We start from the raw sequence: 48561 nt of genomic DNA, 5'->3' as shown, positions 1-48561 counted from the left end.
GCAAGCGGGGCCACTGACTGCGCGGGGAAACTCGTGTTTGAGTTTTGGGATGTCGATCGTTGTTGGCGAGCCTCCTTTTGCTGTTTCTCGCGATACTCTGCATCAAACTGGCAGGCACCCAAGTGCCCTACACCCCCAATGCCTTGGGAGGCGAGTTGCTGCGGTGTAATGCCGTGTCGATTGAGTGCTTCCACGTTGCTGTGGATTTCGGAGTTAGCCACATCTTCACCTAAAACCCACTGGCCCTGCCCTTCGCCAGAGTTCTGCCAATACACCACCGGAGCTGAGGGCTCACCATCAACAACCTCATGGACTAACCAGAGTTCGCCATCATCAATTCGACGCACGGCCTCCTCAACTAACGCGGCACGGTAGTTTCTTGAGGCACGGCCACCACCGGGAGACGAATGGGATCGCCCAAGTAAGCGCTCAAGATCGCTGTTGTTGCCATTATGTGCGTGATCAAGGATCAGGCTTTTAGCTTTGGAGGCTGCAAAAAAAGGAGATTCCAGCTTGGGCAGGTCTGCGGCGCGCAAGTCCCAGGTGCTTACAATTTTCATGGCTCGTCATCCGTTGACTGAGGGCATTCATCCTTGTGAAATCGTATTCACAACGTTGCTATTGTAACGAACTGATCATCCCGATCAGTGAACTGCCTTCCAATGACACGCTGAAGGCTTGAGGGCGGCGAAGGTTTTTCAGTCAGTACCCGGAACTGTTTTCATCCAGTTCGAACTCAAACTGGGTCGCCCTTCGGACCTCTGTATAAATACTTCCTGAAGGATCTAATTCAATCCACCGATAGCCTGGCGCACGGGGCTCTACCGAGAAGTCGCTGGCCCCGGCGGTAAACTGGATGCACGTGGAGGGGGTGGCGAGCAATTGAACACCATTCCGCTCCTGCTGCAGTTCTTGATGAATATGCCCCCACAATACGACTTTTACCTGTGAATGCTTGTCAATAATCCGCCAAAACGCCTCTCGGGTTTTCAGACCAATTTTTTCCATCCATTCGGAGCCAATGTCCACGGGGTGATGATGCAGGCAAACCATGGTGGGCAGTTCAGGCTGTTCAGCAAGAGCGTTGTCAAGGTAAGCAAGCTCTTCGTCTGACAACTCACCGAACACTTTTCCATGAACGGAAGAGTCGAGCATTACGAAATGCCAGCCGCCCTGCAGCCACTGGCGATGTTTTGCCTGAAACTTCGCAGCAATCACATTCATCAGCGGGGTGTCGTCGTGGTTGCCTGCTATCCAGAGGGAGGGGCACTGGAAAACCTTTAACTGCTCGCCGAAATACCGATAAGCTTCGGCTGAGGCATCCTGAGAGAGATCCCCGGTCGCAAGCACCAGGTCTGGCTGGCCGTGCACTCGCAGCACTTCATCAATCACCGCGGCCAAGCTGTCTCGGGTATTAACGCCCAGCAAGGCGCCATCCGCCTGAGCGGTCAGGTGGGGGTCAGTCAACTGCAGTACCCGCAACGGGCGTTGATGAGATTCAGTGTTGGTCATGCAAGTCCTGTTGTTGTTCTTTGCAACCGGTTAAAACCGCCTCTAAGTGTACGATGCTCAGGCGCTATTCGATTAACGATGAATGGAAGGTAGGTCACACTCTCATCAGTCGCGCCAAAGATTTTTCAGTTTTTGACAACTATGACACAGGAAACCGTGCCTTCAAGAGGGGTTCTGATCAGCCTCTGCCCTGACCAATGGTCCAGGCAGCATGTTCCATGGGCAGGTGGCCGAAACGCAGACAATAGTCCAGCCAGTCGGCCAGAAAACCGTTCACCTGAACCTTTTCGTCCGGGTGGTGCATAAAGCGATTGGGGTAGTCATTCACCGGTGCAATTTGCCGATGGCGGTAACAACTGATCACTTCTGCCATGGTGGCATCGTGATAAACACGAACCGTCATGCGTGGGTTATTGAGCCACCGGCCACTATTGTGTATCTGTTCCAATAGCAGGGTTTCAGTAAACCTGGCCGTTTCCAGGCATTCTATCCGCACTCGGCCTAAGTACTGGTCTTCCCTGTGCAACTCAATTTCACACGCTGACTGGTCGTCTGACTCCAGCTTCCGCAGTTTACGAAGCCTGTGATAGTTGCCATCACACAATGCCCCAAGTTGTCGCAGGTCTGGCACGTAGCGCTTTGGGCGCTTTACCCACTCCGTCATGCCCGCCACTCCCGCCGCAGTCTGTCGCGGTTCAGTTGTAGCCACTGGATAGCGATAATGGCCGCAGCGTTATTGATACGGCCATCGCTGATCATGGCGAAGGTTTCTTCAGCAGAGACGACATGGGAAAGGATATCTTCATTCTCGTGCTCCACTCCGAACATTCCGCCAGCATCAACTGTGCTGATCTGGCCACAGTAAAGATGGATCATTTCTGTCGTGCCGCCCGGGGACACCAGGTAATCACAAATTTTATCAAGGCGACTGAAGGTCAGGCCGGCTTCCTCCTGACCTTCACGCTGAGCCACCTCTTCCGGGCTTTCTCCTTCTTCATTCATACCGGCAACCAGTTCAAGCAGCCAGGGTGACTGGTTGCGGCCAAGGGCCCCCAGGCGAAACTGTTCCAGCAAAACAACTTCGTCTCGCTCGGGGTCATAGGGAAGTACGCAGGTTGCGTCACCGCGAATGAAAAGTTCGCGGGTGAAGATGGGCATTTCACGGCCATCAAAGCGCGGGTGAGTCAGCCAAAGCTTATCCATGCGGAAGAAGCCCTGGAAAACGGTTTCGCGCTTTTCGATCTTGACGTCAGTTGCGTTGAACTGGAACAGTTTGGGCATGGGCGTTTCCGGTTGTGTGTTCGGTTTAGAACCAATCAGACCTTATCGTAAATTTTTCCGCCTGACTCCACAAACTCCCGTGATTTTTCCTGCATTCCGACATCAATCGCAGACACCTCGTCAATGCCATTTTCTGCTGCGTAATCCCGCACTTCCTGTGAGATTTTCATAGAGCAGAACTTAGGTCCACACATGGAGCAGAAGTGGGCAACTTTGGCGGAATCCTTGGGTAGTGTTTCGTCGTGGTACGCCCTCGCTGTATCCGGGTCCAACCCCAAATTAAACTGGTCCTCCCAACGGAACTCAAACCGCGCCTTCGACAAAGCATTATCGCGAATCTGGGCACCGGGATGGCCTTTTGCCAGATCGGCCGCATGGGCGGCGATTTTATAGGTAATGATGCCCGTTTTTACATCGTCTTTATTGGGTAAGCCAAGGTGTTCTTTCGGCGTAACGTAGCAAAGCATGGCACAGCCAAACCAACCAATCATTGCCGCACCAATGCCCGAGGTGATGTGGTCGTATCCCGGCGCAATATCGGTAGTTAGTGGCCCGAGCGTGTAGAACGGAGCTTCGTTACAGCACTCTAGCTGCTTATCCATATTTTCTTTGATCAAATGCATGGGCACGTGGCCAGGGCCTTCGATCATGCATTGTACGTCGTGTTTCCAGGCGATTTTGGTGAGTTCCCCCAGGGTTTCCAGCTCACCAAACTGAGCTTCATCATTGGCATCGGCGATGGAGCCAGGCCGCAGTCCGTCACCCAGGCTGAAGGAGACATCGTAGGCTTTCATAATCTCGCAGATGTCTTCGAAGTGCTCATACAAGAAACTTTCTTTGTGATGAGCCAGGCACCATTTAGCCATAATGGAACCACCTCGGGAGACAATGCCAGTGGTTCGTTTAGCGGTAAGTGGCACGTGGTGCAAACGCACGCCAGCGTGAATGGTGAAATAATCCACCCCCTGCTCAGCTTGTTCAATCAGGGTATCCCGGAAAATTTCCCAGGTCAGATCTTCAGCGACCCCTCCGACTTTTTCCAGTGCCTGGTAGATAGGAACTGTACCGATAGGAACCGGAGAATTACGGATGAGCCATTCACGGGTTTCATGAATGTTCTTGCCGGTGGACAAATCCATGATGGTGTCAGAGCCCCAGCGAATACCCCAGGTGAGCTTTTCGACCTCTTCCTCTATAGATGAGGTAACCGCAGAGTTACCGATGTTGCCGTTGATTTTCACCAAAAAATTGCGGCCGATAATCATCGGCTCAGATTCCGGGTGGTTAATGTTAGCGGGAATAATCGCCCGGCCCTTTGCCACTTCGCTACGTACGAACTCGGGCGTAATTTCTGGCGGGATACTGGCGCCGAAAGATTGGCCCGGGTGCTGCTGTTCTGCCAACCCCTGTTCACGGGCCTCCTGAAGCTTCATATTTTCCCGGATGGCAACGTATTCCATTTCCGGGGTAATAATCCCTTGGCGGGCATAGTGCATCTGGCTCACGTTCTTGCCCGGCTTTGCTTTCAGGGGCTTTCGTTCATCCATAAAACGAAGCGGATCCAACAAGGGATCTTTCATTCGGCGGCGAGTAAACTCTGAAGTGTAGTCGCTCAGCGGCTCTACATCACCGCGTTCGGCAATCCAGTTTGCTCGAACCGGTAGCAGGCCTTTACGCAGATCAATCTTAGCCTTCGGGTCCGTATATGGCCCCGAGGTGTCGTACACCACTACAGGAGGGTTCTTTTCCCCGCCCATTTCAGTAGGGGTATCCGCCACGGTAATTTCCCGCATTGGCACCTGAATGTCAGCTCGGCTACCCTGCACGTATATTTTTTGTGAGCTTGGTAATGGTTTGATTGCTGCGGAGTCCACTTTCGCGGAGTCACTGAGGTATGCTGGCATGTCCGTCATGTACGGCTCCCGGAGTATCGAAGTGTCGGGTCGCGCATGACGGAGCAGCACCAGAAAGCCATAAATTGCTTTCTGCGAGTGTTCGTATGGTCTCGATCCCTACGCCGGTATTATCCGGGTCAGGTCGCGGGTTCTGCGTTGCAATCTCAGCCTATCGCCAGTTTTGGCGAATCAGCACCCCGTCAAGACGCGATTCATTATCTCGTTTGTTGTTCACACACTATGTGAGCTTTTCAAGTGTAGAGACGGGGCTCATTATTGTCCATAATGAACCACCGATACTTTTGGGTCACTGCAGAGCCGTGCCTTTGCTCTCCAGAATGGCCTTTCGATTCCTGTATCCAGATCACGGATGCCCGGAGATAGTTTGTCAGGAGAAACAATGAAAAAACGCTTACTTCCAGGGCTGATCACCCTGCTTGCAGCTCAGCCTGCATTCTCTCTGGATTTGATAGAAACCTATGAAAAGGCTCTGTCTTACGACTCCGGTATTGCTTCGGCCATGGCGCAGTTTCAGGCACAGCAGGCGGCCAGTGATATCAGCAAGGGATCACTGCTGCCACAGGTCGGTGCTTTTGCAGATGCAAACCATATTGATTTTGATGCGAAAAACGGCGCGGGAGATAGTTACAAATCTCTGAACTACGGCATTCAGCTCACCCAACCTGTTTTTCGCGCTGACAACTGGTTCCGCTACGATGCCAGCCAGTTCCAGACAGAAGCAGCACAAGCCCAATACAACCTGGCACAGCAGCAGCTGATTCTGGATGTTGCCACAGCCTACTTCAACGTGCTGCGCGCTCAAGATACTGTCACCACCGCGCAAGCTACGGAAGCCGCTATCCAGCGCCAGTATGAGCAAGCCCAAGAGCGCTTCGATGTTGGCCTGATCGCGATCACAGAGGTCTATGAAGCACGTGCCAGCTATGATGACAGCAAGAGCCAGCGCATTGCGGCAGAAAACCAGACGAACGTGGCACTAGAGCAACTGGCCAGATTGACCGGGGAATATGCGGAAGACCTGGAAAACCTGAGAGAAAATTTCCCTCTGGGACGACCTGACCCAATGGACCCATCTTCTTGGGAAGCAACCGCGCTGAATCAGAACTGGTCAATTCAGGCTGCCATGTTTCAGTTAAACGCCACTGAAGCCAACCTTAAAGTGGCTAAATCCGGCCACATGCCAACGCTTGACCTGGTTGCGTCTTACGGAGAAACCGAACTTGACGGTTCCAAAACACCTCAGCAAGAAGGCACACAAGGCATCATTGGCCTGCAACTGAATGTTCCTCTGTATATGGGTGGAAGCATTCAAGCTGGCGTGCGCCAACAACGCTCACTTGTTACTGTGGCCGAACAGGACCTGAACACCATTCGCCGCGATGTACGGGTAAATACGAGAAGTCTGTATCTAACCGTTAACAACAACGTGGAAACCGCTTCTGCCCTTGAGCAGACAATCATATCCCGCCGCAGTGCACTGGATGCCACTCGCGCCGGCTACGATGTAGGTACACGGAACATTGTAGAAGTGCTGGATGCAGAACGGGCTTTCTATGTAGCTCTGCGTGATTACGCCAATGCCCGTTATGATTACGTGATCAATTCTCTGCAACTGAAGCAGACAGCCGGCACCCTAAGCCCGCAGGATCTGATTGACCTGAACAACTGGCTGAGCGAAAGCGCCCGGGGCATTGAAGCTCTGGCTGAAGAGGGAAAAACACTGGAAAACCAAGGCCAGTAATATCGGTCTGCCCCCATAAAATACCCGGGCAGCACCAAGCCCGGGTATTACACCCTTTCGATAATTCCGTCGACAACTTTATCCAACGCGCCCCGGTTCTTATTCACTACCGCCAAGGCCCGCTTTCCGTAGGCTTTGCATTCTTCAGGGTCTGCCATCAGGTGACTCACGGCTCTCGCCAGGTCAGCGCCTCCCTGCACTATCTGAACCCCCTGATCCGCCACCAGCCGATCGTATATGGTTTCAAAATTAAACACATGAGGCCCGGAAAATACCGGAATACCCCATGCCGCAGGCTCTAGTGGGTTATGACCACCCCGTTCTATCAGTGAACCGCCGACAAAGGCAATATCGCTGGCACCATAAAGCATCATCAATTCTCCCATGGTGTCCCCCAGATAAACCTGCACGTTCTCCGGGCTTTCGTTTTTCGAGCGCCGGGCAACACGAAACCCTTTGTCTTCGGCCATTGCTGCAACGGAATCAAAACGCTCCGGATGACGGGGGACGATGATCAGCAGAGCGTCATCGTGATGTTCAATAATACTCTGGTGAGCACCCAACAGCTGTTCGTCTTCACCGCTGTGGGTGCTACCTGCAATCCAGACTTTCCGGCCTTCAAGAATTTTCCGGACCGCTGTAGATGCTTTTCTCACATCGTCAGGAATATCCACATCAAACTTCACACTGCCGGTGACTTCAACGCGATCAGCAGCCACTCCGATACGACGAAACCGTTCCGCATCCGGTTCCGCCTGGGCAGCTACCCAACTGATGCTTTTCATCACCGGAGCAGCAAGGCCTTTCACCTTTTCATACCCCACCGCAGAGCGTTCAGACAAGCGCGCGTTTATCAAAAACACGGGTACCCGGCGCCGTCGGCACTGACGAATCATATTGGGCCAGATTTCAGTTTCAAGAATAACGAGAATGCCCGGGTTGACGTGATTCAGAAAACGACGAATGGAACCAGGCGTGTCGTAGGGAGCGTAAGCATAGGCAACCTTGTCACCAAACATTTTCCGGGCCTGAGCCAAGCCAGTGTCCGTCATAGCGGTTAGCAGGATGGTTGCACCAAGTTCCTTTGCCAACAGTCGCCGGACCAAGGGGCCTGCGGCAATGGTTTCACCCACAGAGACCGCATGCACCCAGATAACCGGCCCGGAGATGCCAGGGACCATACCCAGCCGATGCTGCCAGTCCCGGCGTAAATCCGGAGCCTTTCGGCCTTGCCACCAAAGCCGGATCAGGATAAAGGGCAGAGCCAGCCGGATAAGCTGGGAATAGATAAAATGAAACACGCAGGACTCCCGGCAAAACAGTGCGTTATGATAAGACTAAATTTGTCGAGGGGTTGCATCTTGCCCCCGAGCTAAACGTTTGTCGATGCAGGATTCACGATTTTGAAAAAGAAGTACCGAAAGCTACCCAGAAACACCGACTACTCAGCTTACCGCCATCCTCGCTGGTGGCCAACCTGGCTGGGCATGTCTCTTATGTGGCTCATCGCCCAGCTGCCTATTCGCTTTCAGTGGTGGCTGGGAAAGCTCGCTGGCCTGCTCGCCTGGAAACTGGCAAAAAGCCGCCGCCACATCACCGAAGTAAATATTCGCTTATGCTTCCCGGAACTCTCAGCGGACCAGCAGGCAGAACTGGTTCGAAAAGCATTTATCGCCAATGGCATCGGCCTGATGGAGCTGGGCATTGCCTGGTTCCGTGATCCCAAAAAACTCACCAGCATAACGAAAGTTCATGGCCTTGAGCATCTCGAGAAGGCTCTTGAAGATGGCCATGGTGTGTTGCTCCTTGGCGGCCACTACAGCACTTTAGATCTCGGCGGCAGCCTGGTCACCGAGTTCATAGAAGCTGATGTGATGCAACGTGATCACAACAACCCACTGACCAATGCGGTGATGACCCGGGCCCGGGGCCGTCGGTATGGAACCGTTTTAAGCTCGAAAGACCTGCGAGGGCTGTTTCGCTGCCTCAAGAAAAACAGGGCGGTCTGGTACGCCACCGATCAGGACTACGGCCGGAAAGACATCGTATTCGCACCCTTTTTTGGCATCCCCACTGGCACCATCACCGCCACGTCACGGATTGCTGACCGGAGCAAGTGCAGAGTTGTTCCATTCAGCCACTTCCGCCGCGAAGGCAAACCTGGCTACGACATATATTTCCATGCCCCATTGGACAACTTTCCAAGTGGCGATGACCTGAATGATGCAACTCGTATCAACGCCATCATTGAACAAGAAATCCGAAAGGCTCCAGACCAATACCTCTGGATGCACCGCCGTTTTAAAACCCGGCCAGACAAAAACGATCCCGGCTTTTACGGGCGCGCACGAAAGAAAAAGAGGTAACGAGTGAATCCTGAGATGAAGGCGCCATCTGTCTGGCTCATTACCGACAACAAACCAGGCCATAAAAACCAGCTTAAAGGACTGGGCAACCGCTTGCGGGTGCTCTCCGGCGCCAGCATTCACTGGATCAATTCAGAAGATTACCCGACACCACTCTGGCGAGCCTTGCTAAAAGTTGCGCCAGCCATGGCCCCATCACTCCCACCACCGGCTCTGATCATTGCCGCAGGCTCTGGCACTCACCGACTGCTGCTGGCACTGCGCCGCTATAGGAAAGCCCGCACCGTGGTTCTGATGAAGCCAGCATTTCCTCTTTTCTGGGTAGACGCCGCCATTATTCCAGCTCATGACAAGGCAAAACCTTCTCGCTCCACCTTGATCACTGAAGGCGTTGTCAACGCCATAACCCCAATGGCCAGGTTGACCAGCAAACCGGAAGCACTGGTTCTGACTGGCGGCCCATCCCCTCACTTTAACTGGGATGACGATGCCGTTTTTTCCCAAATCAGCGACCTGATCGCCCGCTATCCAGAGTGGCGATGGACCATCAGCGACTCTCGCCGCACTCCAGCAGCCTTTAGCGCCAGGCTTGATGAACTGCACAGCCCCAGGGTGACCGTTATCCACCATAAAAACACTCATGACAGCTGGCTAAACCACCAACTGGCGGCATCAAGAGCCGTCTGGGTAACGCCGGACAGTGTCTCAATGGTTTGCGAAGCGGCCACATCCGGTGTACCGACGGGCTTGCTGGATCTGCCACCACAGTCTGGCAGCCGGGTAGCAAATGGCGTCAACCGGCTCGCCAAACTTGGCATTATCGCCCACTGGAGCGCCCACAGCAGCATAATGAATGAACAGCTAGAGCGACACACACAGCTCTGGGAAGCAGACCGGGCAGCCCGCTGGTTAATAAGCAAGTTTCTGAAAAGTTCCGGAAGCGCCAAAAAGGAGAGCTCCCATTGAGAATACTTCAGGCACTTCCCGCCCTTTACAGTGGTGGAGTGGAACGAGGTACCGTGGAATTCGCCGCGGAACTGATTAAGCGTGGGCATGAGTCTTTTGTGGTTTCCAATGGCGGCCCAATGGCTGAACAAGTACGCGGCCAGGGTTCTACCCACATTCATATGCCGATTCACCGCAAGACTCCGGCCTCTTTTGGCCAGATCCTTCCCATGCGGAAACTGTTAATGGATCTCAGGCCAGACATTGTGCACGTCCGCTCCCGCATGCCCGCGTGGATTATTCATCTTGCATTGAAAACTCTACCGGAAGAACAAAGGCCTGCTGTTGTTTCGACCTTCCATGGCATGTATTCGGTGAACCCTTACAGCGCCATTATGGCCAAAGCAGATCACGTGATTGCAGTCTCCAACTGCGTAAAAAACTATGTGCTGAAGAACTTCCAGGTGCCGGAAAATAACCTGACTGTCATCCAACGGGGGGTGAATATTGAAGCCTTCCGTCAACGCTCGATTAACCAGCAGTGGCTTGAGATACTCCTTTCACGTTTCCCTCAGCTCGCTGGCAAAAAGATCATAATGATGCCAGGCCGTATTTCACGATGGAAAGGCCAGCTGGATTTTCTTAAAGCGATGAACATTATTATCCGCCAGCGCCCGGACTGCCACGGCATTATCGTAGGCGGAGCTGAGCCGGGAAAAGAGCGCTTTCTTCAGGAGCTGGAAACCGAGCGCAGCCGGCTTGACCTGACCGACAAGGTATCCTTTCTGGGCCAACGCAACGACATGACCAACCTGTACCTGCTTGCGGATGTGGTTTGTCATATGTCGACTAAGCCGGAACCCTTTGGCCGCACCGTCACCGAAGCCCTGGCTTCCGGCACGCCCGTGGTGGCGTACGACCGTGGTGGCGCCGCTGAAACATTGCAGGCTTGCTTTCAGGATGGCTTGGTGCCGCCTGACGATACTGAAGCCTTTGCCAAAGCAGTCTTAAACTTGCTCGACAGGCCGAAGCGTGAGGTTGAACTGCCAGAGCGGTTTTTATTACGGGCGCAGACGGAAGGCACACTGGCCATTTACGGCAAGGTACTGGCTAAGAAATGTCAGCAACCAAGATGAAGACCCTCATGCTGATGTTGTCGGATAATCCCGGAATCGGCGGTCTTGAGAAACATACGCGGGAACTGGCAAAAGAAATAACCGCACTCGGTCACGAGGTTGCTGTCGTGGCCGCACCACAGCACGTGGAAGATCTGAATGGCCCCACCGGCTTCCCAATAAACGCAAACCGTTCCCGGAACTCCCTCACCCTGCTCATATCGATCTTGCGCATTATCCGGGCTGGAAATTACGAAATCCTCCACGCACAAGGCACCAAAGCAGCGTTCGTTCTGCAAAGGCTAGCGCCTTTTATCAAGAGGCAGGTACGAATAGCAAGCATCCATGGCTTCAAGTCACGCTACCCTAAAGCCGGAGCCTTTCATCAACTCATTGCCGTCAGCAAAGCTCTCGCAAACGATATAGCCCAACCCGGAGTAACCGTTATCTATAACGGCGTATCCATCGCCGGGCAAGCTCCAGCCCAACGCCCTGACGGGCTAGATAGCCCGGTATGGCTGGCCGTTGGCAGGCTTGCCCCGGTAAAGGGCTTCGACTTCCTGATCAAAGCCTTCCAGTTTTGCCCGGGAACCTTGCTCATTGCGGGCGAGGGCCCCGAGCATCAACGGCTTCAGTCACTCATTAACGCTACAGGTCAGTCTGACAAAGTAAAACTTTTAGGCTTCAGAACTGACGTACCCGCATTAATGTCAGCCGCAGATGGCGTCGTTATCAGCTCTGAACGGGAAGGGTTCTCTTATGTATGCGCAGAAGCGCTTATACTCGGCAAACCCGTCATCTCCACCAACGTGCCTATTGCTAACGAAATCCTGCCAAAAGAGCATATATTCCAAGGTGGTGAACCCGCTCACTTTGCGGCTCTTCTACAACAGAACCCTGCTGTTTTAGCCGATAGCCAAGCCGGTGCCCGGGCCTTCGCCTTTAACAGGCTGTCTTTATCCGCTATGGCAAGCAACACACTCGAGGTTTATCAAAAAGCGTCAAAAGGCCTTGCGCTCAACTAGCGCTCGCCTGAAGCGCTCTTTTTACGGCATCAGCAACCAGTTCATGCCCTGCAGCCGTCAAGTGAGTCCCGTCGCTCATTAAAGCTTGATGGCGATGCGCCCATATATCCTCGTATGTGTCCACGTACAGCACCCGTTCGTGCTCATAAGCTATCCGGGCAAGAATCTGGTTATAGCTTTTTATTCTGCCATTCCGGCTCTCGTCAAGATTGGGTGCCGTTGCAACTAAAACAAACTGAGTATCTGGTGCAGAAGTAATCACTGCGTGGAGGTTGTTCATGTACTCTGTCGGCGGAACCTGCTCAACCACGCCAAAACGCTTTTGCAATTGCCAGGTTCTCGCAAACTTCTTCATTTTCTTTACGAGCTTCCGAGCCAACTTCCTAAGTGGATAGTCAGGGTAATAAAGCACATAGGGAGCGCCGCGAAATGTCAGCCAAGAATCCACTAAGCCATACTGGATAAAGGCGACATCATACTGTGCAGCAGGAAATGAACGATTATACTGAAGCAACTCGCGGGTAGTGCTCATCGTGTGGCCACAGTTGGTCAGTTCCAACTGCATCGACTCACTGACAATTTCAGGCCATAAGGGAAAGTGCTCCGTTTTTAGCCCTTCCGTATTGCAATCCCCGTATGCTATTGATCGACTCACACTTTCACCCTGAATCATAAAATCATGTTAGATCTATCCGAACAACGGCCATTCGCTCAAGGCTATAACCGCTTCTGCTACGAACACCCACGAGACGTTACCCGGTGCCTGAAAATTGTTCGCCCTGAAAACATGACCGCCCGGTTTCAACGGCAGTCCGCCGTAAAGCAGCTCCTTGGCAAAAACCGACTCAACGATAACACCCAGGAACTCATTGCTCATAACCAACGCGCGATAAAACAACTGATCGCACGTGGGCACGAGGACCTTGTATGGGCTCACCTCCCGAAATTCTATGGGCGCGTCAAAACCTCTCTGGGCGATGCCAATGAAAGCGAGCTGATTCGTTGTCGTGACGGGCGTATTGCCCCAACGCTTGAGCGCCTGATTAAAGAGCAGGGCCTTACCCCGGGCCTGAACAAAGGCATTGATGAGTTTCTGGGCTGGCTAAATCAGACAAAAATCCTGACCAGAAACCTGCTCCCTCATAATCTTGTGGTTTGTGACCGGTTCAGCACACCATGCCTGTTCCTGGTGGATGGCCTGGGAGCCCCTGCGGTACCTCAGGCGCTGGATACCATCCCCGGCTGGAGCTCTCGCTACATTAAACGAAAAATCGCAAGATTCAGGAAACGGCTTGCATGGGAACAAAACGACCAAGACTTAACCTGGGAAGATTTCCAAGGCTTAAGATAAACCCCGTAAGTTCTGCATGTTAATATACCGCCCAGTGATTTTTAGCCAACCAGGCAACCATTAAACAGCACGGAGTGCGCCCATGATTCATCCCGTCATTATGGCCGGAGGCACCGGCTCTCGCCTTTGGCCTCTGTCCAGGCAGCTGAACCCCAAGCAGTTCCTGAGGCTTACGGATGATCGCTTATCGATGCTGCAACTCACGGTTGCCCGGCTGGACGGCATGGAATCCGCAGACCCTCTCCTGATCTGCAACGAAGATCACCGCTTTCTGGCCGCAGAACAGATGCGTCAGGCTGGCTACAATGATGCGCAAATCATCCTTGAGCCATGTGGCCGCAATACGGCTCCTGCAATCGCACTGGCTGCCTTACAATTATCCAGGGCTCTTGGCGACAGTTCAGAAGACCCACTAATGCTCGTGCTTGCCGCTGACCATCTGATACAGGACGTTGCAGCCTTTCAGCAAGGCATACAACGAGCCATACCTCTGGCACGACAAGGCAAACTCGTCACCTTCGGGATTGTACCCAGTCATGCGGAAACCGGTTACGGCTACATCCGGCAAGGCAAGGAGCTCGAAGAAAGCAGCTATAATGTCGACAGTTTTGTTGAGAAACCCGATCTGGCAACAGCTCAAGAATACCTGTCGTCCGGAGATTATCTCTGGAACAGCGGCATGTTCATGTTTGGTGCCCGGCAGTACTTAGCTGAGCTTGAAAAATATCGCCCTGAAATTTTGTCTATCTGCCAGGCTGCGGTTGAAGACGCCAACGAGGATCTGCACTTTACCCGGGTTAACGAAACCATCTTTTCTGAATGCCCTGAAGATTCCATCGATTACGCCGTCATGGAGAACACCCAAAATGCCGCCGTGGTTGCCCTGGATGCCGGCTGGAGTGACATTGGCTCCTGGTCTGCACTTTGGGATGTATCTGAAAAAGACGCTAACGGAAACAGCTTCAGCGGTGACGTGATCGCCTACGATACAAAAAGCACCTTGGCCCGGTCGGAAAACCGTCTGATTACAACTGTTGGCGTGAGCGATCTGGTCATTATCGAAACCAAAGATGCCCTGTTGGTCGCCCATAAAGACAAAGTTCAGGATGTAAAAAAGATCGTCGAGCACATCAAGAGTGATGGCCGACACGAACATATGAACCACCGGGAAGTTTATCGCCCCTGGGGAGTTTATGACTCCATTGACAGCGGCGAGCGCTATCAGGTTAAACGCATTACCGTTAAACCGGGAGCAAAACTCTCCGTCCAAATGCACCACCACCGCGCAGAACACTGGATTGTCGTGAGTGGCACCGCCAAAGTGACGAATGGCGAGAAAACGTATCTGGTCACTGAGAACCAATCCACTTACATTCCTATTGGTCAGGTCCACTCTCTGGAGAATCCCGGCGTGATTGATCTTGAACTGATAGAAGTACAATCAGGCTCTTATCTTGGCGAAGACGATATTGTGCGCTACGAGGATCGGTACGGCAGGTCATGAGCAAGCTTAAGTATTTTCTGATTGCAGGCCTTCTGAGAATTATCAGCCTGTTACCTTTGGGCGCAGCACAGTTTATAGGCAAGTGGCTCGGCCTGCTTGCCTGGAGTCTGGGAGGTAAATCGCGCAAAGTAACAGACACCAATATCAGGTTGTGTTTGCCGGAGCTGTCGCCCGGGCAGCAGCGCCAACTCTCCAAAGAGTCCATGGCCCACACCGGCATGACTGCAGCCGAAATTCCGTTGATGTGGGAGTGGCCTGTTGAAAAGTGCCTCGGCTTAATCAAAGAGACACAGGGGTTAGAGTTGGTTGAAAAGGCTCTCGCCTCCGGCAACGGCCTGATACTGCTCGCTCCTCACTTGGGAAACTGGGAGTTGATCGGGCTGCTTTTCTCGTCACGCTATAAAATGGCAGCGCTATACAGCCCTCCCAACATTAAAGAATTCGAGGACTACATGATTCGGGTTCGAGGCCGTACCGGCTCGGAACTGGTTCGGGGAGACCGAAGAGGATTGGTTCGCCTGATAGAAATCCTCAAAGAGGGCGGCGTAGCGGGCATTCTGCCAGACCAGTCGCCTCGAGGAAAAACGAACGCCTACGCCCCCTTCTTCGGCATGGAAGTCCGAACCATGACACTGGTGAGCAAGCTTGCCCAGAAGACGGGAGCCAACATTCTCATCACCTACGCCGAACGCCTGCCCAACGCTGAAGGCTTTCGAATTCTAGTGACCGAAGCAGAGCCTGGAATTGAAAACAGTGACCCGGTAGTTGGCGCTACCGCCTTGAATCTGTCAGTTGAGAAAGTCGTACGAATGGCCCCGGAGCAGTATCAGTGGGAATACAAGCGTTTGCGACACAGGCCCCCAGGAAGCCAGAACCCTTATAAGCCTGATCGGGTTTGCGAGTAGTTCAGACAATCCCTTTATAGAGCTCCAAATAAGCCTGCCCCACAGCTTCGGGACTAAATCGCTCGAGATCAAGGCTAGCCTGCTCTGCGAACTTCCGGCGTAACGCCTCACTTTCCATCAATGACTGAATAGCATCAGCCAACGCCGCTGAATCTTCTCGGGGGACGAGAAGACCATTGCGCCCATTATTTATGATATCAGGAATGCCTCCGACGTCACTCCCAACAACCGGCGTACCATGCTGCATAGCCTCCAGAATAGTAGAGCCCAGGCCCTCCTGAAGCGATGGAAAAACCAGCAAATCCATTGCTTCAAGCCAATTACCTACATCGGCCTGATGCCCAACAAACTCTACAGATTCCAGCCCTTGGGCCTGGCGCTTCAGATTTTCAAGCTCAGGGCCCTTGCCGAGAAACACGATTTGCAGATTCGGGTGCCGGCTTTCAAGTATTCTCGCGGCCTCAATCGTCAGATGATACCCCTTGATTCGAAAGAGGCTACCAACCTGCCCCACGAGAAACTTACCCCGGTATCGAGAACGAATTCGCTCTACAGCATCAACCTCTGAGGGGAACGCCGAAAAACTAGAAGGGATGACCGGGCAGTGCGCATCGGGCAGCAACCGTTGCACTACAGCCCTAACCGCTTGGCTAAGACACACTACAGACTGGGCCCGACCATATGCCGCACGCGTAACCCATTTATTTTTTAACGGGTTTTCCACCCTCCGGGTAACGATATAGGGCGTTCGGCTCACCAAATTTTCAATCAACCCCCAATACACGGCCTTTCCATCATGGCAATGTATAAGGTCCCAGCTTCCGCGTGCGTGCCCTAAAAGAAAGTGTGGGGTTTCCCGCACCTCAACCGGCAAGCCTTTTACCTCGTCAAGCATCTGGTGGCCAGGCTTGACCAGGAGGGTCTGAGAGCAGCCGTGATCTGCCAAAAACCGAACCAGATTAACGGTCTGTCGTTCTCCTCCAGCAAACCCGCTGGCCAAGTTTACATGGCAGATATGCATACCAAATTCATTTCCCTAATGTTTTAATGAGCACAGTTTAACGCATTGGCACGGCAAGGAATAAAATCGTGAAATTATTGGTCATAAGCTCCTACCTGGACACTTGGAACTCTGTTCGCCCAGAAGCAGAAATGCTGATAGAGCTATCCAAATTGGGTGTTCAGGTAGAGCTGATCACACAGGCAGGCATTGAATACGGAAAACGCTTCGAAGAAGCAGGAATCAAGCTTCACCCCTGCCATCCCACAAAAAAATTCGAGCCAGCAGCCATCGCCCAGATCCGCAGAATTTTGAAAACCGGGCAATTCGACGCCGTTTACAGTTTCAACAACAAAGCCATTACCAATGCAAACTTTGCAGCAATAGGACTGCCCGTCAAAGTCCTTACATACAGAGGGCAAACCGGCAACATCAGCCGCTGGGATCCAAGCTGCTACCTGACACACCTGAGCCCAAGAGTCGACCGGATTATCTGTGTATCCCAAGCCACCCGGGATGACCTGAAGAGCCAGGTTTGGGGCAATAAAAATAAAGTTTGCACGGTTTACAAGGGGCATAATCTTGACTGGTATCAGGATACACCGGCCCCGCTTCGCGACTTTGGCATTCCTGGCGATGCTTTTGTTGTGGGCTCCGTAGCCAATGTTCGCCCTCGAAAGGGGCTTCCCATTCTGCTGAAAGCTACCCACTTTCTACCTGCAGACAGCAATATTCACCTGCTTCTTGTTGGCAAAGGCATGGACTCGGAAGAAATACAGAAACTAATCGCGTCTAGCCCGATGGCAGATCATATTCATATCACCGGGTTTCGGCGCGATGCACCCGCTATTATTGCCGCTTGCAATGCATCGGTACTGGCATCAACCAAACGGGAGGGGCTTCCTAAGACTGTGATCGAATCCATGGCCTACGGAGTTGCGCCAATCGTCAGTGATACCGGGGGCAGCGCAGAGCTCATTGAAGACGGCATTTCGGGCATTCGAGTAACGCCAGGAAGCGCTGAAGAAATCGCGGCGGCGATTCTGAAATTACACCAGTCAAAAGAGCAATGCTCATTGATGGGTCAAAAAGCAAAAGAGCGCATTCACTTACACTTCCATGTAAAGCAATCCGCCGAAGCTCTCTACAAAACGCTACAAGAAACAATCAGCGGCGCGTTTTAATCCAGAGCGCCGCATATTTGTTAAAAACATAATATCCAGACATGACAGCCAACAAAAAACCGTGTTTGCCATCGAGAATGCCTAACCGCAAAAAATATTTTTTCAGAAAGGCGCCACCACCGTGAGTACACGCAGAAAACAGTGAGGCTGTCTTGCCACGACGGGCCCGCCCCTCTGCCCAGTCTTCGGCATAACGAATCGACTTAGCCATGTAATCAGAAAAATCTGTGGCCGTATAATGTAAAAGATCCCCATCCAGGGTTTTCACTACAGCTCCAGGGCACTGCACTTTTTCATGCACCAAGGCATCATCGTAGCCATACTCTGAACGCCGGTACAGCCGAACGACCTTATCCGGATACCAGCCAGAATGACGGATAAACCGGCCAAAGAACCAAGAGAGACGCTTTACCTGAAACACCACATTCTTCGGCGCCTCCTCGACCACCCGCTGAATAGACTCCGCCAACTCTTCTGTTACCACTTCGTCAGTGTCAATCCAGAACAGCCATTCGCCTTGGGCATAACTCTGGGCTCTTTGGCGCTGCAGGCCGAATCCTGGCCAGTCTTCAGACTTAAAAATACGAGCGCCATACTGTTCAGCAATGTCCAGAGTTTCATCGGTTGAACCGGAGTCCAACAAAACAATTTCATCAGCAAAAGACAGGCTTTCCAGACAGTTAGAAAAATCAGGCCCCGCATTTTTTGCGATCAACACTGCACTAAGCTTCATTTGCAGGCCTCCAGGACTCGCTCAACAGAGATACCCGTCAAACAGTTATAATGCCCAAAGCGACACGTGCGTTCGAAGCAGGGGCTGCACGCCACGGGATGCCTCAAAATGGCGGCTTGCTTTGTCAGCGGAGGAGTGAAATCGGGGCTGGTGGAACCATAAATAGCCACCACCGCTGCTCCAGCTGCAGCAGCCACATGCATCAACCCGGAATCATGACTTACCACTTTCCGACATTGACTGAATAAATCGACGGTATCTTCGAGTCTGGTTTTTCCACAAAGGTTGAAAACACCATTCTGCCCCTTGGAAATCTGCTCGCCAGCCTCCGCATCTTTAGGGCCACCAACAACCCACACCTGAAAGCCCTGCTCTACAAGTTTTCCTGCCAAAGCCCGATGATTCTCTAGCGGCCATTGCTTTGCTGGCCCGAACTCTGCTCCAGGACAAATTGCTATGGCAGGCAGATCAGGGTCCAGCCCCAGCCTTGCCATTACGCTGGCAGCATTGGCGTCATCGATGCTCAAGGATGGCTCTGGCACATCAAACTTGTAGGTTTTATAGTCAGCCTTGCTAACCCCTAACCCGAGATAGCGCCACACCGTTTTATCGGTAATCTCCGATCCATTGCGAGTGGGATGTCGCCGGCGAGCATCCGTCAGAAGAATGGAACGGCCCTCGCCACTGAAGCCAACTCGAACAGGAATACCCGCAAAAAAAGGGATCAACGCAGACTTAAATGAGCGCGGCAGGATGATGGCCTTGCTGTACCCTTTGAGAGTTCGCGCTAAATTCCATTGCAACCTCAACGCCAGCTCTCCACTTTTCCATGGAGCGGCAATACCTTCGTTCACTTCCGGCATGCGAGCTATAATTGGCAGCGACCATCCTGGAGCCAGAACATCTATTTCTGCTTCTGGGTCTTGCTGTTTCAGAGACTTAAATAGCGCCTGCGCCATTACCATGTCACCGACCCAAGAGGGGCCAACCACCAAATACTTCATCGAGTTAACCAAGAAAGATAACTGGAAACGCCTCCAGCAACATCGGTAAACGGGGCCGTATAACCAGCATCACGCAGGGCAGTAATATCCGCCTGGGTAAAGCTTTGATAGCGGCCTTTTAACTCATCCGGGAAGGGAATAAATTCTACGCTACCTTTTCCATGATATTGGATGACGGCCTCGGCGACATCCAGAAAGGATTGAGCCCGCCCTGTGCCCAAATTAAAAATACCGGACTGGCCAGGGTTGTCATAAAACCACAGGTTCACCTTACAGACGTCATCCACATAGACAAAATCACGTTGCTGGCCACCATCAGAATAACCATCCCAACCTTCAAACAGCTTGGGATTCTGGCCCGCTTTGATCTGTTCGTGCAGATGATAGGCCACAGAGGCCATCTTACCCTTGTGCTGTTCTCTCGGGCCGTACACATTGAAATAGCGGAACCCCACAACCTGGCTTTGTGCGGTTGGCAGGACCTTCCTCACGTACTGATCAAACTGCCACTTAGAATATCCATAAACATTCAGCGGCCGTTCACACTCTCGCACCTCGCGAAATTCACTACTGGCACCATAGACCGCAGCACTAGACGCATACAGGAAAGGCACCTTGTGATCCAAACACCAGTGCAACAATACCTTAGAGTATGTGTAGTTATTTTCCATCATGAACCGGCCATCCCACTCGGTCGTGTCTGAGCAGGCCCCCTCATGAAAAATAGCTCTTATCCCGGAAGGAAGGTTATTTGCTTCAACCCGCTCCAGAAACTCGCGTTTGTCCATATAATCTGTGATGTCTAACTCCGCAAGGTTCCGGAAACGCACACCATCGGTCAGGTCGTCGACAACAAGAATATCTGTCTCTCCACGCTGATTCAGTGCATGGACAATATTCGCTCCAATGAAACCAGCTCCGCCAGTGACGACAATCATGGTAAGTAAGGCTCCTGAAAAGGCTATGCGGGCAGGCCCTGAAAACGGGCCCTAATGTAGAGACAATACTAACCTCTTTTATCAACACCTAAAACCCGGCATTACAGGGTAAACCCCGACAGAAAGCCGCAACAAACGCCTGATTCGCTGCGCCTGAGTTCGCAAAAAGCATATGGGACGCCCTTAGGCGCCATGTTACACTTCGCCCTTTCAGTTGGTGCACTTGCACCGACCCGACCTTGAGATTGTTCAATCCGGAGGCTCTCATGTCCACGCCCAGCAGCTACCTCGACGCTTTAGAACGGCACCGCAAAACTTTTGCTGTCCTGGAGCAACATCAGGAAGAGGCAAAGCAACTGCTTGAATCGACACGACAGTGCCTGAAACAAGGCGGCAAGGTCATCTTCATGGGTAATGGCGGCAGCGCTGCAGACTCACAGCATCTTGCTGCAGAATTCATGGTTCGATACAAAAAAGAACGTGGACCTTTAGCCTCCATTGCTCTGACAACCGACACCTCCATTCTGACGGCACACCCAAACGACTATGAGTTCGAAACGGTATTCGAGCGGCAGATTCTGGGGCTGGGCAAACCAGGCGACTTAGTGATTGGATTAACCACCTCCGGACAAAGTGAAAATATCAATCGTGCCCTCGCAGCGGCCAATGAGCTCGGGGCCAACACGGTTGCCCTCACCGGCAGGGACGGAGGTAAAGTCAAAGATATTGCCAAACAGGCAATCATTATCAAGTCCGACGAAACCGCGCGAATTCAAGAAGCTCACATGTTCATTGGGCACTGGTTATGTGAGGCCCTGGATGAAGTCGTGTTATCCGGAGGCCTTGACTGATGTTTGACTTAGCCCGGTTAGATCAGCTCCAGAACGCCTCAGTGCTGGTCATAGGCGATGTGATGCTTGATCGCTATTTCATTGGTGATACGAACCGGATTTCCCCCGAAGCACCGGTACCGGTAGTACGAGTTGCTCACACTGAAGATCGGGCTGGTGGGGCTGCAAACGTAGCGAGAAACATTGCTCACCTTGATGGCCGTGCAGCTATTCTTGGAATTATAGGCAACGATGCTGATGGCCGGCTGCTGGAAGATCTTCTGGTAAAGGAGAGAGTGCACTCCGAACTACTGGCGACAGATGATACCCGCACCATTTCTAAAACCCGTATTATCTCCCGCCACCAGCAAATGGTTCGGCTGGATATGGAAGACAGCTTCTCCGCAGCCCAGGCAGAAAGTGTGAAGCAGCGTTACATAAACCTTGTTGATCATTACAACACAGTGATCATCAGTGACTACGCCAAAGGAACACTCGCGTGTATTCGTGACCTCATTCATACCGCGCAGAGTGCAGGAAAACCGGTCCTGGTAGACCCTAAGAGCAAAGACTTCTCCATATACCGAGGTGCTTCCGTAATTACGCCAAACCTGGCAGAGTTCAAAGCTGCCGGTGGTGACGCATCCTCAGAAGAGCACATGCTAGCCTCTGCCCGGGCTTTACTGTCCGAAGCAGGCATCGAATCCATGCTGCTGACTCGTAGCGAACAAGGTATGAGCCTGATCACTCAGGATGAGCATCATCATTTTCCGGCGGAAGTTCTAGAGGTGAGTGACGTCACCGGTGCCGGTGACACAGTCATTGCCACCCTTGGCACCTTACTTAGCGCAGGTTTCGAGTTAAAAGATGCAGCCTGGCTCTCCAATCTTGCCGCAGGTATCGTCGTTGCAAAACTTGGCGCAGCCACCGTATCCCCAGAGGAGCTGGCAGCAAGGGCTAGCCAGCAATGGTCGTCCAAAACCAGCGGCTACCACCCCAGTGTGGAGCAGAGCCTGCTCCACATTGATTATGCTCGCAGGCAAGGTGAACGAATTGTTTTTACCAACGGCTGCTTCGACATCCTCCATGCTGGTCACGTTCGTTATCTGGCGCAGGCACGAGCGCTGGGTGACCGATTAGTTGTTGGCCTGAATTCCGACGATTCAGTGCGCCGGCTCAAAGGCGAAGAACGCCCGGTCAACTCATTAGAAGACAGGATGGATGTACTTTCTGCCCTTGCTTGCGTGGACTGGGTGCTACCTTTTGGCGACCGGCCAGAAGAGCAAGACACTCCAGAACAACTGATCAAGCGCGTCAGGCCACAGGTTCTGGCCAAGGGTGGCGATTACACCATCGAAACTATTATAGGTGCCGACTTTGTTCAGGAAAGCGGAGGCGAAGTTGCTATTTTGCCGACGCTTGAGGGGCGTTCCACTACCGGGCTGATCAAAAAAGTTCGAGGCTGATTTGTCATCACTCCGGTCTATATGCCTGCTCCGCCTCTCTGCTATCGGCGACACCTGCAACGCCGCTGCGGTGGTCTACGCTATCCGAAAACACTACCCTGACGCCGAGATTACTTGGGTGATCGGCAAAGCCGAAGCGGCTTTAATGGCAGGCATGAAGGGTGTAAATTTTGTGGTATTCGACAAAAAACAGGGGCTCGCGGCCTACCGCAATCTCCGGCACCAGCTCAAAGGCAAACGATTCGATGCCTTGCTGGTCATGCAAGTTGCCCTGAGAGCCAACCTTGCGAGCTTATGTATTTCAGCTGACCGGCGAATTGGCTATGACCGTTCGAAAAGTAAGGAGCTCCACAGCCTGTTCATTAACGAGCGTATCGAGCCAACAGACAAGCCTCATGTCCTGGATAATTTTCGACAGTTCCAGAAGGCGTTAGACATTCCTCTCGGCCCACCAGCCTGGCGCATTCCTGTCACTGCGGAAGACAACCTCTGGGCTAAAACTCAACTCGATCCCACAAAAAACAAACACCTGGTGATTACTCCTTCGGCATCAAACCTTGAAAGGAACTGGCTGGCTGACCGGTATGCAGCAGTAGCTGACTATGCCATTTCCCTTGGTTTCGCAGTTTACCTTTGCGGCGGCCCAAGTGAACATGAACAGGCGTTAGCTGAAAAAATTCAGGAGCACGCAGACCAACCCCTGAAAAATCTTGTTGGGCGATCAAACCTGAAGCAACTATTCGCTTTGCTCGGCGCAGCAGATCTTGTAATTGCGCCGGACACAGGCCCTGCACACATGGCTACAGCGGCAGGAACACCGGTGATCGGCCTCTATGCGCACAGCAACCCGAAACGAACAGGCCCCTATCTTTGGCAGCGCTATGTTGTCGACGCGTATACCCCAGCTCTACAAGAGCTCCGTGGAGAAACACCCGAGGAAAGCAGCTGGGGACAACGCCTTAAAGGACGGGAACTGATGCAGAACATAACGACGGAACAAGTAACCAGCATGCTGATCCGCTGCGTTCAGGAACAGAATCTATGACCCGAAAAGCCGTATTTCTGGATCGGGATGGCGTGATCAACGTAGATCATGGCTATGTATACCGAAAAGAAGATTTCGAATTTGTGGATGGCATATTCGAGGTTTGCCGACATTTTCAGGATCAGGGATATCTGCTGATTGTGGTTACCAATCAGTCCGGCATCGCCCGCGGCATGTATACCGAAGAGCAGTTCCAGGAGCTGACCGATTGGATGGTGGATTGTTTTAAGGAACAGGGTGTGACCATAACCAAGGTCTATCATTGTCCTCACCACCCAGACTTCGGCCCTGAGGACCAAAGGAACTGCGACTGCCGAAAGCCGAAGCCGGGGATGATCCTGATGGGGATTGAGGAGTTCGATCTCGATCCGGAAGAGTGCATTCTGATTGGAGATAAGGGGAGTGATATGGAGGCTGCAGGCGCGTCTAAACTCTTGCAGGCGGTCCTGATTGGGGGAAAATACAACGGTACTGCTGGTGGCGTAAATATTTCACGCATCAAATCTCTGAAAGAAATGTCATTATGAAAAAGCTGGTAGTTGATCTGGACGGAACAATCACCAAGGGTGATACCTCGGACTACCGAAATGTATCACCAGATCTGGACGTCATCGAAAAGCTACGCTTCTATAAAAATCTGGGTTACGAAATCATTATCCAGACAGCTCGAAATATGCGCACTTACGAAGGGAACGTGGGAAAAATCAACCAAAACAATACGCTTTGCACCGAATGACGTTTTTATCATCCTTGTCGGTTTTCTTGTTTGGTTGCCTGACACTGGTCGCGCCATCCGGATATTCCTGGGGGCCGGCACTTCTCTTGCTACTGGCATTAGTCAGTTACGCTTTGCCAGAAAAGCCCGGCATCCCCGGAAAGAGCTATCGCTCTCTTTCCATGGTATTCATATTATTTTTCACAGTGACTTTTGCCGGAGTTCTCATACACAACCTTGAATTCCGGGCGTTAGATCGCCCTAGCAGGTTCATATTTGCGCTGATGGCCCTGCCTTTTTTAGCCAAATATCCTCCTAAGCCAGTGTTCGCTTGGGTCGGCATAGCAACTGGTGCCTTTTTAGGTGGCTTATGGGCCGTCAAACAGGTCTTTTGGGATGGCCTGAGTAGAGCGCATGGCGATACCCTAGCGATCCAATACGGAAATATTGGAATGTTATTTGGGCTTATGAGCCTGGCCGGACTCTTTTGGGCTACCCAACAAAAAAAAGGGATCGCTTTTAAAGCTCTAATGGTTCTTGGTGTCGCAGGAGGCATTACAGCTTCATTATTGTCCAGCAGTCGAGGCGGATGGATAGCTCTACCCATCGTACTCACCATATATCTGTACACCATCCGAGCTTACTTCACCAAGAGGTCACTTATAGCCATCAGCTTAATTAGCTGCACGGCAATTGCCTCATTAGCACTTGCACCCGAAACCAGTGTCCACCAGCGGGTCAATAAAGCCATAACAGAAGTTAATAATTACTTCGAAACCGGCAAATCAACAACCTCTGTCGGCGCAAGGCTTGAGATGTGGAAAGCGGCAATCATTCTTGGGATGAAACGCCCGCTAATCGGCTGGGGAGAGATCGAAGTAGAAAAACAAAAGCGCCGACTCGTCAAAAAAAAGGGGTTTGATCCAGAGATTCAGAAGTACAGGCATGCACACAATGACTTTCTCGACAGTTGGCAAAAAAGAGGTGGGTTAGGGCTATTCTCTCTGATCTTGCTGTATGTTTTACCTCTCATAACTTTTATAAAGATTACCAATACAGGCTCGTTAAACCAGAAGCCACTTGCACTCGCAGGAACGATTCTCTGCACCTGTTATGTGATCTTCAGTCTGACCCAGGCTTTTTTTGAGCATAACAGTGGAGCAATGATATATGCGTTCATGTTGGTTATATTCTGGGTAATGACGACTGAAGCCAGTGACTAGCAAAGGCTCACTCGCGGTAAGCAGCCAACAATGTAGCCCAGAATTCTGAGAAGTGTTGCTGTATAGCGCCCTCCTTTTCTAAGAGCTTGACCGCTGACCGCTTCAAACGAGACAAGTTGCGTTCCTTCCAGCCCGTCCCTGCGACTATCGAGGACTGGCGAAATTCACCTCGATCAAAGTCGATCAGATACACTTTGTCCTTGCCGACCAGAATATTGAAGCAGTTCAGGTCTGCATGAAAAACTCCTGCATCGTGAAATTGCCGAAGCACGCGTCCAACCCGTGCCCAGATGTCAGAGCTATCCTCTCCCCCCCTCAATAATTCGCCTAAAGGAACAACGTCCGTTAAACGTTCAACAATAATTGATGCGCTATAGAACAATCCTTGGCGGCGGTATCCCGCAGCAATCGGCCGAGGCACAGGCAACCCCATCCCAGCCATGTCCTGTAATATCTGGAACTCTGAAAAAGATCTGACATTGCCTTCTCCAGAGTAAAAATAAGCTCGCTCGTTAAAGCGGGCCATCCGCCCGCCACGCCGATAATGTCTCAACACCCAGTCCCGTTCCGGGCGCAGAACAAACCACGCACTTCCGCGGCCACCAGCCGAGACAGGTTCGGCGCGATCTCCCCATGAGTCAGGACTAAACCAAGCGGGATCAAAGGCCTCGGCATATTCAGACGCGACGAAGGCAATAACGTCCTTAGTTTCTATGCGTACTTTTTCGGCTTCGCTCATAGAGGAAGGCTCCCACAAAATTTTCGCCGACAGCGCCAATAAAAAAGCCGCCCCTCTGAACACAAAAGGGCGGCCTCATATCTAACCGACAATATAAACCAGATTACTTCACCAGTGTCAGCCACTCAGAATGCTGAGCCAGCTTACCTTTAACCGCATCAAAATACATGCTCTGGAGCTTCTCAGTGATCGGGCCACGCTTGCCTTCACCAATGGTACGACCATCCAGCTCACGAATCGGCAGCACTTCAGCGGCAGTGCCAGTGAAGAAAGCTTCTTCCGAAACGTATACTTCATCACGAGTGATGCGGCGCTCTTTAACCTCCAGGCCAAGATCCTTAGCAAAATCGATGATGGTCGCGCGGGTGATGCCCTCCAGGCAAGAAGTCAGTTCAGGCGTGTGAAGTACACCATCACGAACGATGAAAATGTTCTCACCAGAGCCTTCAGCCACGTAGCCTTCGTTATCCAGCAGCAGGGCTTCTTCAGCGCCGCCAGAGATGGCTTCGTTCAGTGCCAGCATGGAGTTGATGTAGTTACCGTTAGCTTTCGCCTTACACATAGTGATGTTCACATGGTGGCGCGTGTAGGAAGACGTCCGCACCTTGATGCCCGCTTCTTTGGCCTCAGGCGACATGTATGACGGCCAGCTCCACGCTGCAACCATGACGTGCACTTTCAGGTTATCCGCTCGCAAGCCCATACCTTCAGAACCCAAAAACACCATAGGGCGCAGGTAGGCTTCATCCAGATTATTTTCACGGACGGCAGCGCGCTGAGCTTCGTTAATTTCATCTTTGCTGAACGGCATTTTCATGTTCAGAATATGAGCAGAACGGAACAAACGATCGGTATGCTCTTTCAGACGAAAAATCGCCGGGCCGTTCACGGTGTTGTAGGCTCGCACCCCTTCAAAGCAGCCGAGGCCATAATGCAGGGTGTGGGTAAGGACGTGGGTTTTGGCTTCACGCCAGGGAACCATTTCACCATCCAGCCAGATAACGCCATCACGGTCAGCCATCGACATCTCTATTCTGCTCCTAAAAAGCGGTTTTCGGGGAACCGACATTCTAGCAGGAAAGTCCGCCAGAAATAAATTTAGCTTGCTACATAAGCATGACTTTTTTCCACATACTTTGGATGTAGTCACGCTCTTCTGAGAATCTATTACCGTTTACCTGGCTATTCAGATTCTGTAACGCGCGGCGATGGATGGTGGAACGCAATGTGATATAGGCCTCGCGCAACTTCTCGGTATCGGCAACCTCAAGCACACCGGCCCGCCCAAGCTCTTCCAGTTGCCGGATATTGTCGCTCCACTGCGTCAGCTCCGGATACTCAGCACTCCAGGCCAGCATCAGGTATTGCACCATAAACTCAATATCCACAATACCACCGGTATCGTGTTTGATGTGGAATACCTCTGCACGCTCTGATTCTGGCGTTCCTAAAGTACTGCGCATTTTTTCTCGCATTTCCACGACTTCTTGGCGCAGTGCCATCTTATCTCGAGGTTTGCAAAGGATCTCATGGCGAATTTTTTCAAATGCTGCCAGGGTTTCCCGACACCCGGCAACCCCACGCGCCCGTGCAAGAGCTTGATGCTCCCATGTCCAGGCATCGTTTTGCTGATATTTTTCGAAAGACTGAAGGGTACTTACCAATAAACCCGAGCTACCGGAAGGCCGCAGGCGCATGTCTACTTCATAAAGCTGCCCCGATGGCGTTTGGGTACTGAGGATATGAACAATTCGCTGCCCAAGCCGTGTATAGAAAACGGCATTATCAATCGGCTTTTCTCCATCAGTAGATAGCTGAGGGTCAGCCTGATGCACGAAAACCAGGTCCAGGTCCGAGGTATACCCTAACTCAATACCACCCAGCTTACCGTAGCTGATAATGGCAAAATCGGTATCACACGTTGAACCGTCTGCCCCCTGAGGGTTGCCGTGCCGGCTTACCAGATTCGAATAGGCCACATCTACCACGTGATCCAGCACCACCTCGGCAATCCAGGTGAGATAATCACTCACCTTCATCAGTGGCAAAGTTCCCTTGAGCTCGGAAGCCGCTACCCGAAGAGTGTGTGCTTTTTTGAAGTGACGAAGAGATTCCATTTGATCTTCAAGGTCTTCGTAAGGAATCCGCAACATTTGCTGGCGCAGATCGTCCTGCAAGGCTTCTTTGGCGGGCGGACTGTATAAGCTTTCCGCGTTCAGCAGTTCATCCAGCAATAACGGCGTTTCCGCCAGCAATCGGGCAATCCAGGGACTTTCACTACACAGACGAACTAATTGAGTGAGCGCACCGGGGTTTTCTACCAGCAACACCATATATGCTGTGCGGCGTAGAATGGCCTCAACCAGCTGTAAAACCCGTTCCAGTGTTTCTGAGGCATTCTCTACTTCAGTAAGTGCGCTCAACAATAACGGCATGAATTGATTCAGCCGCTTACGTCCTTGGGTTTGCATTGTTTGTACGGTGCGGCCCTCGCGCAGGGCCGCCAGCAACTTGTAGCTGCCTTCCGGGCTCTCATAACCCTGCTCCGACAGCCATTCAATAGCTGCGGGCTCTTCCATTTCCGATAGCCAAAGCTCGAACCAGCCGTCATCTATTGCTGTATCACCACTCCGCTCATCGTCTTCGGTCGCTATGATATTGGCGAAATGCTTCGCCACACGTTCTCGGTGACTCGCCAGTGTGGCTTCACAGGCTGACCAGTCGTCAAACTCCATAATCCGGGCAATTCGCGCCTGGGAAAGTGCATCGTCAGGTAGTATTTGAGTTTGCTTATCTTCCATCCCTTGCAGGGCGTGTTCCAGATCCCGCAGGAATACATAGGCCTCCCGCAGCTCATTCACCACTGACGAAGGTAGCAGTTCCAGTTCCTCAAGCTCCCTGAGGATATTCAACAATTCCCGCTGCTGGAGCTCCCGGTCACGGCCGCCCCGAATCAACTGAAAGGCCTGCACCACAAACTCGATCTCACGGATTCCACCGCTGCCAAGCTTGATGTTGTTCTCCAACCCTTTTCGGCGCACTTCCCGACTAATCATCGCCTTCATATTACGAAGTGACTCAAAGGCACTGAAATCGATGTATTTCCGGTACACAAAGGGCCGCAAGCTCTCCATCAAAACCGCTCCGGCTTGTTGGTCACCCGCAACCACTCGGGATTTCACCATGGCATAGCGTTCCCAGTCGCGCCCCTGATCCTGATAGTAGGCCTCCAATGCCGCAAAGCTGAGAGCCAGTGCGCCGCTCTGTCCGTATGGGCGCAGCCGCATATCTACTCGGAATACAAAACCATCTGCCGTCATTTGATCCAGCGCCTGGATCAGCCGCTGGCCGAGGCGAATAAAGAACTGCTGATTATCCAAAGCGCGTCGCCCGCCTCGGGTTTCACCGTTCGCAGGAAACGCAAAGATCAGATCAATATCAGAGGAAACATTCAGCTCTCTCCCACCAAGCTTCCCCATACCAATGACAACCATCTTCTGGGGCGCATCTTCCCGGGTCACCGGGTCTTTGCCCCACGGCGTCCCGAATTCATCACAAGCCTTGGCATAGAGCCAGTTAAGCGCGCCATCAATGCAGACATCCGCAAAAGCACTGGTGGCCAGCATGGTTTCCTGGAGATTGGCCCACCGCATCAAGTCCCGCCAGATAATACGAAACTGAACTTCCCGGCGAAAATGTCGTAACGCTACATGCAAGGCCGGCTCTGAATCGACGGTTTCCAGATAACTGGCCCAGCGTTCAGCCAGCCAGGCTTCCGTCGTTGGCTCTGTGATAGGACGTGCAGCAAAAGCCTCGCGAATAGAGTCAGAATGGCGCTCAAGCGTTTGCCGGAGAAACAGGCTACGTGCAAGTGCTTCTGCAATGTCTGTCTCGGGCACACTCGCCAGCCAATCAGCCACTCCATCCGGAAACACCGATGACCAGCAGGCCGATACATCATCAGCAAGCACTGCGGGCAACGATCCCCAAGGCTCCGACATAACGCTCTCCCCTATCTCTCTGATATATTCCAAGTACTGTATAACGAACTCGCCAAGGACTAAACAGGCCACTACGCCAATGATGAGAAACAAGCGACCGCTAAATCCGGAGCATTCACAGTCGCACCTTCCAATGGGGGGATTGATACGTCAGCGCGTCAAACGTCTGTTCCTTGCCCTTGCAGCCCTGGTTTGCACTCAGATTCTGATTCTCTGGCTGGTTGAACCTCTGACTTTTTTTGAGGCGGCCTGGCTTACCATGACAACGTTGGTAACCGTGGGTTATGGCGACTATGCGCCAGTCACAGCGATTGGACGAATCAGCACAGTGTTGTTGATGTTCATAGCCGCCATCACCCTGCTGACATTAATTGTGAGCGACTATATCGAATACCGATTCTACCGCCGCGAACGAATCCTGACTGGACGCTGGATCTACAACATGAAAGACCACATTGTAATCATCAATACCCCCCGCAGCGGAGGCGAGCAGTATTTTATGCGTTTCGCCTCTCAAATTCGCTCTATACCAGAGTACCATACCGTCCCCATCATGCTGCTGACACGAAAGTTTCCCGGCGGCTTACCTGCAGAACTACGGGATTGCGGCATGGTGCACTTCCATGGTGCAGGCAATGACCCAGAAGCACTCAAAGCCGCACATGTAGGTGACGCTCAGCACATCATCGTACTGGCCTCTGATGAATCTGACCCCTTCTCTGACAGCCTGACGTTCGATATCGCCCACAGGTTAAGCGAATCCAACCTTGGCAACCGAACAACCGTTGAGTGTGTCAGCGACAACAACCGTGACCGCTTCAAAACCCTCGGGGTCAGGACCTTTATTCGCCCCGTTCGGACCTATCCGGAAATTATGGTGCGGGCAGTGGTAGCACCCGGCTCAGAGAAAGTTCTCGAAGACATGTTCAACTACGAGCAGGACCATCCCCACCGCTATGATCTGGAACTGGATGACCTGACCTGGGCTGATATCGTCAGCGCCCTTGTGCGCCATGGCATTGGCACCGCACTAGCCTATATCGACCATGATAATGAAGTGATCTGCCATCCAGCGTCCAACAAGGAAGTGGAAGGGAAAGGATTAATCGTACTGGTGAGTTCCAGCGAAACCCCCTCAGTGTCAGTGGTTGAAGAGGCGCTGGACAGGTATAGAGAGTTCCTCAAGAAGTGGCGAGAGCTGCAAGGCGACGACAAGACAAAGAACGCATAAACAGGCAAGGAAAAGACCGGTTTTTCTGAACGATCGGGTAACTGTTATCCTGAGCGTCACCTGACAGAAGCGATCGCTAGCTGCAGCTCGCCCATACCCGGAGCTCGTTGCAGCAGCGCCTCTACGGTTTCATTCCCGCCAAAGCCTGATACGAGCCGCTCCCAGACCGACTGCATGCCCACCGTCTGAGCTGCCTCCTCAATCTTCAGCAACGAATCAGATGAGAAGGTGACAGGCGCTCGCAAAAGCCAGGCCAGACTTAACTGGTACAGGAACTCAGTAACGGAAAGCACATTCGATCTTGCGCCGAGTTTCGGCTGATAAATACCTGCAAGGTGATAACCCTGCTCGGCCTTGCTCACCAGATTAAGAAATACAGGAACCTCATGCGCCAAAGACCTGGCCCATGTTATCAATAATTCCGGCTGACCAGATTTCAACTCAAATTCAACTTCGTGCAATGGCCGAGCCGCACCATCACCCACAATTTCACCAGTATCTACCGCAACTTCGATAACAGCGTCACCAATATTCAACATCACAACCTGACGAGTGAAGTTTGTCTCAAAGGCCAGCTTTAGTTCAGTCAAATCCAACTGACGGCTAAGCGAGGTTTGTTCAAGTAAGGACAAGTCCAGATCAGCACTCGGCAACTCCCATTCCCACTCTTCTCGGCGATGAGCGCCGTCCACAAACTCGCCTTGGGTTTTCAGGGTCTGGATGTACCGGCCTCCCGCTTCACGCACTCGAAGTGCAGCCTTGGCATCATTGAGCGCTGCATCCGCCGTGTCGTAGTAACGATTGATCAACACCTTGCACGGGCCATCAGAAGCTTCAGGTTGAGCCCGCAGCCACCTCAGCGCTTTAACCTGGGTCTGTTCTGTCAGTGTGAGTTTGATTTCAAGCTCTGTGGCCATTCGAAATTCCTGAAACCGGGGTTACTAAAAACAGAAAAACCGGTGACCTGAGTCACCGGTTTTTCATACTACTGAATTAGCTGGTTAGCTGATCAGAAGTAGTAAACAGCACCAACAGCTGCGATAGACTGCTCGTCACCTGAGGCGCCTTCCAGCGTATACTGAGCGGCGTTGTCGCCATTTGACAGATAACCTTCAACATAAACATACATGTTGTCTGACAAATTGTGCAGAGCTTGCAGAGTAACGGTATCGTTCTTATCGCCATTGTCCATATCTTGCAGCTGGTAAGCCAGTGCAAACTGGTTAGCGCCCAGAGTGTAAACACCCATCACACCGTAAATGTCCCGATCATCGGAACGAGTCTGATATTCACCAACCAGGCTCAGATCACCCATGTCGTAGGTAGCGGCCAAACCATAGGTGTTTTCGTTAGAACCAACCGCTGCTTCGTTGCTATCCATTGCAAATGCAACCGACAGGGCATCAACAGAATAAGTTGCAGACAACTGGTACGGATAGGACTTAGTTCCTTCACCGTCGCCATTAACCTGAACGCCAGCACCCAGAACCAGACCACCGAAAGACGGGGATTGATACTGGATTTGGTCGCCTTCGCTAGTCGTACCCGCTGAGAAGATGTCAGAGCCAACTTCGTGGAAGTTACCAATGATGACAACAGCACGCTCATATACACCATCGTCAGAGCCAACCCACACCTGACCAAAATCGCCTTTCACACCGATATAAGCCTCGTCCAGGCTGTCAATACCACTGCTTTTCGACTTATTGTCAGCGTTAATACCTTCAAGCTCCAGCTTGAAGAAACCGGTAAGGCCCGGAGCGATTTCGTGCTCGTGAGTTACACCCAGAGTAGAGCCATTGTCAGCATGTTCAACAGTAGAGCCAGCACCATCAACATTGGTGTGCTGCAGTACGTACTGAATGTTACCGTAAACGGTAGGCAGATTGCTTTCCTGGGCCAGAGCAGCGCCAGAGAAGGTTGCGGCTGCAATAGCAGTAGCAAGGATTGTCTTTTTCATTTTGCATTTTCCTTTGTGAGTTAACTCAGGTTCTTCGACGGGTCTTAAAGCCCGATCTTTTCTTTTTATCAACCAAGGCGAACATCAAGCCTTGATTCTCAGCCACTTACAGAACTCTATTAAAGCTCTACGTGATGATCCTGTTTTAATACAACAATTGCTTTTTTGCAAACATTTAACGGCTATTTTTTAACCTTCCCCGGACTTCAGCACAAAACCTTTTCGCCCACTTACACTTACACCGGTTTTCTATTTTTATTGGCAAGATCAAGGCCTAAACCAACAATTACCATTAAAGCCAAGAACTTACGAAAATCAAATCATCTGATCTACATCCAAAATCCGGACAACTAAACCCGTACTCTCAAATAACGCACCAATTCTGAGCGTTACTCCATCTATCTAATTGTTCATTTCACTTTACTGGTTTCCAGTAAAAAGGTTACCGGACCGTCATTCAACAATGCCACCTTCATATCCGCCCCGAACTTCCCGGTTTGCACGCGATCAGCACCAAACCATGTTTTCGCCCATGTCACAAATTCTTCAAAAAGATGGTTAGCAATCTCGGGGGAGGCAGCCAGAGAAAAACCAGGGCGAGTCCCAGACGAAGTATCGGCAGCTAAAGTAAACTGGGGGACAACCAGAAGTGAGCCTCCGGAGTCCTGAACATTAACGTTCATCCGGCCTTGCTCATCGGGGAATACCCGGTAAGAGAGAATTTTCCGGCACAGTTCCCTGGCCTCTTTTGATGTGTCATTCCTTTCCACACCCAATAGCAATAAAAGCCCACTGCCGATACTGGCAATTTGCCGACCCTCCACGGTCACGCTTGCTTCCGATACTCGCTGTATCAATCCTTTCATTTAGTCCCTTGGCAGTTCAGCTCGCAGGGTTAAAAAGCGGTAACGACCCAAAGTGTATAGAGGGGGTCTGCAGGTCGCAACCCCATCATCTCAACAAAAAGTCTAAGCACTAACCCGCTGACAGCTCACTTTTCGCAACAATCTGCTCAACACCCCGAATCAAAGCGTCCACTATCGCTGGCTCTGAGGCTGAATGGCCAGCATCCCGAATAATCTGCAACTCTGCCTCAGGCCACGCTTTACTGAGAGCAAAAGCGTTGTCCAAAGGGCAAACCATGTCGTAACGGCCATGGACGATAATGCCCGGTATCCCGGCAAGCGCGGGTGCACCTTGAATTATCTGATCCGGCTTCAGAAAAGATTGATTCATAAAGTAGTGGCATTCAATACGCGCCAACGCGATAGCCACATGAGGGTGGCCAAAGTGCTCCACCACTCTGGGGTTCGGCTGCAAGGTGGCACAACGGCCTTCCCACACAGACCAGGACTTGGCAGCCTGAATCTGCTCAAGCTCGTTACTGCTGGTTAACCGCCGGTAATAGGCCGAAACCATATCACTTCGCTCAGCTTCTGGAATCGGTGCGATAAAATCCTGCCAGTAATCAGGAAATACCCGGCTAGCCCCCTGCTGGTATAGCCACTGGATGTCCTGGGGCCGGCATAGAAAGATGCCCCGCAACACCAAACCTAACACCCGCTCCGGGTGAGCCTGAGCATAGACAAGACTTAAGGTTGAACCCCAGCTACCGCCGAATAATAGCCAACGATCCACACCCAAAAACTGCCGGACAGTTTCCATGTCGTCGACCAGCTTATCCGTGCTATTGCCCTCCAACTCCGCCAGCGGCGTCGACCGCCCAGCACCACGCTGATCCATCAGGATAATCCGGAAACGTTCGGCATCGAAAAATCGCCGATGATAATCCTCACACCCTCCTCCGGGGCCTCCATGCACAACCAGCACAGGAATGCCGTCCGGATTGCCAGACTCTTCCAGATACAATTCATGGATCTCATCAACTGCAAGACGGTGACGAGCATACGGCTGGATTTCGGGATAGAGGCTTAACATGACGGACTCCGTTTTGTGAATAACGGAAGTCTAGCTGAGATTGGCGGGGACATTCACTGATTTAAAGAGAGAGCTTTAGAAATAAAATCCTAAATACGGTTAACCACAGGCAACGAAGACAATCACGCAGGAAAAGACAGAGCTTTTCCTGAACTTACCGTGAATACCCGCGCTGCCCGCGGCCAATCAACCCTTACTTCTTACCTGCACGCTTACGCTCGTTTTCAGTCAGAAGTTTTTTACGCAGACGTATCGACTTAGGCGTTACTTCCACCAACTCGTCGTCATCAATAAACTCAAGGGCCTGCTCAAGGGTGAACTTGATGGGTGGCACCAGAGAAATAACTTCATCCTTACCGGATGCACGCATGTTATCCAGCTTTTTACCCTTGGTTGGGTTAACCACCAGATCGTTATCGCGGCTATGGATACCACACAACTGACCCTCATAAATTTCCTGGCCAGGCTCAAGGAATAACTTACCCCGGCTCTGCAAGGTTTCCAGAGAGTAGGTCAACGCAGTACCTGTTGCCATAGAAACGATTACTCCGTTCTGACGGCTGGTGACGTCACCAAGCTTAACCGGGCCATAATGGCTAAAGGTCGAGGTCAGGATACCAGTACCTGAGGTCATGGTCAGGAAAGTGTTCCGGAAACCAATCAGGCCACGGGCAGGAATCGTGTATTCCAGGCGCATACGCCCCTTACCATCCGGGATCATGTTGGTCATATCACCACGACGCAACCCCATCTGCTCCATAATCGGGCCTTGGTGCTGCTCTTCGATATCAACAATCACGTTCTCGTATGGCTCTTGCTTCTCGCCATCCACTTCTTTGATCACTACTACCGGGCGACCTACCGCCAGCTCGAAGTTTTCACGGCGCATGTTTTCGATCAACACAGACAGATGAAGCTCGCCACGACCCGAAACTTTGAATTTATCCGCCGAATCACCTTCTTCAACACGCAGAGCCACGTTGTGCAGCAACTCTTTTTCCAGGCGCTCTTTAATGTTGCGACTGGTCACGTATTTGCCCTCTTTACCGGCAAACGGAGAGTCGTTGACCTGGAAGGTCATAGAAACCGTCGGTTCATCGACCGTTAACGGTGGCAACGCCTCAACGTTGGACGAATCACACAAGGTATCAGAGATAAACAGCTGATCCAGACCACTTACACACACAATGTCGCCGGCCTGAGCTTCGTCAACTTCTACACGCTGCAAACCGGAGTGGCCCATAATTTTAAGAATACGGCCATTTCGTTTTTTACCATCGGCACCGATAGCAACAACATGGGTATTCGTTTTTACTTTACCGCGTGCGATACGGCCGATACCGATAACACCCAAAAAGCTGTTGTAATCCAGCTGGGAGATCTGCATCTGGAAGGGGCCGTCCAGATCTACGTCCGGCGCAGGCACATGATCAACAATGGCCTGAAAAACGGCATCCATGTCGTCTTGCAGGTTCTCATGATCCATACCCGAAATACCGTTCAGGGCACTCGCGTACACAATGGGGAAGTCGAGCTGTTCATCAGTAGCACCCAGGTTATCGAACAGATCAAACACCTGGTCTACTACCCAGTCCGGGCGAGCGCCAGGACGGTCAATTTTGTTTACTACCACAATCGGGCGAAGGCCTGCGGCAAAAGCTTTCTGAGTCACAAAACGGGTTTGCGGCATAGGGCCGTCAATAGAATCGACCACTAGCAGAACACTGTCTACCATGCTCATGACTCGCTCAACTTCGCCACCGAAATCAGCGTGCCCAGGGGTATCCACGATATTGATATCGTAGTCTTTCCATTTCAGGGCCGTATTCTTGGCCAGAATGGTAATGCCACGCTCTTTTTCCTGGTCATTAGAGTCCATAACTCGCTCGCTTTCGAGCTCTTTACGGTCCAAAGTACCGGACTTACGCAACAATTGGTCAACCAGGGTTGTTTTACCATGGTCAACGTGGGCAATAATGGCAACGTTTCTAAGCTTATCAATCACAACGGGTATCCTGCAGAATTTAGCGGGACGTAGTATATCGAAAAGTCCAGAGCGTTAATATGAAGATTGATGCGTAATATGTAACCAATCGCACGACGCACTGTTATCAGGCATCTACCAGGGCGGCGCACTACTTTAGTGCGGCAAGATTCGAAAAACGTGCACTGAAAGACAGCCATGCAACACGCTAAAAGTCTTGCCGAGAGCCTGTCTCGTGCAATTAAAGAAAAATTGGCAAGACCCTTGCTTAGATACAAACAGCCGCAATTGAAGGGTAAGGATAATCAGCTTCTGATAGACTTCCCTCAGCTGCAAGCAGATCGGGCCTCAGTACACTGAACGATCCGGCACAACGAATATGTATAACCTACGGAGCATGCACCATGTCCAAGACTATTGATTTGATCAAAGAACACGAAGTCAAATGGGTCGATCTGCGTTTTACCGATACCCGAGGTAAAGAACAGCACGTAACCATGCCAGCCACCGAAGTAAGCGAAGATTTTTTTGCCGACGGAAAAATGTTCGACGGCTCATCTATTTCTGGCTGGAAAGGCATCAACGAATCCGACATGATCCTGATGCCGGATGACACCAGCTCCGTACTGGATCCTTTCACCGAAGAAACCACTATCAACATTACCTGCGACATTGTGGAACCCACCACCATGCAAGGTTATGAGCGCGACCCACGCTCCGTAGCCAAGCGCGCAGAAGAGTACCTGAAATCTACCGGCATCGCTGATGGCGCGCTGTTCGGCCCGGAGCCTGAATTCTTCATCTTCGATTCGGTGAAGTGGAAGAGCGACATGCAAGGTTCCATGTACGAGCTTTATTCCGAAGAAGCCGCCTGGGTATCCGGCGACGACTTCGACCGCAACAACATTGGTCACCGTCCAGGCGTTAAAGGTGGTTACTTCCCCGTTCCGCCAGTAGACAGCCTACATGATCTTCGCGGCGCCATGTGTGCAGCGATGGAATCCATGGGCCTGACCATCGAAGTTCATCACCACGAAGTGGGGACAGCTGGCCAGTGTGAAATCGGTGTGGGCGCGAACTCCCTGACCAAAAAAGCCGATGAAGTTCAGATCCTCAAGTACTGCGTGCACAACGTAGCCCATGCCTACGGTAAAACGGCTACCTTCATGCCTAAGCCTGTAGTTGGCGACAACGGTTCTGGTATGCACGTTCACATGTCCTTGAGCAAAGATGGCAAAAACCTGTTCGCTGGTGACAGCTACGCAGGCCTGAGTGACGAAGCTCTGTACTACGTTGGCGGCATCATCAAACATGCGAAAGCCATCAACGCCTTCACCAACCCGGCCACCAACAGCTACAAGCGTCTGGTACCAGGCTACGAAGCACCGGTTATGCTGGCCTACTCTGCCCGTAACCGTTCTGCCTCTATCCGTATCCCATACGTAAACAGTGCCAAAGCCCGTCGTGTTGAAGTTCGCTTCCCGGACCCGGCTGCTAACCCGTACCTAGCCTTCTCAGCACTGATGATGGCCGGCCTGGACGGCATCCAGAACAAGATCCACCCTGGCGATGCCATGGACAAGGATCTGTACGACCTGCCGAAAGAAGAAGCTCTGAACATTCCGAAGGTTGCCGAGACTCTGCAAGAAGCTCTGGATGCCCTGAAAGAAGACCACGAGTTCCTGACCCGTGGCGGAGTCTTCACCGAAGACATGATTGCCGGCTATATCGACCTGAAGCGCGGAGAAGTTGAGCGCATCAACATGACCACGCACCCGGTTGAGTTCGAACTGTACTACTCCTGCTAAGTCTTCGCACCAATCCGGTGCAAGCTGGCAAGTAAAAAAACCCGCCTCGGCGGGTTTTTTTTGTGCTCAACCCCGCAAAACAAAAGCACGAACCACAGCTCTTAACGAGATGTAACCAAGGGACCGGCAAGTACCGTTGAAATGCCTCACCCCGCGACAGATAATCAACCCTATCAACCAGCACGGGCCAATATCATGAAAACACTTGTCGCACTCACATCTGGTATTTTTCTCCTGGCATCGTCAGCCAGCTGGGCAGAGGTTTATCGCCACGTGGATGCGCAAGGCAACGTCACCTTTTCAGATGAACCTATGGAAGGCGGCAAGGAAGTCAAAATAAAGCCCGTAACCACCATCACCCTGCCTAAACCTGAAGCAGTACGCGAGACAGGAAAACTTCGGGAAGAGGTAAAGCGAGAAGGTGCCGCCTATGAGAGCGTCGCCTTTTCACAACCACAAGATGAACAAGCGTTTCACAGCGGCGGAGGCCACGTCACTTTCGAGGTATATAGCACTCCAGGCCTGAAGCCAGGCCATAAATATGAAGTCACCCTTGACGGCCAACCCGTCGGTCAAAGCACCTCAGGCTCCGTGACGGTACAAAATATCGACCGAGGCACGCACAGCGCCGCAGCTCACATTGTGGACGAAGATGGCGTACAGATAAAAACCGGACAAACCATCCACTTCACGGTTCACCGCCCTTCTATCGCCCGATAAATTAACCGCACCAATTTAGTGCGCTCGCACCACAATAGAGCCATACTACAGGCAGCAACAGGGCAAGCCCCGGGCCGCCTGTAGGCTTTACTCGCATCCTGCATCACCCCAAAGCACTCGCAGCCCCGCCCGGCGCCATTTTCTTATCAGCCAACCGTCTTTTCAGTCACACAATAAAGCTGGTTCGTTTTTTGCAAAACCTAGAGTAATGACCATGAGCGATCAACGGGAACCTAGCATGTCGTTTCGACCATCCTCCACTCTGGAAACAGGGTATAAAAGTATTCTCGACAGTCTGACGACTGCCGTGCTGGTGCTTGGGGAAGACCTGACCATTCGCTACCTCAATCCAGCAGCAGAAAACCTGTTCGAAACCAGCCTGACCCGAACTCAAGGCATTCCTTTACACGAAGTTCTTATTGATTCCGGAAATGCCCTGAAAATTCTTCACGCGGCAGCAAGGAACGGTCAATCTTACACCCGCCGCGAAGCCGAGTTTGCCCTGCTCACAGGTTCCAGACTTATCGTAGACTATTCCGTAACCCCCATCTGCCTGGACCCTACCGAACTCTTGATTGAACTGCACCCCAGAGATCGCCAACTACGCATCAGCCGGGAAGAAGATATTATTTCGCAACAGGAAGCCTCCCGGATTCTTGTCCGCGGCATGGCCCATGAAATTAAAAACCCATTGGGGGGCATCAGAGGTGCTGCGCAGTTACTCGACCGGGAACTGGATAACGAGGGCCAGCGCGAATACACCCAAGTCATAATTGACGAAGCTGACCGCCTGCGCAGCCTGGTTGACCGGATGCTGGGCCCAAACAAAGCCCTGCAGATTGTCCCTACCAATATCCACGAAGTACTGGAACGGGTTCGCACCCTCATAGAAGCCGAAAGCCGGGGTAAGGTACAACTCAAACGTGACTACGACCCAAGCATTCCTGAATTTCCGGGCGACAAAGAACAACTGATACAGGCCGTTCTGAACATTGCCCGAAACGCGATGGAGGCGGCTTTCGAAAACAGCAACCCCCTTCTAACGCCGACGATTACTTTCCGCACTCGTACACTGCGGCAGTTCACCATTGGCCATAAACGACACCGCCTGGCTTGCCGGATCGACATCATCGACAACGGCCCCGGTATTCCCCCAGACCTCCTTCAAAACATTTTTTACCCCATGATCAGTGGTCGGGCTTCTGGAACCGGTTTGGGACTATCAATAACCCAAAGCATCATTGGCCAACACCACGGCCTGGTTGAATGCGAGAGCGAGCCAGGAAATACCAACTTCATAATATTCCTGCCCCTGGAGGACATTAAATGAACCCGTCGGGAAACGTCTGGATCATCGATGATGACAAAAGTATCCGCTGGGTCCTGGAGCGGGCTCTGAGCCAGGCCGGCCTACAACCCCGAGTATTTGAAAGTGGCGAAGGCATCATTGCCCGCCTGGATCAGGAACGGCCAGACGCTATCGTGAGCGACATACGTATGCCCGGCATCGACGGCATCACGCTGCTATCACGAATAGTCGCACTGCACCCAGACGTTCCGGTCATCATCATGACCGCCCACTCTGACCTTGATAGTGCAGTAACCAGCTACCAGACCGGCGCGTTTGAATATCTGCCCAAGCCTTTCGATGTGGATGAAGCCATTGCTTTAGTCAAACGAGCTATCGCCCACAGCCACGAACAGAGAGCTACGGCCGAACCCCAAATAGAAGCCGTACAAAAAAGCACGGAAATCATTGGCGAAGCACCGGCCATGCAAGAAGTGTTCAGGGCTATTGGCCGGCTATCAAATTCCAACATTACGGTACTGATCAACGGCGAAAGCGGCACAGGTAAAGAACTGGTTGCCCAGGCACTGCATAACCACAGTCCGCGGGCCCGCAATCCGTTCATTGCCCTGAACATGGCCGCCATCCCCAAAGACCTGATTGAATCCGAACTCTTTGGTCACGAAAAAGGCGCCTTTACAGGGGCAGGAAGCTCTCGCCAGGGACGCTTTGAACAGGCAAACGGTGGGACCCTTTTTCTGGATGAAATCGGCGATATGCCTGCAGACACCCAGACCAGACTGCTGCGCGTGCTGGCAGATGGCGAGTTCTATCGAGTAGGCGGCACCACGCCCATCAAAGTTGACGTACGCATCATTGCTGCAACGCACCAAGATCTAGAGAAACTGGTTAATGCTGGCAGCTTCCGGGAAGACCTATTCCACCGATTAAATGTTATTCGGATTCATTTACCAAAACTGGCAGAACGGCGAGCAGACATACCGCGCCTCGTTCAGCATTTTCTGAAGCAGGCCGCCAAAGAGTTGGCCGTAGAACCCAAACTGCTGCGCAAAGATGCCGAAGAATACCTGTCAACTCTGCCCTGGCCCGGAAATGTCCGTCAACTGGAAAACACGTGCCGCTGGCTAACCGTCATGGCCAGTGGCCGCGAAATCCACGTAGCCGATCTGCCTCCTGAGCTTCGGGACCAAGCTGAATCTGAAAATGACGCCATTGGCCAAACCTGGCAAGAAGGTCTGAGAAGCTGGGCCGAACAGGAACTAAAGCGGGGCAAGAAAAGTGTACTGGACAAGGCCGTCCCTGAATTTGAAAAAATTATGATCGAGACCGCCTTAAAACACACAGGCGGGCGCCGCCGGGACGCTTCAATCCTGCTGGGCTGGGGAAGAAATACGTTAACGCGAAAAATTAACGAGCTGGGTTTGGACCACCCGGATGGAGAGGAGGAATAACACACGTCCATCCCTGGTCATTGTTGACTTCCGCCCAAAAAAGAACCCGAGCTTTCGCTCGGGTTCTTTTTATCAACACTTTGATCTCAGGTGCTTTTTAAAACGGAATATCATCATCAAAGTCATCAATTGGCTCTGGCATAGCACCACTCTGCGGCTGAGCTGGCGGGTTGTTATAACCACCTTGCTGTGGCTGGGCCTGTTGCTGAGCCGGCGCATTATATTGCGGCTGTGGTGCCTGAGCTTGTGGCTGAGGCCGCCCCTGAGGAGCACCCGGATTCATGCCACCTTCAGCACCGCGACTATCCAGCATCTGCATCTGACCATTGATATCCACCACAATCTCCGTGGTATAACGGTCCTGGCCATCTTGCCCCTGCCATTTACGGGTTTGCAGACGACCTTCGATATAAACCTTTGAGCCTTTACGCAGATACTGGCCAGCTACTTCTGCAACCTTCCCGAAAAGAACAACCCGGTGCCACTCTGTTCTCGGTACCATCTGCCCGGTCTGGCGATCCTTGTAACTTTCATCAGTCGCCAACGTGAGGTTGACGACTGCATTTCCATTCGGGGTATATCGGGTATCCGGGTCCTGGCCCAGATTACCGATAAGAATTACCTTATTTATGCCTCGTGCCATGTTCTGCTCCTGGTATTTTTTCGCCGAACATCTGCGCTCCATGCAGACATTCAATGTTTAAGTATTGTCACCCTGCCGCACAAACTCCAGACGCGCAAGCTGATCTTCATTAAAGTACTGACGGTCCACCTTCAGATAGGCCGTAGCAGCTTCTTCTACAATAACCACGTCCGCAACTCCCGGGAGGTTACGCAAGCCTTGGTCAATCTCATCCAGCGTGGCCGCCACCGCATGCTGTAACTGCACAACAAAACTGGTGGTATAGCTTGGAGTGGGCATCGTAAGCGCTACCACTAACCAAATAACCAGCCCCCCGACCATCAACCAGAGCACACCTTCCAGGCCGGCAACCTGCAACAAATAACCGCCCAACGCACCACCGAGAAAGGCGCCAAAGAACTGAGAGGTTGAATAAACCCCCATAGCTGTCCCTTTACTGGCTGCCGGTGCCTCTTTACTGATCAGAGAAGGCAAGCTGGCTTCCAATAAATTAAACGCCATAAAGAAAAAGAACAGCACACCCCACGCCAGCCCAAGGCTGCCAGTCACACCGGTAAGCCCGGCTGTTGCCAGAGCCAGCAGGGCGATCGCGCCACACAGCACAGGCTTCATTTTACGCTTTTTCTCGCCAAGGATGATAAACGGCACCATAGCAAAAAAGGAGGTAATCATAACAGAGAGATAAAACCACCAATGAGAAGTAGCCGCCAGCCCCAATTGATCCTGTAGCATGGTCGGGAAGACCAGAAACAACGCCGTCAGCGTGAAATGCAGAGCAAAAATACCAAAATCGAGCCGTAACAGCCGACCATCAACCAACACTTTACCAACCATTTCGCGAGCCGGATGCGTGTCGGCACTGAGCTTGTGCTGGTGCGGCGTAGGCACGACCTTCGCAACGACAACCAAGGCCAACAATGCCAATACGGCTGTCGTGTAGAAAATTCCGGACAAGCCCCACAGAGAACCCAGTAGAGGCCCAATAACAAGCGAAACAGAAAACGACAATCCGATGGAGATCCCCACCGTAGCCATGGCCTTGGTGCGTTGCTCTTCCCGAGTCAGATCACTCAACATCGCCATCAGTACGCTGGCAATAGCACCCGCACCCTGAAGGAGCCGACCAATAATAATTACATAAATAGAATCCGTTGCGCCGGCCAGCACACTTCCCGCTGCGAACAACACCAGACCGATGTAGATCATGCGCTTGCGGCCAACGCGATCCGACATCAAACCGAACGGAATCTGTAGTAACGCCTGGCTCAGGCCATAAGCGCCAATTGCAAAACCGATCAGGGCCGGTGTTGCGCCTTGCAAATCACTACCGAGCAAAACAAAGACCGGCATGATCATAAACAACCCAAGCATACGCATGGCGTATACCGAAGCCAGAGCCACTACTGAGCGTTTTTCAAGCGCGTTCATGCTAACCCGTGCCGGACTGGATGAGTGTATTGACAGCCTAAAGCTGCGCGCCGCGCATTGTACCAGAAGCCGGAAGATGACGGGACTACTCACAATGGGATGCAATAACTGTTCAGGTCACAACTTAGCCGAGACCGCTGGAACGCGATATACTGGGCGCTTTTACCGACGCGAGGTGTTATGGACCATATCCAGATCAAGGGTGCTCGCACCCACAACCTTAAGAATATCGACCTGGATATACCGCGGGACAAACTGGTTGTAATAACCGGGCTTTCCGGTTCCGGCAAATCATCGTTAGCCTTTGATACGCTGTACGCAGAAGGCCAGCGGCGGTACGTGGAATCGCTGTCCACCTATGCCCGCCAGTTTCTTTCGATGATGGAAAAACCCGATATCGACCATATCGAAGGCTTGTCTCCGGCCATCTCCATTGAGCAAAAGTCCACCTCTCACAACCCCCGCTCAACCGTGGGCACCATCACCGAAATATACGATTACTTGCGACTGTTGTTTGCCCGCGCCGGTGAGCCCAGATGCCCGGAGCACCATCAACCTCTGGAAGCACAAACTGTCAGCCAGATGGTAGACCAGGTTCTGGCCATGCCCGAAGACAGCAAACTGATGATTCTGGCGCCAATCATACGTGACCGTAAAGGTGAACATCTCCAGGTTATTGACACCATGCGCAGCCAGGGTTTTATCCGCCTGCGAGTGGACGGTAAGGTTTACGACATTGATGATGTACCCAACTTAGAAAAAAACAAAAAACACCAGATCGACGTTGTTGTCGACCGTTTCAAAGTTAAAACAGGCTTAGAGCAAAGACTCGCTGAAAGTTTTGAGACAGCTTTAGAACTCTCGGACGGTATTGCACTGGTTGCCCCCATGACCGGCGAAGGAGATGAACACACATTTTCCGCCCGATACGCATGCACCCAATGCGGCTACTCCTTAAGCGAACTTGAGCCCCGCTTATTTTCCTTCAATAATCCAGCCGGGGCTTGCCCAACCTGCGACGGCCTGGGTGTTCGCCAATTTTTTGATCCTGAAAAAATCATTCAGCATCCGGAAGCCACCCTCGCTTCCGGTGCAATCAAAGGCTGGGACCGTCGTGCTGTCTATTATTTCCAAATGCTCTCGAGCGTTGCGGAGCACTATGACATCGACCTTGAAACTCCCTGGGAGCAACTTCCCGAACATTTCCGTGAAACGCTCCTTCACGGCTCCGGTACCGACGAAATCTCTTTCCGCTATGTAAATTCCCGCGGGCAGATCATGGAAAAATCCCACCCATTCGAAGGCATACTGCCAAACCTTGAACGACGGTACCGGGAAACCGAATCTCAAAGCATGCGGGAAGAGCTCGCACGAAACCTGAGCACCCAACCTTGCAAAGACTGCCACGGCTCCCGCTTACGTCAGAGCGCCCGACACGTCTTCATCAAGGAACAGAATCTTCCGGACATTACGCGCATGCCAGTTGGTGACGCCCATCGCTATTTTGGAGAACTTGCACTCCCTGGCCGGAAGGGTGAAATTGCAGACAAAATACTGAAAGAAGTGAGAGAGCGACTACAGTTCCTGGTTAATGTTGGCCTGGAATACCTGACGTTGGAACGCAGTGCCGACACCCTTTCCGGCGGTGAAGCACAGCGAATTCGCCTTGCAAGCCAGATCGGCGCGGGCCTGGTTGGTGTAATGTACATCCTCGACGAACCATCAATTGGCCTGCATCAGCGAGATAATGACCGATTACTCGCCACCCTCACCCACCTCCGAGACCTGGGCAACACCGTAATCGTCGTAGAGCACGACGAGGATGCGATCCGGTCAGCGGACTACGTCATCGATATTGGGCCTGGCGCTGGCGTCCACGGCGGGGAAATTGTTGCCCGAGGCACACCTGCAGACATCATTGCCAATAAAGGCTCATTGACCGGCCAATACCTCAGTGGCGCAAAAAGCATCGCAATACCCCGTGAACGTAATAAGGGCAATGGTAAGCAGCTGGTACTCACTGGTGTAACAGGAAACAACCTTCAAGACGTCACTCTCACGCTGCCACTCGGAGTGATGACCTGTATAACCGGCGTATCTGGCTCAGGCAAGTCAACGCTTATCAACAGCACGCTCTACCCTGTCGCGGCGGCCAAACTCAACAAAGCGACGAGCCTGAATCACGGCCCTTACAAGGGCTTGAAAGGACTGAATCACCTGGATAAGGTCATCGACATAGATCAAAGTCCGATAGGCCGGACACCACGATCTAACCCGGCTACCTATACTGGCCTTTTCACACCTATCAGGGAATTATTTGCCGGTACACAGGAAGCCCGATCAAGGGGCTATAAAGTCGGGCGTTTTTCATTCAACGTCAAAGGAGGCCGCTGTGAAGCCTGCCAAGGCGACGGCGTTATCAAGGTAGAAATGCACTTCCTGCCTGACGTGTACGTACCCTGTGATATCTGCAAAGGGAAACGCTACAACAGAGAGACCCTGGAAATCCGTTATAAAGGCAAGAACATCCACGAAGTGCTCGACATGACCGTTGAAGAAGGTCGTGAATTCTTCGATGCTGTACCATTCCTCGCCAGAAAGCTTCAGACCTTAATCGACGTGGGCCTTTCCTACGTCCGCTTAGGCCAAAGCGCCGTCACGCTATCGGGTGGCGAAGCCCAACGAGTAAAGCTCGCCAAGGAACTTTCAAAGCGCGATACCGGAAAAACGCTCTATATCCTTGATGAACCAACCACCGGCCTGCATTTTTACGACATACAGCAGCTGTTAAACGTCCTGCAACGGCTTCGGGACCACGGCAACACCATTGTGGTAATCGAGCACAACCTGGACGTTATAAAAACGGCCGACTGGATCGTCGACCTGGGCCCGGAAGGAGGATCGGGTGGAGGGATGATTATTGCGGAAGGGACACCCGAAGACGTCGCTGACAATCCCGCCTCCCATACCGGGAAATATCTGAAATCTATGCTGGAAAAGTAGTATATAAAACATAGGGCGCGGTCGGAGCCACGCAAGCCCCGAACCGATAACTCGTAACAAACCCAGATTCCAGATACAAAAAAACCGGGAACCTGACGGAACCCGGTTTTTTAAGAAGTGAACTAAACGATTTTACTCGTCATCGCCCACCTCTTCCGCTTCGATGTCCAGAGGACGACCGACCAGCTCAACAAATGCCATAGGGGCATTGTCACCAGCGCGGAAGCCACACTTCAGGACACGAAGATATCCACCCGGCCGCTCGTTGTAACGGGGACCCAGCTCGTTAAAAAGCTTGGCTACCGCTGCATCGCTACGCAGGCGTGCGAACGCCAGACGACGATTTGCAACCGAATCATTCTTTGCGAGCGTGATCAACGGCTCAGCTACCCGACGCAATTCTTTCGCTTTCGGGAGCGTCGTTTTGATCAGCTCGTGCTCAACCAGTGACGCAGTCATGTTACGGAACATGGCCTTGCGATGCGCACTGGTCCTGTTGAACTTACGACCACTCTTACGATGACGCATTGCTCTGATTCCTTACCTT

42 protein-coding genes, 1 pseudogene and 1 riboswitch are annotated in these 48561 nt (G+C 52.1%); of the genes and pseudogenes, 21 read left to right on the top strand and 22 right to left on the bottom strand.

Annotated features, from left to right (window positions below; all coding sequences use genetic code 11):
• From ABYA77_RS08990 to thiC, 5 genes and pseudogenes are all read right to left on the bottom strand, one after another.
• Nucleotides 1–560: pseudogene (locus tag ABYA77_RS08990) on the bottom strand (DUF2235 domain-containing protein); the annotation flags it as partial.
• A 142-nt stretch (nucleotides 561–702) separates the two neighbouring features.
• Nucleotides 703–1512 carry a 3',5'-cyclic-AMP phosphodiesterase gene (gene cpdA / locus ABYA77_RS08985; RefSeq protein ID WP_372965619.1) on the bottom strand — a complete coding sequence of 270 codons (810 nt, stop codon included), beginning with the start codon at nucleotides 1510–1512 and terminating at the stop codon, nucleotides 703–705.
• Between the two features lie 178 nt (nucleotides 1513–1690).
• Entirely contained in the window at nucleotides 1691–2176 is a 486-nt protein-coding gene (locus ABYA77_RS08980) for a DUF1249 domain-containing protein (protein ID WP_372965618.1), read from the bottom strand.
• Nucleotides 2173–2793, bottom strand: coding sequence for an NUDIX domain-containing protein (locus tag ABYA77_RS08975; RefSeq protein WP_372965617.1), 621 nt, complete (start codon nucleotides 2791–2793; stop codon nucleotides 2173–2175). The genes ABYA77_RS08980 and ABYA77_RS08975 overlap by 4 nt, the downstream gene beginning before the upstream one ends.
• A 35-nt stretch (nucleotides 2794–2828) precedes the next feature.
• Nucleotides 2829–4706, bottom strand: coding sequence for a phosphomethylpyrimidine synthase ThiC (gene thiC, locus ABYA77_RS08970; protein WP_372965616.1), 1878 nt, complete (start codon nucleotides 4704–4706; stop codon nucleotides 2829–2831).
• A gap of 79 nt (nucleotides 4707–4785) precedes the next feature.
• Nucleotides 4786–4898, bottom strand: a riboswitch (TPP riboswitch).
• Between the two features lie 190 nt (nucleotides 4899–5088).
• On the opposite strand from thiC, the gene ABYA77_RS08965 reads away from it, so the two are divergent.
• The gene (locus ABYA77_RS08965) at nucleotides 5089–6450 is read left to right on the top strand and encodes a TolC family outer membrane protein (protein WP_372965615.1); all 1362 of its coding nucleotides are present in this window, start codon (nucleotides 5089–5091) and stop codon (nucleotides 6448–6450) included.
• 47 nt (nucleotides 6451–6497) lie between these two features.
• On the opposite strand, the gene waaA is transcribed toward ABYA77_RS08965, so the two are convergent.
• The gene (gene waaA / locus ABYA77_RS08960) at nucleotides 6498–7751 is read right to left on the bottom strand and encodes a lipid IV(A) 3-deoxy-D-manno-octulosonic acid transferase (protein ID WP_372965614.1); all 1254 of its coding nucleotides are present in this window, start codon (nucleotides 7749–7751) and stop codon (nucleotides 6498–6500) included.
• Nucleotides 7752–7853: 102 nt separating this feature from the next.
• Here waaA and lpxL point away from each other — a divergent pair, with 102 nt between their 5' ends.
• From lpxL to ABYA77_RS08940, 4 genes are read left to right on the top strand one after another with little or no spacing between them, the layout of a single operon-like run.
• Complete coding sequence (lpxL, locus tag ABYA77_RS08955) at nucleotides 7854–8816, top strand: LpxL/LpxP family Kdo(2)-lipid IV(A) lauroyl/palmitoleoyl acyltransferase (RefSeq protein ID WP_372965613.1); 963 nt, start codon at nucleotides 7854–7856, stop codon at nucleotides 8814–8816.
• A 3-nt stretch (nucleotides 8817–8819) separates the two neighbouring features.
• Nucleotides 8820–9782, top strand: coding sequence for a mitochondrial fission ELM1 family protein (locus tag ABYA77_RS08950; RefSeq protein ID WP_372965612.1), 963 nt, complete (start codon nucleotides 8820–8822; stop codon nucleotides 9780–9782).
• Nucleotides 9779–10897, top strand: a complete 1119-nt coding sequence (locus tag ABYA77_RS08945) for a glycosyltransferase family 4 protein (RefSeq protein ID WP_372965611.1) — start codon at nucleotides 9779–9781, stop codon at nucleotides 10895–10897. The genes ABYA77_RS08950 and ABYA77_RS08945 overlap by 4 nt, the downstream gene beginning before the upstream one ends.
• Nucleotides 10879–11901, top strand: coding sequence for a glycosyltransferase (locus ABYA77_RS08940; RefSeq protein WP_372965610.1), 1023 nt, complete (start codon nucleotides 10879–10881; stop codon nucleotides 11899–11901). Before ABYA77_RS08945 ends, ABYA77_RS08940 begins: the two co-directional genes overlap by 19 nt.
• Here ABYA77_RS08940 and ABYA77_RS08935 read toward each other — a convergent pair.
• A complete protein-coding gene (locus ABYA77_RS08935) occupies nucleotides 11894–12556 on the bottom strand; it encodes an SGNH/GDSL hydrolase family protein (RefSeq protein ID WP_372965609.1) in 663 nt (220 codons plus the stop codon). The genes ABYA77_RS08940 and ABYA77_RS08935 overlap by 8 nt on opposite strands.
• A gap of 24 nt (nucleotides 12557–12580) precedes the next feature.
• On the opposite strand from ABYA77_RS08935, the gene ABYA77_RS08930 reads away from it, so the two are divergent.
• The 3 genes from ABYA77_RS08930 to ABYA77_RS08920 all read left to right on the top strand — a co-directional run bounded on the left by ABYA77_RS08930 (nucleotide 12581) and on the right by ABYA77_RS08920 (nucleotide 15661).
• Nucleotides 12581–13252, top strand: coding sequence for a YrbL family protein (locus tag ABYA77_RS08930; RefSeq protein ID WP_372965608.1), 672 nt, complete (start codon nucleotides 12581–12583; stop codon nucleotides 13250–13252).
• An 82-nt stretch (nucleotides 13253–13334) separates the two neighbouring features.
• Nucleotides 13335–14756 (top strand): mannose-1-phosphate guanylyltransferase/mannose-6-phosphate isomerase, encoded by a 1422-nt coding sequence (locus tag ABYA77_RS08925; protein ID WP_372965607.1) that lies wholly within the window; start codon nucleotides 13335–13337, stop codon nucleotides 14754–14756.
• Nucleotides 14753–15661, top strand: a complete 909-nt coding sequence (locus ABYA77_RS08920) for a lysophospholipid acyltransferase family protein (protein WP_372965606.1) — start codon at nucleotides 14753–14755, stop codon at nucleotides 15659–15661. The genes ABYA77_RS08925 and ABYA77_RS08920 overlap by 4 nt, the downstream gene beginning before the upstream one ends.
• Nucleotide 15662: 1 nt before the next feature.
• Here ABYA77_RS08920 and ABYA77_RS08915 read toward each other — a convergent pair whose 3' ends face one another.
• Entirely contained in the window at nucleotides 15663–16556 is an 894-nt protein-coding gene (locus ABYA77_RS08915) for a glycosyltransferase family 4 protein (protein ID WP_372965621.1), read from the bottom strand.
• Nucleotides 16557–16750: 194 nt separating this feature from the next.
• Between ABYA77_RS08915 and ABYA77_RS08910 the strand changes: the two genes are divergently transcribed.
• Nucleotides 16751–17845 (top strand): glycosyltransferase family 4 protein, encoded by a 1095-nt coding sequence (locus ABYA77_RS08910; protein WP_372965605.1) that lies wholly within the window; start codon nucleotides 16751–16753, stop codon nucleotides 17843–17845.
• Here the strand turns inward: ABYA77_RS08910 and ABYA77_RS08905 are convergent.
• The 3 genes from ABYA77_RS08905 to rfaD are packed head-to-tail and all read right to left on the bottom strand — an operon-like array spanning nucleotide 17829 to nucleotide 20520.
• Entirely contained in the window at nucleotides 17829–18578 is a 750-nt protein-coding gene (locus ABYA77_RS08905) for a glycosyltransferase family 2 protein (RefSeq protein WP_372965604.1), read from the bottom strand. The genes ABYA77_RS08910 and ABYA77_RS08905 overlap by 17 nt on opposite strands.
• Nucleotides 18575–19582, bottom strand: coding sequence for a lipopolysaccharide heptosyltransferase II (gene waaF / locus ABYA77_RS08900; RefSeq protein ID WP_372965603.1), 1008 nt, complete (start codon nucleotides 19580–19582; stop codon nucleotides 18575–18577). Before waaF ends, ABYA77_RS08905 begins: the two co-directional genes overlap by 4 nt.
• Nucleotides 19579–20520, bottom strand: a complete 942-nt coding sequence (rfaD, locus tag ABYA77_RS08895; protein ID WP_372965602.1) for an ADP-glyceromanno-heptose 6-epimerase — start codon at nucleotides 20518–20520, stop codon at nucleotides 19579–19581. The genes waaF and rfaD overlap by 4 nt, the downstream gene beginning before the upstream one ends.
• Nucleotides 20521–20786: 266 nt before the next feature.
• Here rfaD and ABYA77_RS08890 point away from each other — a divergent pair, with 266 nt between their 5' ends.
• Genes ABYA77_RS08890 through ABYA77_RS08865 form a run of 6 tightly spaced genes read left to right on the top strand, consistent with a single transcriptional unit; the run spans nucleotide 20787 to nucleotide 25799 of the window.
• Nucleotides 20787–21371, top strand: a complete 585-nt coding sequence (locus ABYA77_RS08890) for an SIS domain-containing protein (protein ID WP_372965601.1) — start codon at nucleotides 20787–20789, stop codon at nucleotides 21369–21371.
• Nucleotides 21368–22816, top strand: a complete 1449-nt coding sequence (hldE, locus tag ABYA77_RS08885; protein ID WP_372965620.1) for a bifunctional D-glycero-beta-D-manno-heptose-7-phosphate kinase/D-glycero-beta-D-manno-heptose 1-phosphate adenylyltransferase HldE — start codon at nucleotides 21368–21370, stop codon at nucleotides 22814–22816. The genes ABYA77_RS08890 and hldE overlap by 4 nt, the downstream gene beginning before the upstream one ends.
• Nucleotide 22817: 1 nt before the next feature.
• The gene (locus ABYA77_RS08880; protein ID WP_372965600.1) at nucleotides 22818–23861 is read left to right on the top strand and encodes a glycosyltransferase family 9 protein; all 1044 of its coding nucleotides are present in this window, start codon (nucleotides 22818–22820) and stop codon (nucleotides 23859–23861) included.
• Nucleotides 23858–24388: a D-glycero-beta-D-manno-heptose 1,7-bisphosphate 7-phosphatase gene (gmhB, locus tag ABYA77_RS08875; protein WP_372965599.1), complete on the top strand. Its 531-nt coding sequence runs from the start codon at nucleotides 23858–23860 to the stop codon at nucleotides 24386–24388. The genes ABYA77_RS08880 and gmhB overlap by 4 nt, the downstream gene beginning before the upstream one ends.
• Complete coding sequence (locus ABYA77_RS08870; protein WP_372965598.1) at nucleotides 24385–24597, top strand: hypothetical protein; 213 nt, start codon at nucleotides 24385–24387, stop codon at nucleotides 24595–24597. The genes gmhB and ABYA77_RS08870 overlap by 4 nt, the downstream gene beginning before the upstream one ends.
• Complete coding sequence (locus tag ABYA77_RS08865) at nucleotides 24594–25799, top strand: O-antigen ligase family protein (RefSeq protein ID WP_372965597.1); 1206 nt, start codon at nucleotides 24594–24596, stop codon at nucleotides 25797–25799. Before ABYA77_RS08870 ends, ABYA77_RS08865 begins: the two co-directional genes overlap by 4 nt.
• 7 nt (nucleotides 25800–25806) lie before the next feature.
• Here ABYA77_RS08865 and ABYA77_RS08860 read toward each other — a convergent pair whose 3' ends face one another.
• From ABYA77_RS08860 to glnE, 3 genes are all read right to left on the bottom strand, one after another.
• Nucleotides 25807–26538 carry a 3-deoxy-D-manno-octulosonic acid kinase gene (locus tag ABYA77_RS08860; RefSeq protein WP_372965596.1) on the bottom strand — a complete coding sequence of 244 codons (732 nt, stop codon included), beginning with the start codon at nucleotides 26536–26538 and terminating at the stop codon, nucleotides 25807–25809.
• Between the two features lie 103 nt (nucleotides 26539–26641).
• Nucleotides 26642–27565 carry a branched-chain amino acid transaminase gene (locus ABYA77_RS08855; protein WP_372965595.1) on the bottom strand — a complete coding sequence of 308 codons (924 nt, stop codon included), beginning with the start codon at nucleotides 27563–27565 and terminating at the stop codon, nucleotides 26642–26644.
• A gap of 79 nt (nucleotides 27566–27644) precedes the next feature.
• Entirely contained in the window at nucleotides 27645–30539 is a 2895-nt protein-coding gene (gene glnE, locus ABYA77_RS08850) for a bifunctional [glutamate--ammonia ligase]-adenylyl-L-tyrosine phosphorylase/[glutamate--ammonia-ligase] adenylyltransferase (RefSeq protein WP_372965594.1), read from the bottom strand.
• Nucleotides 30540–30618: 79 nt separating this feature from the next.
• Here glnE and ABYA77_RS08845 point away from each other — a divergent pair, with 79 nt between their 5' ends.
• Nucleotides 30619–31770: an ion channel gene (locus tag ABYA77_RS08845; RefSeq protein ID WP_372965593.1), complete on the top strand. Its 1152-nt coding sequence runs from the start codon at nucleotides 30619–30621 to the stop codon at nucleotides 31768–31770.
• Between the two features lie 56 nt (nucleotides 31771–31826).
• On the opposite strand, the gene ABYA77_RS08840 is transcribed toward ABYA77_RS08845, so the two are convergent.
• The 5 genes from ABYA77_RS08840 to typA all read right to left on the bottom strand — a co-directional run bounded on the left by ABYA77_RS08840 (nucleotide 31827) and on the right by typA (nucleotide 37673).
• The gene (locus ABYA77_RS08840; protein ID WP_372965592.1) at nucleotides 31827–32687 is read right to left on the bottom strand and encodes a CYTH domain-containing protein; all 861 of its coding nucleotides are present in this window, start codon (nucleotides 32685–32687) and stop codon (nucleotides 31827–31829) included.
• 92 nt (nucleotides 32688–32779) lie between these two features.
• Nucleotides 32780–33730: a porin gene (locus ABYA77_RS08835; protein WP_372965591.1), complete on the bottom strand. Its 951-nt coding sequence runs from the start codon at nucleotides 33728–33730 to the stop codon at nucleotides 32780–32782.
• A 410-nt stretch (nucleotides 33731–34140) separates the two neighbouring features.
• Nucleotides 34141–34596, bottom strand: coding sequence for a D-aminoacyl-tRNA deacylase (gene dtd, locus ABYA77_RS08830; protein ID WP_372965590.1), 456 nt, complete (start codon nucleotides 34594–34596; stop codon nucleotides 34141–34143).
• A gap of 109 nt (nucleotides 34597–34705) precedes the next feature.
• Entirely contained in the window at nucleotides 34706–35668 is a 963-nt protein-coding gene (gene pip, locus ABYA77_RS08825; RefSeq protein ID WP_372965589.1) for a prolyl aminopeptidase, read from the bottom strand.
• Nucleotides 35669–35861: 193 nt separating this feature from the next.
• Nucleotides 35862–37673 (bottom strand): translational GTPase TypA, encoded by a 1812-nt coding sequence (typA, locus tag ABYA77_RS08820; protein WP_372965588.1) that lies wholly within the window; start codon nucleotides 37671–37673, stop codon nucleotides 35862–35864.
• Between the two features lie 383 nt (nucleotides 37674–38056).
• Between typA and glnA the strand changes: the two genes are divergently transcribed.
• The 4 genes from glnA to glnG all read left to right on the top strand — a co-directional run bounded on the left by glnA (nucleotide 38057) and on the right by glnG (nucleotide 42940).
• Nucleotides 38057–39460, top strand: a complete 1404-nt coding sequence (gene glnA, locus ABYA77_RS08815) for a glutamate--ammonia ligase (RefSeq protein ID WP_372965587.1) — start codon at nucleotides 38057–38059, stop codon at nucleotides 39458–39460.
• Between the two features lie 195 nt (nucleotides 39461–39655).
• Nucleotides 39656–40180, top strand: a complete 525-nt coding sequence (locus ABYA77_RS08810; RefSeq protein WP_372965586.1) for a DUF4124 domain-containing protein — start codon at nucleotides 39656–39658, stop codon at nucleotides 40178–40180.
• A 238-nt stretch (nucleotides 40181–40418) separates the two neighbouring features.
• Nucleotides 40419–41510, top strand: a complete 1092-nt coding sequence (gene glnL / locus ABYA77_RS08805) for a nitrogen regulation protein NR(II) (protein ID WP_372965585.1) — start codon at nucleotides 40419–40421, stop codon at nucleotides 41508–41510.
• A complete protein-coding gene (glnG, locus tag ABYA77_RS08800; protein ID WP_372965584.1) occupies nucleotides 41507–42940 on the top strand; it encodes a nitrogen regulation protein NR(I) in 1434 nt (477 codons plus the stop codon). Before glnL ends, glnG begins: the two co-directional genes overlap by 4 nt.
• 97 nt (nucleotides 42941–43037) lie before the next feature.
• On the opposite strand, the gene ssb is transcribed toward glnG, so the two are convergent.
• Both ssb and ABYA77_RS08790 read right to left on the bottom strand, forming a co-directional pair.
• Nucleotides 43038–43583, bottom strand: a complete 546-nt coding sequence (gene ssb / locus ABYA77_RS08795) for a single-stranded DNA-binding protein (RefSeq protein ID WP_372965583.1) — start codon at nucleotides 43581–43583, stop codon at nucleotides 43038–43040.
• Between the two features lie 57 nt (nucleotides 43584–43640).
• The gene (locus ABYA77_RS08790) at nucleotides 43641–45011 is read right to left on the bottom strand and encodes an MFS transporter (RefSeq protein ID WP_372965582.1); all 1371 of its coding nucleotides are present in this window, start codon (nucleotides 45009–45011) and stop codon (nucleotides 43641–43643) included.
• Nucleotides 45012–45191: 180 nt separating this feature from the next.
• Here ABYA77_RS08790 and uvrA point away from each other — a divergent pair, with 180 nt between their 5' ends.
• Entirely contained in the window at nucleotides 45192–48014 is a 2823-nt protein-coding gene (uvrA, locus tag ABYA77_RS08785) for an excinuclease ABC subunit UvrA (RefSeq protein ID WP_372965581.1), read from the top strand.
• A gap of 132 nt (nucleotides 48015–48146) precedes the next feature.
• Here uvrA and rplQ read toward each other — a convergent pair whose 3' ends face one another.
• The gene (rplQ, locus tag ABYA77_RS08780; RefSeq protein ID WP_372965580.1) at nucleotides 48147–48542 is read right to left on the bottom strand and encodes a 50S ribosomal protein L17; all 396 of its coding nucleotides are present in this window, start codon (nucleotides 48540–48542) and stop codon (nucleotides 48147–48149) included.
• Nucleotides 48543–48561: the final 19 nt, after the last annotated feature.

The sequence above is a fragment of the Marinobacter sp. genome, assembly GCF_041595835.1.
GTDB lineage: Bacteria > Pseudomonadota > Gammaproteobacteria > Pseudomonadales > Oleiphilaceae > Marinobacter.
Note: the sequence above shows the minus strand (reverse complement) of the source record. Positions and strands in the feature narration are given on the sequence as shown.

Coding starts and splice junctions, on each gene's coding strand:
- cpdA (WP_372965619.1), bottom strand. CDS start 1,512: ATGACCAACACTGAATCTCATCAACGCCCGTTGCGGGTACTGCAGTTG.
- ABYA77_RS08980 (WP_372965618.1), bottom strand. CDS start 2,176: ATGACGGAGTGGGTAAAGCGCCCAAAGCGCTACGTGCCAGACCTGCGA.
- ABYA77_RS08975 (WP_372965617.1), bottom strand. CDS start 2,793: ATGCCCAAACTGTTCCAGTTCAACGCAACTGACGTCAAGATCGAAAAG.
- thiC (WP_372965616.1), bottom strand. CDS start 4,706: ATGACGGACATGCCAGCATACCTCAGTGACTCCGCGAAAGTGGACTCC.
- ABYA77_RS08965 (WP_372965615.1), top strand. CDS start 5,089: ATGAAAAAACGCTTACTTCCAGGGCTGATCACCCTGCTTGCAGCTCAG.
- ABYA77_RS08940 (WP_372965610.1), top strand. CDS start 10,879: ATGTCAGCAACCAAGATGAAGACCCTCATGCTGATGTTGTCGGATAAT.
- ABYA77_RS08930 (WP_372965608.1), top strand. CDS start 12,581: ATGTTAGATCTATCCGAACAACGGCCATTCGCTCAAGGCTATAACCGC.
- ABYA77_RS08925 (WP_372965607.1), top strand. CDS start 13,335: ATGATTCATCCCGTCATTATGGCCGGAGGCACCGGCTCTCGCCTTTGG.
- ABYA77_RS08920 (WP_372965606.1), top strand. CDS start 14,753: ATGAGCAAGCTTAAGTATTTTCTGATTGCAGGCCTTCTGAGAATTATC.
- ABYA77_RS08915 (WP_372965621.1), bottom strand. CDS start 16,556: ATGCTTGACGAGGTAAAAGGCTTGCCGGTTGAGGTGCGGGAAACCCCA.
- ABYA77_RS08905 (WP_372965604.1), bottom strand. CDS start 18,578: ATGAAGCTTAGTGCAGTGTTGATCGCAAAAAATGCGGGGCCTGATTTT.
- waaF (WP_372965603.1), bottom strand. CDS start 19,582: ATGAAGTATTTGGTGGTTGGCCCCTCTTGGGTCGGTGACATGGTAATG.
- rfaD (WP_372965602.1), bottom strand. CDS start 20,520: ATGATTGTCGTCACTGGCGGAGCTGGTTTCATTGGAGCGAATATTGTC.
- ABYA77_RS08890 (WP_372965601.1), top strand. CDS start 20,787: ATGTCCACGCCCAGCAGCTACCTCGACGCTTTAGAACGGCACCGCAAA.
- gmhB (WP_372965599.1), top strand. CDS start 23,858: ATGACCCGAAAAGCCGTATTTCTGGATCGGGATGGCGTGATCAACGTA.
- ABYA77_RS08870 (WP_372965598.1), top strand. CDS start 24,385: ATGAAAAAGCTGGTAGTTGATCTGGACGGAACAATCACCAAGGGTGAT.
- ABYA77_RS08865 (WP_372965597.1), top strand. CDS start 24,594: ATGACGTTTTTATCATCCTTGTCGGTTTTCTTGTTTGGTTGCCTGACA.
- ABYA77_RS08860 (WP_372965596.1), bottom strand. CDS start 26,538: ATGAGCGAAGCCGAAAAAGTACGCATAGAAACTAAGGACGTTATTGCC.
- ABYA77_RS08855 (WP_372965595.1), bottom strand. CDS start 27,565: ATGTCGATGGCTGACCGTGATGGCGTTATCTGGCTGGATGGTGAAATG.
- glnE (WP_372965594.1), bottom strand. CDS start 30,539: ATGTCGGAGCCTTGGGGATCGTTGCCCGCAGTGCTTGCTGATGATGTA.
- ABYA77_RS08845 (WP_372965593.1), top strand. CDS start 30,619: ATGATGAGAAACAAGCGACCGCTAAATCCGGAGCATTCACAGTCGCAC.
- ABYA77_RS08840 (WP_372965592.1), bottom strand. CDS start 32,687: ATGGCCACAGAGCTTGAAATCAAACTCACACTGACAGAACAGACCCAG.
- ABYA77_RS08835 (WP_372965591.1), bottom strand. CDS start 33,730: ATGAAAAAGACAATCCTTGCTACTGCTATTGCAGCCGCAACCTTCTCT.
- dtd (WP_372965590.1), bottom strand. CDS start 34,596: ATGAAAGGATTGATACAGCGAGTATCGGAAGCAAGCGTGACCGTGGAG.
- pip (WP_372965589.1), bottom strand. CDS start 35,668: ATGTTAAGCCTCTATCCCGAAATCCAGCCGTATGCTCGTCACCGTCTT.
- glnA (WP_372965587.1), top strand. CDS start 38,057: ATGTCCAAGACTATTGATTTGATCAAAGAACACGAAGTCAAATGGGTC.
- ABYA77_RS08810 (WP_372965586.1), top strand. CDS start 39,656: ATGAAAACACTTGTCGCACTCACATCTGGTATTTTTCTCCTGGCATCG.
- glnL (WP_372965585.1), top strand. CDS start 40,419: ATGTCGTTTCGACCATCCTCCACTCTGGAAACAGGGTATAAAAGTATT.
- glnG (WP_372965584.1), top strand. CDS start 41,507: ATGAACCCGTCGGGAAACGTCTGGATCATCGATGATGACAAAAGTATC.
- ssb (WP_372965583.1), bottom strand. CDS start 43,583: ATGGCACGAGGCATAAATAAGGTAATTCTTATCGGTAATCTGGGCCAG.
- ABYA77_RS08790 (WP_372965582.1), bottom strand. CDS start 45,011: ATGAACGCGCTTGAAAAACGCTCAGTAGTGGCTCTGGCTTCGGTATAC.
- uvrA (WP_372965581.1), top strand. CDS start 45,192: ATGGACCATATCCAGATCAAGGGTGCTCGCACCCACAACCTTAAGAAT.
- rplQ (WP_372965580.1), bottom strand. CDS start 48,542: ATGCGTCATCGTAAGAGTGGTCGTAAGTTCAACAGGACCAGTGCGCAT.